Source organism: Nostoc sp. XA010, from assembly GCF_020829625.1.
Taxonomy (GTDB): domain Bacteria; phylum Cyanobacteriota; class Cyanobacteriia; order Cyanobacteriales; family Nostocaceae; genus Nostoc.
Genome location: NZ_JAIVFX010000004.1, coordinates 309905 through 367575, shown reverse-complemented (window position 1 = coordinate 367575; position 57671 = coordinate 309905). Strand labels below are relative to the sequence as shown.

General features: G+C 41.2%; 53 protein-coding genes (2 of these 53 running past the window's edge). 18 read left to right on the top strand and 35 right to left on the bottom strand.

Features of this window, described 5'->3' with window-relative positions:
* Positions 1–129, bottom strand: the 5' portion of a protein-coding gene (locus LC608_RS08965; protein WP_229553190.1) for an alkaline phosphatase. 1467 nt of this gene lie to the left of the window's left edge; only the first 129 of its 1596 coding nucleotides appear in the window; the start codon lies at positions 127–129; its stop codon lies beyond the left edge, outside the window.
* Positions 130–465: 336 nt separating this feature from the next.
* On the opposite strand from LC608_RS08965, the gene LC608_RS08960 reads away from it, so the two are divergent.
* Positions 466–1443 (top strand): threo-3-hydroxy-L-aspartate ammonia-lyase, encoded by a 978-nt coding sequence (locus tag LC608_RS08960; RefSeq protein ID WP_229553189.1) that lies wholly within the window; start codon positions 466–468, stop codon positions 1441–1443.
* A gap of 137 nt (positions 1444–1580) precedes the next feature.
* On the opposite strand, the gene LC608_RS08955 is transcribed toward LC608_RS08960, so the two are convergent.
* Together LC608_RS08955 and LC608_RS08950 are read right to left on the bottom strand one after the other, a co-directional pair.
* Positions 1581–1988: an HNH endonuclease gene (locus tag LC608_RS08955; protein WP_229553188.1), complete on the bottom strand. Its 408-nt coding sequence runs from the start codon at positions 1986–1988 to the stop codon at positions 1581–1583.
* Positions 1985–2344 (bottom strand): hypothetical protein, encoded by a 360-nt coding sequence (locus tag LC608_RS08950; RefSeq protein ID WP_229553187.1) that lies wholly within the window; start codon positions 2342–2344, stop codon positions 1985–1987. Before LC608_RS08950 ends, LC608_RS08955 begins: the two co-directional genes overlap by 4 nt.
* 387 nt (positions 2345–2731) lie before the next feature.
* Between LC608_RS08950 and LC608_RS08945 the strand changes: the two genes are divergently transcribed.
* The gene (locus LC608_RS08945) at positions 2732–4048 is read left to right on the top strand and encodes an amino acid permease (RefSeq protein ID WP_229553186.1); all 1317 of its coding nucleotides are present in this window, start codon (positions 2732–2734) and stop codon (positions 4046–4048) included.
* Between the two features lie 73 nt (positions 4049–4121).
* Positions 4122–4667, top strand: coding sequence for an RNA 2'-phosphotransferase (locus LC608_RS08940; RefSeq protein ID WP_229553185.1), 546 nt, complete (start codon positions 4122–4124; stop codon positions 4665–4667).
* A gap of 123 nt (positions 4668–4790) precedes the next feature.
* Here LC608_RS08940 and LC608_RS08935 read toward each other — a convergent pair whose 3' ends face one another.
* The 11 genes from LC608_RS08935 to LC608_RS08885 all read right to left on the bottom strand — a co-directional run bounded on the left by LC608_RS08935 (position 4791) and on the right by LC608_RS08885 (position 18811).
* A complete protein-coding gene (locus tag LC608_RS08935) occupies positions 4791–5579 on the bottom strand; it encodes an SDR family oxidoreductase (protein WP_229553184.1) in 789 nt (262 codons plus the stop codon).
* 18 nt (positions 5580–5597) lie between these two features.
* Positions 5598–6419, bottom strand: coding sequence for an NADPH-dependent oxidoreductase (locus LC608_RS08930; protein WP_229553183.1), 822 nt, complete (start codon positions 6417–6419; stop codon positions 5598–5600).
* A gap of 189 nt (positions 6420–6608) precedes the next feature.
* On the bottom strand, positions 6609–7280 hold the full coding sequence (locus LC608_RS08925; protein ID WP_229553182.1) for a DUF938 domain-containing protein: 672 nt from the start codon (positions 7278–7280) through the stop codon (positions 6609–6611).
* Between the two features lie 109 nt (positions 7281–7389).
* Entirely contained in the window at positions 7390–8721 is a 1332-nt protein-coding gene (locus LC608_RS08920; protein ID WP_229553181.1) for a calcium-binding protein, read from the bottom strand.
* A 536-nt stretch (positions 8722–9257) separates the two neighbouring features.
* The gene (locus LC608_RS08915) at positions 9258–9635 is read right to left on the bottom strand and encodes a hypothetical protein (RefSeq protein ID WP_229553180.1); all 378 of its coding nucleotides are present in this window, start codon (positions 9633–9635) and stop codon (positions 9258–9260) included.
* 682 nt (positions 9636–10317) lie between these two features.
* The gene (locus LC608_RS08910; protein ID WP_229553179.1) at positions 10318–11433 is read right to left on the bottom strand and encodes a calcium-binding protein; all 1116 of its coding nucleotides are present in this window, start codon (positions 11431–11433) and stop codon (positions 10318–10320) included.
* 64 nt (positions 11434–11497) lie between these two features.
* Positions 11498–11776 (bottom strand): tetratricopeptide repeat protein, encoded by a 279-nt coding sequence (locus LC608_RS08905; protein ID WP_229553178.1) that lies wholly within the window; start codon positions 11774–11776, stop codon positions 11498–11500.
* A gap of 717 nt (positions 11777–12493) precedes the next feature.
* On the bottom strand, positions 12494–12787 hold the full coding sequence (locus tag LC608_RS08900; protein ID WP_229553177.1) for a hypothetical protein: 294 nt from the start codon (positions 12785–12787) through the stop codon (positions 12494–12496).
* A 400-nt stretch (positions 12788–13187) separates the two neighbouring features.
* Positions 13188–13985 (bottom strand): peptidylprolyl isomerase, encoded by a 798-nt coding sequence (locus tag LC608_RS08895; protein WP_229553176.1) that lies wholly within the window; start codon positions 13983–13985, stop codon positions 13188–13190.
* Positions 13986–14130: 145 nt separating this feature from the next.
* Positions 14131–15669, bottom strand: coding sequence for an HlyD family efflux transporter periplasmic adaptor subunit (locus LC608_RS08890; RefSeq protein WP_229553175.1), 1539 nt, complete (start codon positions 15667–15669; stop codon positions 14131–14133).
* Between the two features lie 85 nt (positions 15670–15754).
* Positions 15755–18811: a peptidase domain-containing ABC transporter gene (locus LC608_RS08885; protein WP_229553174.1), complete on the bottom strand. Its 3057-nt coding sequence runs from the start codon at positions 18809–18811 to the stop codon at positions 15755–15757.
* A gap of 1339 nt (positions 18812–20150) precedes the next feature.
* Here LC608_RS08885 and LC608_RS08880 point away from each other — a divergent pair.
* Positions 20151–20342, top strand: coding sequence for an FAD-dependent oxidoreductase (locus LC608_RS08880; protein WP_308189849.1), 192 nt, complete (start codon positions 20151–20153; stop codon positions 20340–20342).
* 82 nt (positions 20343–20424) lie between these two features.
* Here the strand turns inward: LC608_RS08880 and LC608_RS08875 are convergent, their stop codons facing one another.
* Entirely contained in the window at positions 20425–20913 is a 489-nt protein-coding gene (locus tag LC608_RS08875; protein WP_229553173.1) for a TIGR00725 family protein, read from the bottom strand.
* Positions 20914–21433: 520 nt separating this feature from the next.
* Between LC608_RS08875 and LC608_RS08870 the strand changes: the two genes are divergently transcribed.
* Positions 21434–21949 (top strand): DUF6174 domain-containing protein, encoded by a 516-nt coding sequence (locus LC608_RS08870; RefSeq protein ID WP_229553172.1) that lies wholly within the window; start codon positions 21434–21436, stop codon positions 21947–21949.
* A gap of 392 nt (positions 21950–22341) precedes the next feature.
* Here LC608_RS08870 and LC608_RS08865 read toward each other — a convergent pair whose 3' ends face one another.
* Positions 22342–22836: a DUF6174 domain-containing protein gene (locus tag LC608_RS08865; protein WP_229553171.1), complete on the bottom strand. Its 495-nt coding sequence runs from the start codon at positions 22834–22836 to the stop codon at positions 22342–22344.
* Positions 22837–23107: 271 nt separating this feature from the next.
* On the opposite strand from LC608_RS08865, the gene LC608_RS37230 reads away from it, so the two are divergent.
* From LC608_RS37230 to speB, 4 genes are all read left to right on the top strand, one after another.
* Positions 23108–23479, top strand: a complete 372-nt coding sequence (locus LC608_RS37230) for an FAD-dependent oxidoreductase (RefSeq protein WP_308189848.1) — start codon at positions 23108–23110, stop codon at positions 23477–23479.
* Between the two features lie 108 nt (positions 23480–23587).
* A complete protein-coding gene (locus LC608_RS37225) occupies positions 23588–23818 on the top strand; it encodes a hypothetical protein (RefSeq protein WP_308189847.1) in 231 nt (76 codons plus the stop codon).
* A 270-nt stretch (positions 23819–24088) separates the two neighbouring features.
* The gene (locus LC608_RS37220; protein ID WP_308189846.1) at positions 24089–24697 is read left to right on the top strand and encodes an FAD-dependent monooxygenase; all 609 of its coding nucleotides are present in this window, start codon (positions 24089–24091) and stop codon (positions 24695–24697) included.
* A gap of 86 nt (positions 24698–24783) precedes the next feature.
* On the top strand, positions 24784–25827 hold the full coding sequence (gene speB / locus LC608_RS08855; protein WP_229553170.1) for an agmatinase SpeB: 1044 nt from the start codon (positions 24784–24786) through the stop codon (positions 25825–25827).
* 88 nt (positions 25828–25915) lie between these two features.
* On the opposite strand, the gene LC608_RS08850 is transcribed toward speB, so the two are convergent.
* Positions 25916–26593: a phosphoribosyltransferase gene (locus LC608_RS08850; RefSeq protein WP_229553169.1), complete on the bottom strand. Its 678-nt coding sequence runs from the start codon at positions 26591–26593 to the stop codon at positions 25916–25918.
* A gap of 888 nt (positions 26594–27481) precedes the next feature.
* On the opposite strand from LC608_RS08850, the gene LC608_RS08845 reads away from it, so the two are divergent.
* The 3 genes from LC608_RS08845 (at position 27482) to LC608_RS08835 (ending at position 31479) form a co-directional block, all read left to right on the top strand.
* The gene (locus LC608_RS08845) at positions 27482–27985 is read left to right on the top strand and encodes a hypothetical protein (RefSeq protein ID WP_229553168.1); all 504 of its coding nucleotides are present in this window, start codon (positions 27482–27484) and stop codon (positions 27983–27985) included.
* A gap of 1035 nt (positions 27986–29020) precedes the next feature.
* Complete coding sequence (locus LC608_RS08840) at positions 29021–29980, top strand: hypothetical protein (RefSeq protein ID WP_229553167.1); 960 nt, start codon at positions 29021–29023, stop codon at positions 29978–29980.
* Positions 29981–30222: 242 nt separating this feature from the next.
* Positions 30223–31479: a glycoside hydrolase family 10 protein gene (locus tag LC608_RS08835; RefSeq protein WP_229553252.1), complete on the top strand. Its 1257-nt coding sequence runs from the start codon at positions 30223–30225 to the stop codon at positions 31477–31479.
* 80 nt (positions 31480–31559) lie between these two features.
* Here the strand turns inward: LC608_RS08835 and LC608_RS08830 are convergent, their stop codons facing one another.
* From LC608_RS08830 to LC608_RS08790, 9 genes are all read right to left on the bottom strand, one after another.
* Positions 31560–31751: a hypothetical protein gene (locus LC608_RS08830; RefSeq protein ID WP_229553166.1), complete on the bottom strand. Its 192-nt coding sequence runs from the start codon at positions 31749–31751 to the stop codon at positions 31560–31562.
* Positions 31748–31924, bottom strand: a complete 177-nt coding sequence (locus LC608_RS08825; RefSeq protein WP_229553165.1) for a hypothetical protein — start codon at positions 31922–31924, stop codon at positions 31748–31750. Before LC608_RS08825 ends, LC608_RS08830 begins: the two co-directional genes overlap by 4 nt.
* 5 nt (positions 31925–31929) lie before the next feature.
* Positions 31930–33411, bottom strand: a complete 1482-nt coding sequence (locus LC608_RS08820; RefSeq protein ID WP_229553164.1) for a site-2 protease family protein — start codon at positions 33409–33411, stop codon at positions 31930–31932.
* Positions 33412–33780: 369 nt separating this feature from the next.
* Entirely contained in the window at positions 33781–34803 is a 1023-nt protein-coding gene (locus tag LC608_RS08815; RefSeq protein ID WP_229553251.1) for a spore photoproduct lyase family protein, read from the bottom strand.
* Between the two features lie 103 nt (positions 34804–34906).
* On the bottom strand, positions 34907–35263 hold the full coding sequence (locus LC608_RS08810) for a hypothetical protein (RefSeq protein WP_229553163.1): 357 nt from the start codon (positions 35261–35263) through the stop codon (positions 34907–34909).
* A 148-nt stretch (positions 35264–35411) separates the two neighbouring features.
* Positions 35412–36617, bottom strand: a complete 1206-nt coding sequence (gene coaBC / locus LC608_RS08805; RefSeq protein WP_229553162.1) for a bifunctional phosphopantothenoylcysteine decarboxylase/phosphopantothenate--cysteine ligase CoaBC — start codon at positions 36615–36617, stop codon at positions 35412–35414.
* A gap of 118 nt (positions 36618–36735) precedes the next feature.
* Positions 36736–36948, bottom strand: coding sequence for a DUF2555 domain-containing protein (locus LC608_RS08800; protein WP_100897932.1), 213 nt, complete (start codon positions 36946–36948; stop codon positions 36736–36738).
* 154 nt (positions 36949–37102) lie between these two features.
* Entirely contained in the window at positions 37103–37705 is a 603-nt protein-coding gene (locus LC608_RS08795) for an alpha/beta hydrolase (protein ID WP_229553250.1), read from the bottom strand.
* 434 nt (positions 37706–38139) lie between these two features.
* Positions 38140–40821 (bottom strand): calcium-binding protein, encoded by a 2682-nt coding sequence (locus tag LC608_RS08790; protein WP_267871015.1) that lies wholly within the window; start codon positions 40819–40821, stop codon positions 38140–38142.
* 1158 nt (positions 40822–41979) lie between these two features.
* Between LC608_RS08790 and purH the strand changes: the two genes are divergently transcribed.
* Positions 41980–43500, top strand: a complete 1521-nt coding sequence (gene purH, locus LC608_RS08780) for a bifunctional phosphoribosylaminoimidazolecarboxamide formyltransferase/IMP cyclohydrolase (protein ID WP_229553161.1) — start codon at positions 41980–41982, stop codon at positions 43498–43500.
* Positions 43501–44058: 558 nt separating this feature from the next.
* On the top strand, positions 44059–44667 hold the full coding sequence (locus LC608_RS08775) for an HD domain-containing protein (RefSeq protein WP_229553160.1): 609 nt from the start codon (positions 44059–44061) through the stop codon (positions 44665–44667).
* Here LC608_RS08775 and LC608_RS08770 read toward each other — a convergent pair.
* The 6 genes from LC608_RS08770 to dpdE form a co-directional block, all read right to left on the bottom strand.
* Positions 44664–45392 carry a biotin/lipoate A/B protein ligase family protein gene (locus LC608_RS08770; protein WP_229553159.1) on the bottom strand — a complete coding sequence of 243 codons (729 nt, stop codon included), beginning with the start codon at positions 45390–45392 and terminating at the stop codon, positions 44664–44666. The genes LC608_RS08775 and LC608_RS08770 overlap by 4 nt on opposite strands.
* Before the next feature lie 86 nt (positions 45393–45478).
* On the bottom strand, positions 45479–45958 hold the full coding sequence (locus LC608_RS08765) for a YbjN domain-containing protein (RefSeq protein WP_229553158.1): 480 nt from the start codon (positions 45956–45958) through the stop codon (positions 45479–45481).
* A 275-nt stretch (positions 45959–46233) separates the two neighbouring features.
* On the bottom strand, positions 46234–46458 hold the full coding sequence (locus LC608_RS08760) for a hypothetical protein (RefSeq protein WP_229553157.1): 225 nt from the start codon (positions 46456–46458) through the stop codon (positions 46234–46236).
* A gap of 118 nt (positions 46459–46576) precedes the next feature.
* Positions 46577–47527 carry a MoxR family ATPase gene (locus LC608_RS08755; protein ID WP_229553156.1) on the bottom strand — a complete coding sequence of 317 codons (951 nt, stop codon included), beginning with the start codon at positions 47525–47527 and terminating at the stop codon, positions 46577–46579.
* 63 nt (positions 47528–47590) lie between these two features.
* Entirely contained in the window at positions 47591–48685 is a 1095-nt protein-coding gene (locus LC608_RS08750; RefSeq protein ID WP_229553155.1) for a DUF4350 domain-containing protein, read from the bottom strand.
* 794 nt (positions 48686–49479) lie between these two features.
* A complete protein-coding gene (gene dpdE, locus LC608_RS08745; RefSeq protein WP_229553154.1) occupies positions 49480–52788 on the bottom strand; it encodes a protein DpdE in 3309 nt (1102 codons plus the stop codon).
* A gap of 325 nt (positions 52789–53113) precedes the next feature.
* On the opposite strand from dpdE, the gene LC608_RS08740 reads away from it, so the two are divergent.
* From LC608_RS08740 to arfB, 4 genes are all read left to right on the top strand, one after another.
* Positions 53114–53323, top strand: coding sequence for a hypothetical protein (locus LC608_RS08740; RefSeq protein WP_229553153.1), 210 nt, complete (start codon positions 53114–53116; stop codon positions 53321–53323).
* Positions 53324–53604: 281 nt separating this feature from the next.
* Complete coding sequence (gene tnpB, locus LC608_RS08735) at positions 53605–54840, top strand: IS200/IS605 family element RNA-guided endonuclease TnpB (protein ID WP_229553152.1); 1236 nt, start codon at positions 53605–53607, stop codon at positions 54838–54840.
* A gap of 47 nt (positions 54841–54887) precedes the next feature.
* A complete protein-coding gene (locus tag LC608_RS08730; protein WP_229553151.1) occupies positions 54888–55142 on the top strand; it encodes an RNA-binding S4 domain-containing protein in 255 nt (84 codons plus the stop codon).
* A 47-nt stretch (positions 55143–55189) separates the two neighbouring features.
* Positions 55190–55606: an alternative ribosome rescue aminoacyl-tRNA hydrolase ArfB gene (gene arfB, locus LC608_RS08725; RefSeq protein WP_229553150.1), complete on the top strand. Its 417-nt coding sequence runs from the start codon at positions 55190–55192 to the stop codon at positions 55604–55606.
* Positions 55607–56049: 443 nt separating this feature from the next.
* On the opposite strand, the gene LC608_RS08720 is transcribed toward arfB, so the two are convergent.
* The 3 genes from LC608_RS08720 to LC608_RS08710 all read right to left on the bottom strand — a co-directional run.
* Positions 56050–56556, bottom strand: coding sequence for a GNAT family N-acetyltransferase (locus tag LC608_RS08720; protein ID WP_229553149.1), 507 nt, complete (start codon positions 56554–56556; stop codon positions 56050–56052).
* 32 nt (positions 56557–56588) lie between these two features.
* Positions 56589–57143: a pyridoxamine 5'-phosphate oxidase family protein gene (locus LC608_RS08715; RefSeq protein WP_229553148.1), complete on the bottom strand. Its 555-nt coding sequence runs from the start codon at positions 57141–57143 to the stop codon at positions 56589–56591.
* A gap of 124 nt (positions 57144–57267) precedes the next feature.
* Positions 57268–57671, bottom strand: the 3' portion of a protein-coding gene (locus LC608_RS08710; RefSeq protein ID WP_229553147.1) for a DUF937 domain-containing protein. It continues 121 nt past the right edge of the window; only the last 404 of its 525 coding nucleotides appear in the window; its start codon lies off the right edge, out of view — the gene reads right to left on this strand; its stop codon occupies positions 57268–57270.

The following is a 57671-nucleotide window of genomic DNA, read 5'->3' as shown; positions in this document are numbered from 1 at the left end:
GGGCTGGGCGAGAACTTTGTTAGACCATTGATTAGCGATTGCAAAACCAGTTAAGGCTCCAGTGCCAATCAAAACTTGTCGCCGTCTCAAGCGACTTGATAGCAAGCGCTCGAAGTTGAAGTTCTGCATATACTCCCCTTGTTGTCGCGTTTGAATCACACCAAAGTGTAACAGCGCAACTTTAATGCTTCTTTGCAATCAGGTTAAGCCTTGATTATTCCAACACAACCCTAATTCTTTTACCAAAACAAAATACATGCGTCAGTCGCTAGAATTTAGGAACTTCCAAATTTAGGAATTAAATGCGTGAATTCGAGCGTACTCCTACGGAGAAGCAAGCTACGCGCAGCGTCTCGTAGAGAAGCGAGGGTTGCAGTTTCATCCCGGAAAAGTCAGCCGAACTTCTGGTATCTTACAATTACCTTTGTTTGAGAGGATTTGCCCTTAATATTAATATCGCTATCAATGCCACAGCATAATTCCGTTAGTATAACTGACGTGCAAGCAGCACAAGACCGAATTTTGGGGATTGCCCACCGTACACCTGTGCTGACTTCTAGAATTGTTAACGATCGCACCTATAGCCAAGTGTTCTTTAAGTGCGAAAACTTTCAACGCACAGGGGCATTTAAATTTAGAGGGGCGTACAATGCCTTAACGCAACTATCGGTAGCACAAAAACAAACAGGCGTTATCACCTATTCATCGGGAAATCATGCCCAAGCGATCGCTTTATCTGGGCAATTACTAAATATTCCCACCACTATTGTCATGCCTGATGATGCACCTGCTGTTAAACAAACTGCTACTCGTGGCTATGGTGCAGAGATAATTTTATACAATCGCCAAGAAACGAATCGGGAAGAATTAGCTCAAGATTTAGCAGATAATCGTTCTCTCACTCTGATTCCCCCTTACGATCATCCCCATGTAGTCGCCGGACAAGGAACAACTGCTTTAGAACTGATCCAAAAAGTTGGTGAGTTGGACTTACTATTAGTTTGTTGTGGCGGTGGCGGATTACTTTCAGGGTGTGCGATCGCAGCCAAGTCACTTTTACCCAATTGTAGAGTAATCGGGGTAGAACCAGCCCTTGCCGACGATGCTAGCCGCTCTTTTCACACCAAAACTCTGCAAACTGTCAAAAATCCTGATACCATCGCTGATGGTGCGCGGACTCCTAGCCTTGGTCAAATTACTTTCCCCCTAGTGCTGCATTACGTCGATGATATGGTGACGGTATCTGAAGAAGCGATTCTTCGCACCATGTTTTTCTTGTGGGAACGTCTGAAAATTGTAGTTGAACCCACTGGAGTACTTGCAGCAGCAGCCTTACTCGAAGGTGTGGTGACAGCACCAGAGGCGAGAGTTGGTGTCATCATCAGTGGTGGAAATGTAGATTTGGCGCAAGTTGGTAAATTGTTTTCTGTGGGATTGGATTGAAAAGTTAAATTCCCAATAGACAAACTGCGATGTCTACGGCGGGCTGCGCCTATGCAGTTTTGATGTAACCGATGCCTAGGACGGGCTACGTCGCAAGTCAAATAAATAGCTTAGTGGCATGAAGATAAACAGTAAACCTAAAAATACTGACCTGTTGAAATCAATCTGCCCCGTTCTTCTAACCGCTCTGATTGATTAAATTGGAGAATTGCAATAGTTACTCGCCCAACTGCTGTCAATGGTGTAATGTCTGCTCCATTCAGCTGAAAGTGATCGCTCCATTTTTGAGTCCTTGGATTGAAAAAGGGTGTTAGTTTCCCGGTTTCAGGATCGATTGACCCCAAATCAGTACCCTTTGCACGATTACAGTATGGGCAGGCGAGAGCTAGATTCTCTACTTCAGTAGTACCACGATGTTTTTCGGCAATAATATGTTCCATCTCAAAGCTAAATAGTGCAGCACTCTGAGGAAATAAGTAGTACTCACACCTTCGGTTCGCTCGCTCAATTACGAGTTTCCGTAATTGGGCTGATACATAAGTCATGGGTTTTGGCGTAGTTGCTCGAAGGTATGAGCTTTTGCCATACGGACAAGATGTTCTATCGTCAGATAGCGTTCTAGTTCAGCTTCACCTTTGGCTGAAAGTGTTCCTGCTTTACTTTGTGCTAGCAAATCACTGACACGAGCCTGGAATTCTGGTGAGGGTCGGATTGCTAGAATTTGTTCTGCTGTAGGCTGACTGGCCAACAACCCAATAATCTGTTTCTCATCGAGAAAATTGCCAGACTGTTCGCTCAATAATTCTTGGAGACCGCGTTCTACTATCTCTTGTAAACGGTCTTGGAACTGCTGTAATTTCTGTCCTAGCTCCTCAGATACCTCAACAGTGATTTGCATCATCTAGCCCTGTTGTCTTTTAAAATTAATCTATTAGCTTAAGTCTAGCTACAAATCAATCTATTAGTTTAATTTTATAAGTATCGTGTATAGCTAGTTACTGTAATCACATCTGCTACTTTACTAGGGGCGATCGCACTCTAAGCAACTTTGTCATAAGCGATGTCTACGACGGGCTATTCGGCATCGCATTTATGACGATGGAGTTAATGCAGGCGATCGTACTTCTGCACTTTTGATGATGGGTTTGATTTGGGCGATGTCTACGACGGGCTATTCGGCGTCGCTTATTTATCAGGAATATTTAGCTGAAAAAGCAGCAATATCAGGCTTTTAATCAAGAATATTTACATATGTTAACATTGATTGGTTTAAGTACGGATATTCAGTATGGTTTCCATAAAGACTTTTCCCGAAGATTCAGAGCAAGTCACTCGGTTGTTTTCTCATCTCGAATTTGATGGAAAAAAGCTCAATCATCAACCGGGTAGTGTATTGGGAAATACTGCATTAATTGCGGGAACCACCATTGGGGCTGGGATTCTCGCCTTACCAGCCGTTACTCTGCCGTCTGGGATTGTGCCATCTACATCTGGGCTGATTGTTGTTTGGCTCTACGCTTTAGTTTCAGGGTTACTGGTTGCAGAAGTAACTTTAAACACAATGCGAACAGAAGGGCATCCGAGTATAGGTTTTTTGGCAGTTGTTGAGAAGATCCTTGGTAAGGTGGGAGGGCGACTTGCAGGTGGGGCATATTTATTCATGCACTATGCTCTCTTGGTAGCATACATCGCCCAAGGTGGAGAGATTTTAGGATCTGCGGCGGCAAAAATCTGGAGTGTGCAGATATTGCCTACATGGGTGGGCACAACGACTTTCACGCTTTTATTTGGTGGCGTTATGTATCTTGGGCGAGAAAAGTTTATTGAGAAATTAAACAGCGCCTTTGTCGGAATTGTCATCGTTTCCTTTTTGGGACTATTGTTTTTGGCAGCAGGACACATTCAGAGTACCCAATTGTTATTTCAGAACTGGAGTGCCCTTGGTAGTGCCATTTCAGTGATGTCTGTGGCGCTATTTTTCCAAAACGTTGTGCCAGTGGTTGTGACGCAACTCGAAGGAGATGCCCGCAAAATTCGTCAGTCCATCTTTATTGGTTCTGTCATTCCTCTAATTATGTTCTTGGCGTGGAATGCCGTAATTTTAGGAAGCATCAGTCCCGATATGCTACATGGCACATCTAATGGTAGAAGTGTTTTTGACCCACTGCAAGTTCTCCGAGCAGGTGGCGCGGGGGAATGGTTAGGAGTGCTAGTATCTATTTTTTCAGAGTTTGCGATCGCTACATCATTCATTGGATTTGTGTACGGATTGCTGGATTTGCTCAAAGATATTTTCCTAATTGCACAGGGCAAACTTTTTAGTCGCCTACCCCTCTATTCGCTTGCTCTTTTCCCTCCAATGACTCTCGGAACCCTCAATCCCAGTATCTTTTTTACTGCCCTAGATTACACTGGAACATTTAGTATTTCAATTCTAGGTGGAATTATTCCGGCATTAATGAGTTGGAAGCAACGTCAAGAACAAGAAAACTCAGATAGCATAAATCAACCACTCGTTCCGGGTGGGAAGGTGACACTGATGGTCATGGTTGGGGTAGCATTAGCTATGATAGGCAGACAAATTCTGTCAATTTACACAAACTAAAACCATCAATGAAAATTGTGATGTAACATTAAAAATATACTTTCGTAGTATATTTTGTGCCAACCACAATCTTATGAGTGATTCTCGCCTCGTCAAAATTAGCAAATATCTCAGCAAATATTTGCGACACACACCGGATGCAATTGGAATTAAACTTGCTCCCAGTGGTTGGGTTGCTGTTGATGAACTACTTACTGCTTGTGCTAAAAACAAGTTTCCCATTTCCCGTCAGGAATTAGAGGCGGTAGTTGAATCCAACGATAAACAACGCTTTTCTTTTGATTCTACAGGTACTCTGATTCGTGCGAACCAAGGACATAGTATAAAAGTCGATTTACAATTAGAACCTGTTGTTCCCCCAAATGAGCTTTATCACGGCACGGGGCGTAAATCTGTAGAGTTAATTCTGCAAACAGGACTCTGCAAAATGTCACGACATCATGTGCATTTATCAAAAGATATTGCAACAGCAAAAACTGTTGGTGCAAGACATGGAAAAGCTGTAGTTTTTTCTGTACATGCTGCCACAATGCATCAGGCGGGTTACATCTTCTATTGTTCTGCTAATGGTGTTTGGTTAGTGGATCATGTGCCACCTGAATATCTACAAAAAATTTGAATTTTAATAGGTTGTTAAGATTTATATGACTTTCCAAAAAACCTCTAAGCATTCAGCAGCAATACCCAAACTGTTAGAGGTAATTTGTAAAAGGTTCAGACAAAATTACTTTTGTCAAACTGCTCAAAATGTGCCCTGAATAGCTCCGCCATCTACTTGCATCATGACTCCATTCACAAATGATGCAGCTGGTGAACTCAGAAATACTGCGACATTGGCAAACTCTTCTGGTGTCCCGATCCGACCTAAAGGAACTGCCGCATTAAGTTTAGCAATTTCTGCTTCTTTTGTTTCACCACTTTTAGCAATCCGCGCGTTAATTAATTCTTCTACCCGTTCTGTATATGTCCAGCCTGGTAAAATGCTGTTGACGCGAATTTTATCGCTACCCAGTTCTTGGCTGAGAGTTTTAGTTAAACCAATTACTGCTAATCGAATGGAATTAGACAACACGAGATTTTGGACTGGTTGTTTAGTTGAGGTTGAGGTGATGGTAAGAATCGCCGGTGCTGTAGATTGGCGTAAGTGAGGTAAAGCGGATTTTACCAAGCGTACTGTACTCAGCAAAGTTAAATTTATAGAAGTTTCCCAAGTTGCCAAATCAATATCATTAAAAGTGCCAGACGGCGGGCCTCCGGCATTGGTAACGAGGATATCCAACCCGCCGAATTTCTCTACTGTGGCATTAATTACCCGCTCAATATCTGCTTGACTGGTAACGTCTGCACGCAGAGATAGCACTTCTGTACCTGTTTCGCTTGCAATCTCCGCAGCAGTTTTGTCAATAAACTCACTGCGGGCGCAGATGGCAACTTTTGCACCCTCACGGGCAAATTGCCTTGCTGTAGCTTTGCCAAGACCTTTACTAGCAGCAGTCACTAAGGCGACTTTGCCACGGAGTTGCAAATCCATAATCTTGATTTTTCTTGTTTACAGTAACTTGAAGCCAAGGTGATTGAGAACTTCACGCAAGCGATCGCGCCCTCTCAGTGATTCTACGGTTGCGATCCGTTGGGCTGAATGTTCTGACCAATCGCCAGGGACATTCATCTTTTGTTCAGTATAGAATTCTTTCATGATCTGGTTGTAATGAGCGATCGCTTCTTCTTGATCTGCCAATTTATAAGTTTCGCGGTGTAGCACAGCTGATTGTGGCAATCGTGGCTTAATCGCTGCTTCTACCTCTGGATTCGGATAGCCTACACACAGCCCAAATACAGCATACACAGACGAGGGCAAATTCAATATCTCTGCTACCTCTTGCGGGTGGTTGCGGATTCCACCGATATATACTGTTCCTAAACCGAGTGACTCAGCTGCAACTGTTGCGTTTTGCGCCGCCAAAGCTGCATCAATTGTTGCCATCACAAACATTTCCAGGTATTCCAGGGCATCATGAGATATGCCGCGACTGTCAGCAACGTAATTTAGACGCGCCAAGTCTGCTAACCAAACCAAGAATAAAGGAACTTGCTTAATATGTGCTTGGTTCCCAGCTAGTTTAGATAACTCCTCTTTGCGTTCTTGATCTTCAACTGCTACCACACTCCAGGTTTGCAAATTAGAGGAAGTAGATGCAGATTGGGCGGCTGCAATTAGCAACTCCAGAGTTCCCGACGGTAAAGGGTCAGATAGATAAGACCGGATTGAACGGTGAGATAGTAGTGCTGTTAGAGAATCATTCCATTCAATTGCGGGATTCAAGGGAATTTCACCGTAGCGCGATCGCAATAGTTCTGTAGGATTAGTCATAATCAATTTCAAAATTCACACTTCAAAAATTTTCAGTTGTTTTATAAGGATAGCTAACTGAAAACCCTTGAGGAACAAGCGCACAGCGCTGTATTCCGTACTTCTCCCTTTGGGAGCTATCCATTACCCACATCTTTGTTAACATGGCTGTAATTGACTAATCACTTAATCGGGGGACGGCTATTCCTTCTACCCCTCTTGTTGAGATGGGATTCCCGGCGATTTTCGTTGAAACACTACTGAAAGATTATTAGCTGGCATTTGGTAAGTTTGTTTCAAGCTGAGATTTTGTGCGCTAGCTGCTGCTACAACATCATCCAAGTTACGTATACCCCACTCTGGGTTTTGGGCGCGTAAAGAGTTGTCAAAAGCTGCATTACTCGGTGCTGTATGTTCTCCACCTTGTTTGAAGGGCCCATACAAATAGAGGATACCTTCTGCTTTTAGGATACGACCTGCCCCTGCCATTAGCCCCAGACAGGCTGACCAAGGTGAAATGTGAATCATATTTATGTTGACGATGGCGGTAATTGGCGAGGTATCCAGCCATTGGGTTACTGCCCCTTCCTCCACTGCCCAAACTGGTTCTCTAACATCAAGTTCAAGCGGTGGATAGATATTATTACATACATTGTGTTCAGTCCATGCAATGATGCTGGCTCTTCTTTGTGGATTTGTATCTGTTGGTAACCACATACAATCTCTGAGTCTGGGCGCAAAAAAGACTGCGTGTTCACCAGTACCACTGGCAATTTCCAAGATCGTGCCACTCTTAGGCAATACTTGTAAAAGTACTTCTAGAATTGGTTCACGATTGCGCTCGGTTGCTGGTGCGTATTCTCGTGCGTCTTGTAGTGTCATCCGTATCGTTTTTACATACCTGATTTCATTTTAGTAGCTATTGTCTAAAAACCATAGAAAACAGGTATTACGAATTACGAATTACGCAAAGCATTATTAGTAAATTACTCTAAGAAACTAGGATCGACTCAGACCTAAACTGGTTAGAACTTACACCTGATAGCAGTAATGTTTGTTGAGTGTCTCCAGAATTAAAACTCAAAAGGAGACCATCATTACTATCGGTTATATTTCCTTGATCAAACATCTCATTTAACCAAGTATTAGCGTCAATATCATGCGAACCCGTAAATTCAATCTTATCAATACCAATTTTAAAATCTTGAATGACATCAAACTCACTTTTCAACAAGCGATCGCTAACGTTGAAAAGATTATCGATACCGAGATTAATACCAATACCACCTAGTAAATCTTGGACGTCACCAAGCTTACTTGTCAACAAGCTATCGTTAAAGTTGAAAATAAATTTGTCATAACCGTCGCCACCAACTAAAACATCATCCCCCTCACCACCAATCAGAATGTCATTACCCGAACCGCCATTTAGGCTATCATTGCCTTCACCTCCATCTAGGGTATCATTCCCTTGCCCACCTTCGAGGATATCATCGCCTTTGTTTCCATCTATCTTGTCATCCCCTAAGCTGGCATAAATTTTATCTTCACTGTTACTTCCTTTAAGATTATTTTTCCCAACCGTGCCATAAATAACGTTTTTACCTAAATTGTTGATTAAAGTGTCTCCTAAAAAAGTAATATTACTAGCATTCATTTCTACTATTGTTATGTTGGTGTTATTCTTAAAGGTTTTTTGATAACTACCAATAACCTTTCCTGTAAGGGAGTCCTCGCCATTATCGCCGTCAATATCAGTAGTTTGGGGGCGACTCTTAATAGTAACATTACTACTTTTGCTATATTCCAAATCAGCAATTTGCTCAGAGGAAATTAACGTACCTTGGATACCAAAATAATCCAATACTTTAGGTTTATCAAGATTTGTGGTATCTAGTGCCAAGAAACCTATTTTTCCCTTAGCCTGGTTATATTCAGTAGCAGAATTTTCGATTTCTTTAGCTTTTAGTGCTAAGTCTGCGGAGAAATCGAAAGAGAATTTTTTATTAGCAGCAACTTCAAAACTAGCAATCACTTGCATTTTATTCTTGGCACTTCCTGTGAAAGAACCATCTAATCCTATGCCAGTAACGTCACCAAAGAGCGAAGAAAAAGTTGGGTCAATGTTAAAAATAGCTCCGGCTTGAGCCGTAGCAATAGCAACGCCACCTTCAACCAAGGTATTTACCTGAGTGCTAGTCAAAGTTCCTGAGGGCTTTTGACTATACTTTGAGAAAGAAGCAGCCCCTTGAGCATTAGCAAAGTTAGGGTTGGGATTAGGTTTTGTAGCAGTTGATTTTAAAAATACAGTTTCTTCTGACATGAATACCTCTCTTGATTTTGTGCTGTAGCAATTTATGTAATTGAGAAAGTTTTTACCGTAGCGTTGGCCGCTGTTTAGGTATTTTGGCTGAAATATTCATAATTAATAATTGCGTTATGTCGGTGAATTTTTATTTCAATCAAAACGGGACTGCTGATAGAATCAGAGGATTATAAGTCGCCTTTGAATTAGCATTTATGAATTAATTAAACTGTTGAATTGTCAGTTTTTATCTAATACTTGCTGACAAAACAAGGATAATTAGTTGCTTGAGGGAGATCCATAAAAGTAAATCTCCAGCCTACCTTTCGGGAACTGCTTGGTGAAACGTGGTTTCGCTGTCAGCGTAGTGAGCTATTCGTTTTAATTAGGCTGGAGATTTATTTCAAATTCGTGCTTGGAGGACTTAACTTTTCACGGAAAGTCCTCAAACCACGAAACATCTGGGCTTTTTCCACAGGTTGATTATCAATAGCTCTGATCTAATGAAAATAGCTAACTGAAAAATCAGGGTTTGGAAAACCTCAAAATAAACTTTACAACCAGCCGTAAAAAGTCAGGTTGGATGGCAAATCAATCGAGCTTACAAAACTACTTGCAACAGCAGTGTTCCTAGAAGATTTAAATTTACTTTTTCTAATCACGATATCACCATCGCTTGCCACTATTAGGTTAGTTGTAGCATTATCACCAAATGCTCCAGCTAATCCTGTACCATACGCTGTATGGTCGTTTGACCAAGACGTAGCAGTACTATTTGCACTAACATAAAGGGAAGTTTCTGACCCGAAAGCAAATGCCTCAGATGTCACGCTCACTCCAGCAGAACCTAAAATCAGCTCATCTTCTGAAACATTCTGTAAATAGGCTAAATCAGCTATTTGCATAATTAGATAGCAACCTTTTTTCAACATGAGTTTAAACTTCGCGCCCTGTAATTTGATTCTTCTTCAACTTTATCGCTCATCTTTTGGCTGCGAAAAGTTTCGTCTTTGACTATTCTAATGAGGAACTCTTTAATTTTATCGAAATTTTCTAAGGACATATTTTTTATTGTCTCCTGGAACATTAGTATTTGTGATGTAAAAGTCAGCCAGTCTTTACAAGGCATCTCCATAAATTAATTATGCGTTGCCCGAAATCCTTGGTAGTCGCAATTCATTAATTGTGCCTACGTTATCACTAGATGTCTATATCGCTCTTTCATCACTCTGGTCAAAGAAAAATTTCAGCCAACTTCTAAACAAGTGACAGAAACTGGGTTTGGAGCTTTATTTTCTAACATTATGGCTAAAATCATCTATTTTGCCTGCAAGTCTTGTGTAGTAAAGATTATTGTTTTATTCTCTGGTGAGAGTGATGAAAGAGCGATAGTAATAGTCAAGCCTGCAAATATATAAAGGGATGTGCTGCTTGACGTAACTGCTCAGATGAGAATAGTGATCTGTGATAATTTGCAGACATCGCATACACGCTAACTTGCCTTCTTGTACCACCAGCGACAATCTCGACGGATATTTTCCAGAAATTCTAATCTCGACAGTCTACATCAGAGGATGCGTGAAAAGTATTCTTTATAACTTTTCAAACAACCCCTTAAACAATCTGTATGGTAGGTGCGACTTCTGCTGCTGCTACTCCAACCACAACCCCGATGATGTCTAGACCAGAACCAAAATCAGCGGCAATTATGGCATCAGTTCCCCCAGTCCCGAAAACATCTCCCTCGAGCAGCTGATATTTAATCCCATCTTGCAACTGGATGACATCGCCAGCCGCAGGGTCGAAATCACGTTGCAACACGCCGTTATTATCCACACCAATCACACCTGCATCAAAAATGGTCAAACCCTTACCTTGAGTAGAACCACCGAGGTAATAGAATTGTCCATTACCTCCGAGTACAAACTTGTCTCCCCCAGCTCCCCCGGTTAATAAATCGGTTTCTTGGAAGCCTGGGGCAATTCCTCCAAAAACGTCTTGACTACCACGACCCACACCGACGAGGACATCATTACCAGGGCCGCCCAGGAGAACATCATCATTGCCGCCCCCTCCGAGAATATCATTACCACTGTTGCCATTTACAGTATCTTGTCCGAGATCGCCGAACAGAAAGTCATTCCCGATACCGCCATCGAGGTTGTCATTGCCATCGCCGCCTTCGAGCCGATCATCTCCACCATCGCCACTAAGGGTGTCATTGCCAGCGTCTCCATAGAGGAGATCGTTTTGGCCTAACCCGAATATTTGATCATCCCCGTCACCCCCAAAAAGCGTATCTATACCTCCGCCTGTAAAGCTACTACCACTAGCTCCTTGGATGAAGTCATTGCCAGTTCCGCCCTCAATGCGATTATTGCCGCTTACACCTAGAAGGCGATCATTGCCAGATCCACCCAATAAGGTGTCGTTATCCTGGCCGCCTTGAATAATGTCATCACCATCACCGCCATCTAGTCTGTCGTTGCCTGAACCTCCATCAAGGAAGTCATTGCCCAGACCACCTACGAGTGTATCATTGCCGCCACCCCCAAAGAGGCGATCGCTACCATTGCCACCATTTAACGAATCGTCACCTTGGTCGCCTTGAAGGAAATCATCTCCCCCTAATCCCAACAAAGTATCGTTACCAAAACTTCCATAAAGTTGATCGACTACAGCAGTTCCTTCAAGGAAGTCATTACCGCTAGTTCCTCGTTTCAAAGCCATAAATTTTCTCTTTAATTTTAAGGTTTAGATTGATACCGTTTTGCTGCTAGGTCAAATGACCCGTTTAACCACAAATTTTTAGTGAGTCAAATCGTCTAATTTCTTGGTACTGGGTTTGATAAATCTGTGCTAAATTCATGTTGGCTTCCTGGTGTTGGGGATTAAATTCCAAAGCTTTTTGATAACAAGCGATTGCTTCTTCCCACTTCCCTTGTTGTTGCAGTACCACCCCCAAGTTATAATGGGCTTCTACTAAATCGGGCTGTAGTGCGATCGCAGTTTGATAGTAAACAACAGCATTTTTTTGCCAGTCCGCTGCTTTTTTGCGGGCAATGCCCAGCATATAATTCAATTCAGCATAATAGGCTTGTTTTTGTGTGGAAAGCTTTCCTTAGGCAAAAAGCATATTCCCTAAATTTACTTTTGCAGTAACTACGCAAAATTAATTACAGTCATTGCGAGCGTTGGCGGAGCGTCTCCAAGAGAAGCGTTCGCGGAGCGTCTCTTTGAGTTGCAATCCCAGACGCAAGCGAATTGCTTCATTTCGCTTCCCTCGTAATGACATTATGTAATTAATTATGTTTACCTACTTGTATCTGCGAAAAACTTAAGTTTCAGAAACTAATAACTGAATTCTGTTAAAATCGACTGAAATGCTGATTTTAAGTGTATTCAAACTGAATTGTACGATTCTGAAGAACCGTAGGTAAGACGCAAAACACAAGTTCAAAATAAAGGTTTGGGTGGATGGTAGGCAGTGCTTACCCTAATTTAATTGCAATAAAGACTATACTATTAACCCAGAGTTTTAATTCAGGGTCGGCAAACAGCGCAGAATAATAGCCTGGGTTGAGGACTAAATATTGTAAAAATTTATTGCGTCAACAGTTCTTTGAGATAAAACGATGTAGTTTAGGTAGAAGCTGAAGGCTCTCTGCTCATTTGAGCCTTCAGCAATTTATGAATGTACCAGGCTTTCAAGCCTTACTCTACTTGCAGGAGTTAATACTCTTTGTGAGTAGAGTTTAATTATGAACTGTAGCAAATACGGACAATGGAATTAGCCTTTGGTAGCAGAAGTCGAGAATGAGTTAGCCGCAGAAGAATTAGCATCAGTATTGGTGAAACTAAACACTTCAGCCAGGGTATTCTTGCCGAATGCGGTAGCTTGACCTTCAGCAGTAGCTAAGTTGCCGTTGATTTGAACATTAGCTTTTACATCTTTATTAATGTTGATGGCTTCCTTAACGTTAACTAAGATGTCTACGTTCTTCTTAGCAGTAAAACTAGCAGTATTACCACCAAGAACTTCTTCAGAGGTATTTTCCAAGTAGTTCAGATCAGAAATAATCATTTGAGTTTCTCCTGAAAATGGAATTTGTTTTTAGGATTTTTTCTAACCAATGTTTTATTGGTTATATGAATACACTATAGTTTGTTCCTTGAAAAGTCAATCTTTTTTAAGAAATGTTTGATTAAAAAAACTAATATGCTCACATTTAAAAAGAATCATATAGAGTATTAGTTATGATTGCAAAAAAGCAAAATGATTTTAGGCATTAATAACCTTAATTACTGCCTAGCAAGACTTATCAGGATTAAATTTAATTTCTTAAAACGCTAAACTAGTAACTTGTAGAGATATTCACAAAAGACTAAAGAGAAAAATTATTAAATTCTAAGCTAATAATACCAGCCTCCTTAACATTTTTCAAAAATAGAAACATCTATCTTTAGTTTGGGAATTTAATTACCTATTTGGTTTTGGTGAATGACGTATCTAGCAATTCTTCTTGCGATCGCACATTTGCATCCGAGTCTATCTGAGTGACAATTTTCATAGCGTTGATTTGTTGCTTTAACCAATCAGAAAATGATTCTGTAATGATTTTTTGGCGCAATTGTTCATTTAGTTGAGGTTGAATGACTTCTTCCACCCAAATTAAATACACTCCCTTGGGTGTTGTAATCGGTTTAAGGGCATTTGGTGGTACAGCAGCAAATACAGCTGCTGCAATCTCTGGGCGAAAATCTTTGCGATATCGGAGTCCTTTATATCCATAAGTACGGCGGAGTTCTGGTTGGGAAATATATAAACGGGCAATTTCAGGAAAATTGATTTCGCCTTCTTCTAGAGCAAAAAAAAGCTCTAAAGCCAAGTCTCGATCCTCAAATACGACTTCGTATGTAACGGCGGCGACATAATCTAGTTGGTGTTCATAAAAATGCTTTTCGAGTTGATTAGAAAATAGATGATTTGCTAACTTCCGCGAAAGGATGCTGTTGTAAGCTAATTCTTCAAACTCATTCACAGACAGGTGGTGTTTTTCTAGCCATGCCCAGGTTTCTTTAGCTTTGACAAGCTTCTTAGCAAACCTTAAGCCATCACCTTCTTGCTGTAGTTCTTCTGGTGTGACTGTAATTCCCAGTTCTTGAGCTGCTTCGGTAATGATGCTTTGCGATGCGATCGCCTCGACTACATCAGGTATCTGACATGAGAGTTTGAGGCTGTGAATGATATCTGAACTAGAAATTGTCAGACTATGGGGCATAACACGATATCTCCAATTATTAAGGGCATTGTTAAGTTAGGAGTTGGGAGGTGGGAGTTGGGAGTTATTTATTCCTCTTATTTCCCTTGTCGTATTTTTTAATTCCATCGGCGCTGCTCAGTCACCGCCGTAAGCATTGCTCTAACTAAATCTCTAAACCACCTTTTTGCAGTTTCTTGAACGGATCTAAAACAAAATCAATCACCCGCCGTTGGCGAATGATGACTTCAGCATTTGCTGTCTGACCGGCACCTAATGGAATACGTTTGTTGCCATTTTCGACATACTGCTGATCTAAAGTGATTTCTAATTCATAGTTTTCGATGTTTCCTTGGGGTGTTTGGGTAATTTTCGAGTCAGGAGAGATCCAAGTAACTTTCCCTGCCACGATGCCATACTCTTGGAAGGGATAGGCATCAAACTTGACTTTAACTGGCATTCCTATCTTCAAAAAACCACTATCCTGATTAGGCATATTAGCTCTGAGTACGAAGTCTGCATTCTTGGGTGCAATTTGGGCAATCCTTTGACCGAGTTGTACTACTGCTCCCGGCTTCGTGGTGGGTAATTCAAAAATTACCCCATTAATCGGCGATCGCACCACTCGTTGCTGTATCTGAACTTTTATAGATGTAATCTGGCTTTTAGTCTGAGCCACTTCTGATTGCAGTGCTGTTATTTGCGCCTGTAGGTCTTTTAGCTGTTCCTGATTTTTCATTACAGCCAGTTCCCCGGCTTGCATCAAACTTTTATAGCTACTTTGTTCCTCTTGCAGTCGGAGTTTTGCTTGTTTGATATCAGATTCCAACGTATTGATAGTTACTTGATAACGATTTAGCTCTCCTGCTAACTGCAATTGTGCTTGTTTAATATCTGATATGGCCTTGCTATAGAGTCGTTTGCTTTCTTGTTCTTCTTTTTTGAGTTCATCGACTTGAGTTGCAGAAACCGCACCATCCTGAACGAGTTTGCTAAAGCGTTGAACTTGCCTAGAATCTATACCCAAACGACTTTTAGCCGATTGCTGATCGTTGTGAGTCGTGTAAATCTGCTGTTGTGCTTGCTTAACTAATGCTTGCTTTTCTAACTTTTGGAGATTATAGCTACTCAGTTTGGCATCCAGGTTTTGCTGCGCCTGGTTAACTTGAGCCATTTTTTCTAATTCTTGCGATTTATTTTGTTGCTCTAAAAGGCTAGTTGAAATTAGGAGTTGATTTTTGAGCAGTTCTAATTGCGATCGCCGATTTTGTAGCCCTTCCAATTTACTCATGCTTTGTTGCAGTTCCGTTTGCAGGACATCAGACTCTAGTTCTACTAGAACCTGGTCGGCTCTGACTGTATCTCCTTCTTTGACCATAACTGCTTTGACACTCCCACCAGCTTGGGCGTCTAATTTTTGAGTTGCCCCTTTAGGTTCTATACGTCCTCTAGCACTGCCAGTCTCATCTACTTTCGAGAGAGTTGCCCAAGGTAAAAAAAGACCAGCAAAGCCTATGAGTATATACAACAAACCACGAGTCCAAATCCGAGGTAAGGCATTGAGCAATGCTTCAGTACCGTAATACAAGTCTTGACTGTTAGTTTCTGCCTCAGCAACTTCTACAGATTCCTCTTGCTGTGTGTAACTTTGGTATTTATCTGTCTCATTTTGAGGAACTGGGGATGATCTATTGGGAGATGGCATAGTTTTAGTTCCGATAAAATTAAATATATATATGGGGGAGAGAGAGAAGAACTATTAATTATTTATTAATGCCCCATGCCCAATCTCAACTGACTTGAGCCAGCTGTTGTTGATTCAGGTAGTAATAATGACCTTTTTTAGTGATTAATTCGTCGTGAGTACCGCTTTCTACCAAAATGCCTTGATCTAAAACCAGAATCAAGTCAGCGTTGCGGACTGTAGAAAGGCGATGGGCAATGATTACACTTGTGCGTCCTTGAAGAATTGTTTTGAGGTTGTTTTGAATAATTCGTTCTGATTCAGAATCTAGGTGGCTGGTGGCTTCATCAAACAGTAATAACCGAGGATTTCCGAGCAAAGCACGAGCGATCGCTAGGCGTTGGCGTTGTCCACCAGAAAGCATACCGCCGCCTTCACCAATTTCTGATTCGTAACCCATCGGTAGTTTTTGAATAAATTCATCGGCTCCGGCGTATTTTGCTGCTTGGGTAATTTCTTCCAAAGAGGCATTTGGATGAGCGATCGCAATGTTTTCCCGAATAGTCCCACCAAAGAGAAAAGTATCTTGGTCTACAACACCGATTTGAGAACGGAGCGATCGCAAGGAAACACTAGTAATATCGCAACCATCAATGAGTACTTTGCCATCTGTCGGTGGGTATAAACCTAAAATCAACTTGCTGAGGGTTGTTTTTCCAGAACCACTGCGCCCCACCACTGCAACCATCTGTTCCGGCTGGATTTCAAAGTTAAGATTTTCTAAGACATTAGTCTCGGTTTCTGAGTGATAGCGAAAGGTGACATTATGAAAGCTAATGTGACCGCGCAGCTTACCCAACGCCTTCCGGGGTTTAGTTTCTAAGTCTTCTTCTGGTTCCGCCTCCAACACATCATTTATGCGTTCGGTGGAAATCACAATTTCTTGCAATTGATTCCACAGCATAGATAGCCGTTGGAAAGGACTCAAGACGTTACCCACCAACATATTGAAAGCAACTAATTGTCCAATCGTCAGTTCGCCATTAATTACCTGGGTCGCTCCATACCACAGCAATGCAGTATTTACAAAAGTTTGGATGACGCCACTGATAATTTGCAGTTGATTACCAATTATTTGAGCATTAAAGGCTTTTTTGACCAAATCATTCAGCAGTTCCTCCCAACGCCAGCGCACAGTCTGTTCAATTGACAATGAGCGAACGGTACGAATTCCGCTAAGGGATTCTATGAGATAGCTTTGTTCTTTAGCGCCTGCATTAAAAATTTCTCTAGAGATACGGCGCAAAATATTTGTGCTCGCTAGCGCCAAGATAAAAAATGGCGGTACTGTACACAGCACGAATAATGACATGCGCCAGCTATAGGAGAACATCAAGGACAGATAAACCACCAATGTCAGCATATCCAGCAAAATGGAGAGTGTCTCACCAGTGAGGAATTGCTGAATTTTCTGGTTTTCTTGGATGCGTGAGACTATATCCCCAACGTAACGCGACTCGAAATAAGAAAGGGGCAAGCGGAAGGTATGTTTGATAAAACCTACGAGTAGGGAGATACTAACGCGGTTAGCAGTATGAAATAGAAGATATTGCCGTAGAGCATTGACAGCGACACCAAATAATCCAAAAATAATCATCCCCAAACCAATAGCGTTTAAGGTTGTAACGCTACGTTGCACAAGTACTCTATCGAGCAACAATTGAGTGAATACTGGCGTTACCAGTCCAAATAATTGGATTAATACCGAAGCTGCAAAGATTTCTAATAATGTCCGATAGTGAGGTTTGATTAACTCAAAAAATTTCCAGAAGCTTGTACTTTCGTTTTTAGTATTTTCTAATAAAGCTGTAGGTTGCAGTAACAATGCATAACCACTCCAACCTGCTTGAAATTCAGCTTTTGTCAGGCTGCGTTGACCAAGAGCAGGATCACATACAATCACCCGCTTTTTGGTGATTTCATAGACAACGATAAAGTGTTTGCCTTCCCAATGGACGATTGCAGGTAAAGGTTGTTCTGCTAATTTATCAAGAGTGGCTTTCACCGGACGGGTAGCAAAACCCAGGTTTTCTGCTGCTGTTGCCATAGCCTTTAGAGATGCACCACTACGGTTGACGTTGGTCATATCCCGCAGGCGATTGATACTAAAATGCTTCCCCCAATAGTTACCAATCATCACCAAGCAAGCAGAGCCACAATCGGCAGCACTTTGTTGGGCATAAAAGGGATAGCTCTTAGTGAGATGTCTCCACCAATGCCCTACTTGCACTTTCGGACTGGGAAAGTAAAAACGTGCTTTTTTTGGTTGTTGTTGTGACTGCTGATCTCGTTGGGGAAAAGGAATGATTTTGGATTTTGGAGATTGGGAAGTTTTTACCCTACTCTCCACTCTCCACTCCCCACTCCCCACTCCCCAATTCCCCAACTCCGGGAAGTATTCTAGTGCTGTTTGCTTATGGTCGTTTTTCAGAATGTAAGCAATTGTTGGTTGAGTTACGTGCCAATCACCTTGTTTTGGTTGGGCAAAGATTGTACCTGGTGTCAAAAAATGACCTTCAGAATGCCGCAGTTGACCTCTGTACAATAGCCATAACTCAGAATCTTGGGATACTTGCGTAGTTAGAGAGCCAGTTTCTAAATGCTGTCGCTCAAAGAGAGATAAAGCTTTGAGCATCCCTGGTACAAGTGAAGTATGGCACGGTAATTGTGAGGTTTGGCGACATAACAACAGCAAATCCCAAAGTTCTGCGCGGGCAAAAAGGCGATCGCGAATATTAGGATATTTATCTATCAATGTTTGCAATGCGTCTTGCCTGAAATAGCCCAGTTTTAAGCTTGTCGAAGCTCTGACTACATAAGGACTAAAGTCAGCTTCGGGAAAAAGAGTCAATTCGCCGAAAACAGACCATGCACCAAAGGTAGTGATTAAATTCTCAGAGCTATCCAACAGTCGGACTTTACCTGTAAGGATAATGTAGATACCAGGATTCGTCTGTGCAGATTGCCAGAACTGCTTTGCTAGTGGTGGCTCCACAATTTCCATTGTTGCCAAAAAGTTTTGTAATTCTTTTTCTGAAAGCTTTGCACCCAAGGTGTACAAGAGCCTTTCGCCTACATGTTCCTCAGAAAGCACGGGTGGCATTTTCTAATCTCCAAGACGAAATTTAGCTATTGGTCTAAATTGAAAAAATTAACATTAAGTATTCGTTGATACTTTTTTATTCTGCGAAGAAACTCTAAGCTTCCTAGAAGAAAAGAGTTTTTTTGATAAAAAAGTGTTTTTATTTGACAATCACTAATGTGAATGCTGTATTGTTTGGCTAGACGTTTGCCTAACCAAGCCTTAATGTTCGTAAAGCATCAACCCTTGAGGTGTCTTCGGACGCCACAAAATTCGTGCTTTTAGCAAGAGGTTGAAAAAGAATTTTGAAGCAAAGCGTCTAGAGCTTTGCCAAGCAAGGTATTAAAATCAATTGAGTAGGGGATGCTTCAGTTTACAGCCCGTAACCTCCAATATTAAAAAGCTGGCTTTGGGCAGGCTACAGTCAAAAGGCGAGAAAAACTATAAAGCACATCATGCTTTTTTGAGATTTTAATAGTCAATAAAAATCTCACTTCAACCAACAATATTGCTTGCTTTGCTTAGAAGCTACTAAACTCAATCTTTTTACAGTCATGTTTAGTCTCTTTAAACATCTATGTAAACAAGTACGTTAAATTTATTACACCTCCTACAACGGAATTAGTGCGAGTGGTTAAAATGGTTATGCGAGAAACATATTTACATAATTAAGTAGGCGGAAAAATTTATAACTATGTTATATGTCCTGGCGTTCCCACAGGGTACGCAGCAAAGCCAAGCAATCACAAGAGCTTCAAGCTTTTTATATTTCGTTACATAGTTAGGTTTATTTGTGCATACCTACTTAGCTTACACCGATTAACTTAAAGTTTAAATATGTTTATGCCTATTTTCGTGTAAATTTTTTGAAATGTTACATAAGGGATATTCTTAGCAAAAAAAATATAATTCTAAGTCATTTATACATTAAATCTTTAAACAAATAGACCACATAGTATGGTGCAAGTTATAACAGCACATAATATTCCCGGTTCGCTCATTTTGTCGGGAGTTAGAAACAAAGTCTAGTCAAGGGTAAAAGGCTGATCGCCAGTTAGTTGAGTGTTAATAGTAGTTGAGAACCCAAGCAGAGTAAGAATACGCTATAAATAAATAAATACGAAAATGGCTGTAAGTAACCCTGAGTATAGCTTTGAGGCTTTTCAAAGTTTATTTGGGAGAACTTTTTGTCTTATAGTACGCGCAGATGCTGCCAAAACTAAAACATTATTAGACTTGTGTGTTTCTTCACGTCAAGCTGAGTATAGGAAATTTTTTGAATTTTATAAAATTTTAAACCGGGTTAAACAGCCATAGTGTAAATTTAGTGTCAACTAGATATAGCGAGTAAATTAAAGCTATGCTTCCCGATAGCCCAAATGCTCATATTTCAGGTTACAATGCGGGTTCTGGTCAAGGTCGAGTGATAGTCATTGGAGCAGGCTTTACTGGGTTAAGTGCTGCACGACTATTAAAAACTAAAGGATACGATGTTACGCTATTGGAAGCTAGCGATCGCCTTGGTGGTCGGCACAGACAAAACTACTTCTAAGTAGCGATCGCTTTGTGGTAGGTGGTATGGATATAATCGGAGATTATCTGGCTTGTGGGACTTAAACATTACAAATTACGAATTAGTATAAAATTGTTTTGGCAGTAGCGATCGCCTGATCCACACTCTCCACAATATAAACATTTTCTGGTGATAGCTTTTTGAAGAAAATCTTACTTTCTTCATCATTAGTCAACAAAATTACTTGCTTATTTCCTTTCAAAGCTAAGGCAATTTCTGAAGCAGTTCCTGCACCCATACCGCAGGCAATTACCACATCACTAGTGAGAACATTAATATTATTTCTAGCATTTCCCATGTCTGTGAAAATAGCAATATCTACTGAAGAGGAAATACTATCTTGATTATCGCTGGGAAGAATACCAATAGTTAAACCCTTAGCAGATTTTGCACCTTTACTTACTGTATCCATTACACCGACATTTCTACCACCTGTGAGTAAAATCCATCCTTGTTTGGCAATAAGTTGACCTAGTGTATAAGCATTTTGTAAATCATTTGCTGTCGCATTTTTTCCAGGCCCCATCACCCCAACAATAATTTTTCTCATAGAATTTCAATTTCTAACAGCGTTTTATAAGTAGTTACTCTTAGTAGAGCAATTACTACATGGGTATAGCTATTCTTACTAGATAATTGTAAAAACTGATGTAATGATAAAATAAATAAATTAACTCTTTCCAGAAAATATAAATAAGTTTATCTTCGACTGTATCCGTCTCTAACTTCCGCCTTAAAATGATTATCATTACTACATAAGTAAATATTTAATTTCCTGAAACTCCTATGTAGCTAGGGTCTTGGGGTTTACCTGATACTGGCTTTTAAGTTTTATAATGCCAATTTTAAAATTATTCGTTTTTTGCATAAAACACAAAATTTGAGGTGAATAGTACTGTAAGGTTGTGTGGAATTTTTTTCAGTTTATAGTAGAGAATATTCCTGCTGTTACGAGCGCTTAGGGATTCTCTGTATAAACTGTGTCAACTTATAAAAGTGATTTCAACTCTCTGGAATCCTATTTAGTCACACTGAAACTATAACTCAACGTTAGTTAACAAAGGATTGATATGCGCTTACCTATTGCTATTAGTGCAATCTTAGTAGCATCTTTGAGTTTGAATGCTCCAGTAATGTCTGTGCCTCCTACGCATGGAGCAAAAGCAGAAATTACTAACTCGAACTTAACACAGCTAAGAATTAATCGCCAATTGTGGAATCAAAAAAAAATTAACAACTATCGCTACAAACTTAGCAATAATTGTTTTTGTCTTCCCGATTTCAGAGGGCCAGTAATCATTGAAGTACGTAACGGCATCACAAAATCTATCACGAATGCTCAAACTGGTAAGCGAGTGAATCCACAGGTCTTACAACAATTACAACAATATAGTACAGTTCCTAAGCTTTTTAATTTGATTCTGAATACGATCAATAGTGGAGAATCTGAGCTAACTGTAGTGTACAATCCACAGCTTGGTTATCCAACCCAAATTAATATCGGTAATCTAGCTGCCGATGCTGGAGTATTTACTACAATTAGCAATTTTGAAGTACTTCATGAGGGTTCATACATAAAGCGATGACACTGTTTTTGACAATCCAATAAATCCACACTAAGAAAACTTCACAACTCTGTTTGTTGATGACAACCTGGATTTACAGTGTTAAATAGAATTTATATCAAATTCGGGTGATTACTAAACCCGAAGAACCCCACCCCGCCAAGGCTATGCTTTGTCTCCCTGCCCCTAATCCCCAGAGGGGGCCCCAAGTTCCCCGCTTGCGGGGAGGCATTGATAGAGAGTTACTCATTTAGTGCAGCTTCACATTAAATTGGTATTAAATGAAGGGGCAGGTTGTTATATTTCGATATTTTTGATTTTACTGCCCCAACTTTTAGATAGAAAATGGCTGAACTAGCCTTTTTCGACAAGCCAGGAATTTTCTATTATATGAATGCTTTCGTTAGTTATATTTACTTGATCTGTTGCAGATTACTAATTGTAAAGAATATTTCATCATCAGTTCTTTGCTTATCATAATCAATGTTAATTTGAGTAGGGTAGCCAAGTATCGGGTTATATTGTACAGTCAAGTTATCTGCTCTTTGAATGAGTGCATTTCTAATGGTATTAAAGAGTTTAGGAATTGTATTATATTTTTCAAATAATGCTGTATCTACTGGTTTTTTAGCATATTTATAAGTAATGGAAGCCGTGACTCCATTACGTACTTCAATAATCACTGGTTCTGTGGCTTTGGGAAAACAGAAGCAACTTCTAGTAAATTCATAGCGATAGTTAGAGATATTTTTATGTCTCCATAATCGGGAATTAGTCTTAAATTGTTCTAAAGCGAAACTATTAGACGCTGGCTTTTGAGCTACCTGTATAGGAGGTTGAGATATTACAGGTGTACTCAAACCCAAAGACGCGACTAAAATGGCAGTAATTGCAATTGGTAAGCGCATATAAATCCATCCTTAACTTGAATTTGTTAGTAGTTTAACTTCTTAGTAGTTTAACGTGCTTTAAGGTGATTGCCAAAAAATGAAATTATTTTTGACACTCATCCATAGCCTAGTTTTACTCATTTATACGGGCTGCGATCGCATTCAACAACGGCAAAATATCTAACTTTTTATATTTGATTTTAATATTGTTGTGTGATCCTATGTAAATTGAGGGTTATAGCTTTCCATATTGCCCAGCTTCTATCCCAGATTATTGTATATAAAAAATATGCCGGAAACTAAATCAAGTCCTCATACACATACAAACACATCAACCAAAGCTGATACCTTAGCCGCATCTGTTATCTCTTCTTCTAATCCTCAAGAAATCTACGATGTTGTAATAGTTGGCGCTGGCCCTATTGGGTTAGCAACTGCCATTGGCTTACGTAAACGTGGTATTGAAAATGTCCTTGTAATCGATCAAACTCGCGCCTTTCGTCAAGTTGGACAAACAGTGGATCTTCTCCCCAATGGATTACAAGCTCTCAAATACTTAGATCCTAACGCTTACGAAGAAGTCAAAAAAACTGGACTGGATTTATTGAATCCCAAGCAGTCTAATGACCAGGAAACTGTCGAATCTGCTCAAAAGCAATAACCTGCAAAGGCTTCACCCCAATGGGTTTATAAAAATTTACAGGGAAAGATAATTAATTCAATTTCGCTTAGTTTTGATGACTGGTTTAAAGAATATGGCGAGGGTCGAGTGTCAATTTCTTGGTACAATTTGCAGACAACCCTTAGACAGCTACTTCCACAAGACCGAGTTAAAGCTAATCATCGTTGTATTAATGTTGTGAATGAGCCGGAAAAAGGTTGTATTCGCATAGATTGTGTAGGTGACACACGAATAGAAACCAACCCCTACGCGTATTGGGCAGAGGGGCAGAAAAATAATGATATACAGCTGCAAAACTCAGATATTACCCCCCAATAATTAGAAACAAAATCGATTAGAGCTAAACTAGTTGTTGCAGCAGATGGGATTAATTCAACAGTTCGTAGGCTGCTTTACACAGATACTCAATATCATGATTTTGCGCGACCTGAATACTCTGGATTTGCAGCTATATTTTGTAGGAAAATAGCTGAGATAGCAAAGGAACTAAAGACGGAACTAGAAGATTTATTTGAAGATTCACCAGTTATAACAATCACTAATGATGAAATATCTGGAAATTCTGTTTTTATAAATAACATCAGGATTATGTTATTTCGCAGACCAACTGGTGAACTTGGGTACGTAATACATCTTGCTTTGCCTTTAGACTCGTTGCAAGGAAAGTCTGAAAGTTCTTTAATTGACTTAGCTTTGCAGGAATTGGAGAAAGCAGACTTTCCTGATTCGCTCAAGCAATTAGTGCGTATATCTCCTCCTGCCAACATGCAGCAGCGTCCATACTACGTTCACCCTGCTACCATTTCAGATTCTCTACAAGTTTCTAACCCAACTGACCTCAATACTGAAGCTAATCCTGCTAAAATTCCACCAGCCTGGAGTGTAGGGCGAATCGTATTAGTTGGCGATGCAGCACATGGAATGCCTCCCTTTATGGCTCAAGGAGCTAATCAAGGATTTGAAGATGCGCTAATAGTTACAACACTCATTGCTAAAATTGCTGAGGAGAATAACTGGGATAATCTCCAAGCTATAGCCAAAGCCTTTGAGAAATATGAGTGTCTTCGTCGCCCACTGATGGCATACGTCCAACAAGCAACATTAAAGCGATCGCCCCACTCATCAGACAATGAGTGGCAGGAGTACGGACAACAGGTGTATCGCCGCAATTTTGACCAAGTAATAAAGGCGCTGTAGCTTACCGTCTGGGAAAAATTTTTATTACAATGCAGATGTCCACTAGGCGGCGTGCTGTCTATCCACGTAAATCCAGAAGATAATCGATGAGTAATCAATTACAAGACTACAATCCTAGCGGCATAGGTGAAGTAAATGGCAACCTCTTAGGTTTGCCCTGCGATTATGAGTCTGCAAACCTGATTGTCTTTGGTGTGCCGTGGGAAGTCACTGTTTCTTATGGCGCTGGCACTGCTAACGGCCCACAGCGAATTCTCGATGCTTCAACTCAACTAGATTTGTTCGATTTTGATAACCCTGATGGTTGGAAGCAGGGAATTTTCATGGTGGAAATTCCCCAAGATATTTTAGAGAAGAATACATATTACCGCGCCTTGGCAGCAAAAATTATTGAACGATTAGCCCAAGGTAAAGAACTCTCAGATACACCAGATTTAACACCTGTCCTCAGAGAAATTAATCAAGTTTGTCAACAGGTAAATCAATGGCTGTTTGAAAATTGCCAGCAAGCAATTAATAATGGTAAGCGAGTTGCAGTCATTGGTGGGGATCATAGTTCGCCGTTAGGTTATTTCCAAGCATTAGCGGCTAAGTACGCAAACTATGGCATTTTGCACATTGATGCCCACGCAGATTTACGTGATGCGTATGAGGGATTTGAATTTTCTCATGCGTCTATTATGTTTAATGCGATGAAAATACCGCAAATTTCCAAGCTAGTGCAGGTGGCTTTGCGTGATATTAGTCATGATGAAGTGCAAATGATTGACCAATCTGATAGTCGCATTATTGCATATTACGACCCAGCCATTAAACAAAAGCTTTACTCTGGAACAACTTGGATTGATTTATGCCGAGAAATTATCAGTCATTTACCTGAGTCTGTTTATATTAGCTTTGATGCAGATGGTCTAGATCCCAAACTTTGTCCGAGTACAGGTACTCCTGTTCCAGGTGGGTTGGAATTAGAGCAAACATTTTGTCTATTCCGGGAATTAGTTAATAGTGGGAGAAAAATTATTGGCTTTGATATCTGCGAAGTCGGTAATGGTGAGTGGGATGGTAATGTCGGAGCGCGGGTAGTTTACAAACTGGCAAATTTAATGGATTTATCTCAGCAGAAAATATAAACGATAAAGTTGTGGCAGAGTGGGAATGATACTGAACTCATGGCGATGACTACAGCAACTCCTTCGTTTCTCACTCTCGAAGAATTTCTCAATATGTATGGATGGGGTTCTCTCCCCAGCAAGAAGTACCCTCTGTCCCTTTTGCGAGTAAGTCGCAGACTTCTTCATCCGTAGTTTGGGGAAAGTTTTCGTACCAAAGACCAACGCTTTGGAAATGGCTAGGTGTCAAAATACAAACAATTTTATCTACCTTAGCTTCTAACTTATGGCAAGTTTCGGGTGCACCGACAGGTACAGCAATCACAATCTGAGCGGGTTGCTGCTTTCGCACAGCCACAACAGCAGCCCACATAGTTGCACCCGTGGCTAAACCATCATCTACTAAAATGACCGTGCGTCCTTGTAAATTTGGTAAGGGACGATTTGAACGATAAAGCCGTTCTCGCCGCTCTAACTCCCGTTCTTCTTGCACTGCCACCCTAGCAATTACTTCATCGGATATCTTCACCAGGCTGATTATATATTCATTGACTATCCGCACACCACCAGAAGCGATCGCTCCCATAGCTAGTTCTTCTTGATCGGGTACACCCAATTTACGTACCACAAAAACATCTAGAGGAGCATTTAATGCTTTGGCAATCTCAAAGGCAACAGGTACACCACCCCTTGGTAGCCCTAATACCAGAACATCTGGGCGGTTAGTATAAGCGGCTAACTCTTTAGCCAAAACTTGACCCGCAAACCTCCGATCTTTGAATCGCATGGTGTGGCACTCCTGATTAGTTTACAAAAGATTAAATATTTACATGCATTCGCCCTTGACTTTTTTTAATTAATTTTGGGTTCAGCAGCCCACAATGATAGGGTTCGGGTAGCGCCTGGTCGAGAAGCAGTAGCTCATCCTAGAGCGTCTGGCAATTTTTAATTAATAATTTTTAATTGGAGCATTGGTGCAACATCTCCTAGAGAAGCTACTTAACTGCCTGCCTCTACCAAGAAATTTTTTAATCAAACGGTATTGAAACGAGCGCGATTTTGCGCCTGGCCAATAAACTCATCATGTTGCATTTTCCCTCCAAATTTGTTTTAATGCATGACTTGTTAAATTTTTAGATGTTCTGAACTGATCTTAGAAAGGTAACAATTCCGTGACCTCTGACTAACGAGGCGACATCTTCAATTTATAGTTCTATCAAACGGATGAGTTAATTTTTATGGAAGAAGATTTTCGCATCTTGGCCTGATTTCATTTCACTACTCCACACTCTACACCCGCCCCGAAATGGTTTGGCAAGAGAAAAAGCTTACCTTAGGCAGCAATAAACCAGTTGCCAGTTCAGTTTTCTCCCACTTCTCAATCTTTATTCCTAAACTAAATACCGAGCATTTTTTTTACTTTATATTGCAAAACAATTACTTAATGATTGGTAGGTGCCAAAATTTAGAAAAATACAGTGATAATTCAACTGTAATTGTATGTGTGGAATGATATAGAATATACTTTTTCCTTAGGTAATGCGTAGTATTATGCTTGGTATTAGAATAAAAACCTCATCCAAATTGCCCATTTAACATTTTTGAATAAAAATTCATAGAGTAAAATAACTGAATATTGCTCAGACATTTTTAAAATTAAAAGCAGGATTTTTTAATGATCAGCTTAAGTAATTCGGAAAACGGCACAGCTAACAGCACAGCAGCCACTAAAAGGCTGGCAAGGTCGATAATGGTTTCTAGTGACGAGTTCTCACTGATATTAGCTTGTTGTAACAGTGTTGAAAGGCAGCAGCAAGTGCTGAATGTGTTAACAGAATTTTCATCAGCAGATATCCACGAAATCCTGCTTTCACCTGCAACAGACACATTGTATACAGCTATTACAACTGCGATTGGTGCTACTCAACTCGAAGCTTTGATGGTACGGGGTTTAGAATCTGTAATAGAAATTAACCAACTAATCATCAGTACCAACATTATGCGAAATCAGTTTCGGAAAGAGTTCCAGTTTCCGTTGGTATTGTGGATCAATGATGAAATTCTGCGTAAGCTAGTTTGGCTAGCACCCGATTTAAAAGACTGGGCAGCTAGTACTATTAGATTTGATGTACCTCAAAATCAGTTAGTTGAAGCTGAACAACAAGCGATTAGCGCTTAATATTGATTGAGAGTACTTGCAAAATCTTGTATAGGGTAAGTTTGAGCCGAGCAAAACCTCCGCTACGGTTCTGTCGCATTCTTTATCTAATAATTACTTTTATTGAACTCTCGCTTACGAAGGTGAGCCAGAAAGTATTGCAAGCTTTTCTCGCAACCTATTTTATCAGCTAGAGGTGTGGGTTATCTTTTCCAAGTAACTTCTCATCTAGTGAAGCCTGAGCTTCTGAGTTCTTACTTGATTGACGTAAGGCTATAGGGCGTGTTGATTAAGTGTATTTTTATCCAAAATTTGTATCAAGAGTATTTTAGGTAAATGAAGTACACGGGTAGGGTCACAAAATGTTGTGCCCATTTACGATTATCTGTACCTCACCAAGTTTACAATCTGCTGTATAGCTAGGACTTACGCATTGACATAAAAGCAAAAATGACAGGTAGAGTTTTCAAGGCTTCTATCTAGGTTTTTCAATCATATTTTGGCGATCGCCAGCAATCAAAAGCAACCTCCAAAAGCCTGGAACAACGTATTTACGTTAATACACAAGATAGCTCTTTTGTACAGTGCGTAAGTCCTAATAGCAATCCGATAGCGAAGCGGTAGCGAGTCAGACGCTCCTGCGTCGCTAATGCTGCGCTATCGAGCGTCTTTGATTTCTGAATCACTCGTAGAGGTAAGGGACTCTTTACTGGGGACTGGGGACTGGGAAGAAGGAATAAAGGTGTACTGAGTTTTGTTCAAAAATCAAATATGAGTCCTATATAACGCTTCCCGCATGGGTAAGCTACAGAAAGAATAATTAACCACAGATGAACACAGATACTCGTAGGCACAGGGGAGTGCTGTGTCCCTTATTCAAATGAGAATCGCTATAAGGAACAAACAATTACTACATCAGCGTCTGTCTTTATATCTGTTTTAGAAGACAGGTACTAAATTAATTCCAACTTGTAAAGTTTGGGAATTGTATACTTTACTATATATTATTGGCTGGATACTATTTATGAGTTCTATAACTCTTCACTAAATCTTACTATGAAATTAATGCTGAAAGACTACTTTAACCCAAATCAAGCGCGAATTTTAACTGTTTTGATTTTGACTGGAATTTTGTCTGTTCATAGCAGTTTAACCTTTATCAAAAGTGCTATGGGCGTTACTGCAAAGTTATCGCTAGAAACAAGCAATGAAGTTTTCAAAGACAATATTAAACCAAACCGCTTGCCACTTCCAGTAGCTGACGCGGCACTGCAAGATTTAGACCATAACAATGGGCGATCGCTAGATTTACCTTTGGCAAACAATCTGCAAAATAAATTACCCACATCTGTAAAAAATGCTGTTTTGCAAGCCGCTTCCAAACGTTTGCAACAGCCAATTTCTCAGCTAAGAATCATTGAGTTTCAACAGCAAACTTGGAAAAATGGCTGTTTAGAATTAGCTAATGCTGATGAATTCTGTACCGAAGCTTTGGTACCAGGTTGGCGCGTGGTTGTAGGCATTGGTGAACAAACCTTGGTTTATCATACCAATCAAACAGGTTCCGCACTCAGGCTGAATGAAAAGGCTAGCTCAATTCCAGTGGCCCCTGTGAAAATTCCAGTCAGCCAGTTACCACCACCATTAGATCAATATGTAGTATTTCGGCAAATTTCCAGTGGTGGTATTACTGGCAGAACTTACGAGACTGTCTTACTCAAAGATGGACAACTAATTCGGGTGCGGATTGGTGATGCTAATGATTCTGAGCGTAGTGTTCGCCGCGTTTCTGTGCAACGGGTGCAACAATTTGTGCGATCGCTAGAACGTTTTAAATTTAGTAAATTCAAAAATCTGAGTTACCCAGCTCCTAGCGGTGCTGCTGACTATATCGGCTACACTCTTACCAGTCAAGAGGGTACGGTTGAGTACAACGATATTTCTCGAAATAACCTGCCAAAGAATTTACAAGCAGCAGTCAAAGCCTGGAATGATCTCATAGCCAGCGCCCAATAATAAGGGACTGACAAATAAAAAAATATTCCATCCCTGCGGGACGCTATGCGTAGCTTGCGTACCCTTTGGGTACGCTTTTAGGGCAGAGGAGGAAAAATCGTTTTGATTCCAAAAATTGGATAATTTATTTTTTGGAGTTCCCATAAACCTCAGCGATCGTTATCGATTGTAAGCGCTTACAATCGATAACGATCGCTATTCATGTTGATTGCTCATAATTTGATCATGTATGTAACTAAATGATGAAAAGGTTTGTCAAGTGGTGTGTTGATGCTTCTTGGTTGAATATTCGCCAAAGCAGAAAGTCTCTTTTGTTTGCCGTTATAGGTATCTTGAGTGTAGTTGCTACGGTGATGCTATCGTTCCCTTTGAACGCTCAAATTAATCTGCCGCGAACGCCAGCATCTGAGTTAAGGGGAGTGTGGTTAACAAATATTGATAGTGATGTGTTATTTGAGCGCGATCGCCTTAAGGGATCTTTGCAACGCCTTGACGAACTCAATTTTAACACCATATATCCGGCGGTTTGGAATTGGGGATATACATTATATCCTAGCAAAGTTGCCCAAAAAGTTATTGGGCGATCGCTCGATCCCACGCCAGGACTCAAAGGGCGAGATATCCTCAAAGAAATTGTCGATGTGGGACATCAAAAAAGGTTAACAGTGATTCCCTGGTTTGAATTTGGCTTCATGGCACCAGCAGATTCTCTATTAGCTAAAAATCGTCCCCAATGGCTCACCAGTCGCAGTGATGGAACTCGCATTGTCAAAGAAGGGACACATAATCGCGTTTGGCTAAATCCCTTTCGCCCAGAAGTACAACAGTTTATCCAAGATTTAATCGTTGAAATTGTTAGAAACTACAATATCGATGGTATTCAATTTGATGACCATTTTGGCTTACCATCAGAATTAGGGTACGATGCCTATACAGTGGCACTTTACAAAAAAGAACATCGTGGTAAAGCTCCCTCCAAAAACTTTAAAGATCCAGAATGGGTGCGCTGGAGAGCTAACAAAATCACCGAGTTTATGAAGCGGGTATTTACAGCCATTAAAGCTACTAAAAAAAATTGCCTGGTTTCTGTTGCTCCTAATCCTCAACGTTTGTCCTACGATTTCTTTTTAGCAGACTGGCAGAAGTGGGAACGGATGGGAATTATTGAAGACTTAGTTTTGCAGATATATCGTGATGACTTGAATGTTTTTATCAGCGAATTAGAGTATCCAGAAGTGAAAGCAGCAAAAAGCCATATTCCAGTGAGTGTGGGCATTTTGGCTGGGTTGAAAAACCGATCTGTGCCGATGCAGCAGATTCAGACACAAGTGCAAAAAGTACGCGATCGCAATTTCGCTGGAGTCTCTTTCTTTTTCTATGAAACCCTCTGGAACATGAGCAAAGAAAAGCCTCAAGAGCGTCAAACTGCCTTCCAGAAAATTTTCCCCACACCTACGGCTTACCCGAATTTGCTAGCAGGTTGGAAACCATTTAGTTAATTTTCCTCATAAGCTGTCGGTGAAACGCTTAATTTCAGTGAAGGTTCACCGACAATCACTTAAAAATCTGTCATGGTCTTTTAACTAGCTTGCTGTCCAAACCGTCTCTGTAAATCAGCCTCCGCTTCCTCAATTGTCATGGGTATCTGTTTTGGAGATTGGGCACGTCTCCTGTCGATGTAGATATGGAATGCTTCATCGTCGTTGCGATGCTCCAAAATATAAGTTCTTAGCTGCTCTAAAGGCATTTGTTGAAAGTTAGGTTTTGTCATAACCAAAGAATTTCTCCAGTTGGTGTTACCTCAGCTTCGATTGAATTATTTGCCAAGATATAAACATTTCTGGTGCGCTCGTCTAATCTTACAAGGTCTATTCCTTTATAAACTCTGGTAAGTTGGGCGCACACCCGAATTGCGGATATTGCTTGTTTGGGTGTAGGCTCCATAAACACTATCCTATTCCCAAACGCCCAGCCAAACCGGGAGTTAGGGGTAGAAGGGTGGTAATCATCAAGAATAGAGCCAAAAGCCCCAAAGCGGCTCTAGCATCATCGGGTTCAGTGACTTCATTCAAGCTGGGGCGTTCTTGATCCCGTTGCAAGAAGAAAATCACGATCGCCCAATACATGGCAAGAGTATTACCGAGAGACACTAGCGCTAGTAAAATTAAAGTTGCTACTGTTGCTCGTCCTGCGGTTTTGCGTCCATAAATCGCCTGAACAATGCGCCCACCATCGAGTTGTCCGGCTGGCATTAAGTTCAAAGCGTTAATTACTAACCCCAGCCAACCAATTATCACTAAGGGATGAACACTTACCAACGACGACTGCAACGCCGAACCAAGGACAACTCGCGCCAAACTTCCTACCAAAATCGACCCTTGGAAAAACTGATTTGGCAATTGAAATAAACTACCTGGGCGGGAAAGCACCAAGCCCGTCACCAGCATTAACAAAGAGACAATACCACCTGCGGCTGGCCCTGCCAAGGCGATATCAAATAATACCTTGCGGTTGGGCAATAGAGATTCAAAGCGGGTAATTGCACCAAAGGAACCAATTTGCACAGCTGGCAGAAAGAAAGGCCAGCTAAGGCGGATTTGGTGACGCCGAGCAAGTAACCAATGACCGATTTCGTGAGCTACTAAAATCGCAAATATCCCAGCGCCTATGGGCAAAGCTTCTTGAAACCGCCCAGGATTGCCAAAGAAATCAAAATTCAGCAGTAATCCCGCAGCTTCTAAACTTGTGGCAATGGTCGCTATCAACAGAATACCTGCAAAAGCTTTTTGCGATCGCAACATCGGCCGGGGATCATTGCGGCTGGGTAGGACGATTACCACTGGTTTGCCGTCTGTATTTTCCACTAAAAACAGGCGATATTGATCGCCAAGGCGTTGCTGTAAACTTGCAGTTAGACGATTGTGAGTCTCTTCTGGTTCTCCCCGCAAATTACCTTTGAAAATGGCTCCATCTTGGTAAGCGATCGTTTCTGTAGCAAAAAACGTATCGATACCGAAAATACCTTTAACTGCATTCAAGTCTTCTTCTGGTATCGGTGGGATCTCCGGTTTCAGTTCTGCTACTTTTGGTTGTGGGGAATTTGCTTCAAGCAAGGAAGCCGCAGCGAGTCTTTCTGTGGCACGTTGCTTGAGGATGGCATCTTGCCCAGCTGCGCGTAACTGTCTGCCCAAGTAGACGTACAATCCGGCAGAAGTTACCACTAAGAACAATATACCCGCTATATTGATGTAAATCCCTGCGGCAAACAATCCAAAAAACAGGAGCCAGGGAGTCATCAACACCACCGACTGTAACCAGGCTAAGATTCCCAGTTTACCAAAAGGTCTGGCGCGATAAAAGCCCCAGCCCAAAATGCCTAAAGCTACCAGTAGGATTGCCGCCAGGATAGAAGTTTCTGATAAAGTAAACATCTCCAAACCTTTGCTATTGAGACTAAGCCAGAACAAGTCCGGTATTGCAGATACACTTATTAATGTATAACGCCGCCTGTAATCTGCCCAAATTATCCCGCTTTGCGTGGGCGTAGTTCAACCTTGGCATCGTGCAAGTCGAACTTGTAATAGCTCGATTTATAGCAGATTTCGTCTTGGTGCAGTAGACAAACTAGATTTTAAAGGTAAGACACCATTTATAAAATAAATCGTTTGTAGGATGTGTTAGGGCTTTAGTCTAACGCACCAGCTTTTGAAAACCTGAAAAGAGAGCGATCGCATCATATATCAATCACTCTCTTGCCCAATAATTAATTTGCTCAAATACATTTTGAACAAAGTAGTCTTCTAAGTCCAATAAAGAATTTCAGCATTTGGAAAGCGCCTACTAATCTCACTCTCAAAAAAGCTACGCAACGCCTTCATTGTGTCTTTCTCGTAAACATACTTCGTCCCACCAAACTTATTACGCTTGACGCTACGTTTTGCTTCATCCATCTCTAATTTGGATTGCGGATACCAAGTTTGTAACACTTCTTTTGACCCAGGTGTGAACCGATGGGAGATTAACTCAAAGGTAAGGTTACAATCAAAATCCAGTGCTTCGTTTATCTGGTCAAACAAATGACTATAGTGCATTTGCCAATCGTCTATTGGCATAATTGGCGCGATAACCAAGCCTACTGGATAACCGCCACCGCCATGCTCTTGTGGTAGCGCCAACCGTCGTAATGCATTCAGTCTGGATGCTACGGATGCTGTGCCACCTTCAAACTTGCCAGAAATCGGTGCGGCATTAACACTCATCCGACAACGAGTATGCCCATTGTGTGGTAAATCGAGTAATCCATCCACAGCATCAAACTTGGATACCCAACGTAGATGTGCATTGCTACGAGTACCAAAGTAGCGGATACATTCAGCAAGACTTCCAGTTAAATGCTCAATACCCAATGGATCTGTATAACAGCTAACTTCATAACTTGTGGTTTTTCCCTGTTGCTCGTAGTTAGCTAAGTTCTCTAATATCTGCGGTAAATTGGCAAAAGCGCGAATTACAGGTGGGCCAGACAAGCTACCCGCTAGGTAGCAGTATTGACAGTGAGCAGGACAACCTTCGGCAAGGTGAAACTGCCAATCCGCAGAGGGTGGGATGGGACTGAGTTTAAAAGAGCTGGGTGGTGCAGTAACCACCGCTAAGGTACGCTTGGCGATGTTGTAAGTATCCCGCTCAGATTCACCGCGCAGTCCCTTCAGGCGGTTCTGTGATAGTTCTTCTATTGGTAAGTTGAGTGACTGCACACGTTTAAGAATCTGCTGCCCCCAATCCTCATCTAGGGCAGCAGGTGTAAACAGTACCCGTTCAGGTATCCACAACCTTGGTGATCTTGTTTGTGTATCTGATACTGAAACTTGGTCTGTAATGGTATTCAGCAATATCTTTCTCCGTTATTTAGTTTGCTGACTTCTACAATTAATTTTCAAGGACTTGCTTAATTCGTCGTTCTAACAAATCAAGATCCAAACTGCCTTCATCACGGTTAATTCGACGCACAGTCGAATTAACATTAGCTAAATTAACCAATAAATCTTGAAGAATTTCCTGCTGCTGACGAGCTTGGGTAACTTCGTGTGGTTCTTGTACCAAATCACGCACGATGGTATCTTCAGCACGAGAGGCAATAATTGGATCGTTTTGTCCTTGAACGTGAACAAAGGTTCGTCGCCCTGGGCCTCGCTCCTCTTCTATTGGTATAACTGCTGTTACTTGGTCAGAACGCACATATTTGCCAAATCCCAAATGGACTAGTTCTGATGAGAGTATTTTCATATAATTGAAGCGTTATTTTTATGTCTTACTTATATTGTAAAATCTAGGAAAGTGACTTGAAGCCATAGAGCATACGGGTTATACCCAATTCAAAGTAGTAGTTTCCTTGTACGGTTACGGCAATGCCATGTCCCTACCCAATACCTAATCAATTGATGACAAAATCAAATAAATTATGGGCCATTTCTAATTTAGAACAAGGTGCGATCGCTACTTGCCGTCCTTGATTATCTAAAAATATCGCTTGATTATTATCACTCCCAAAACCACTATCAGGTTGATCGATGGGATTGGCAACAATAGCATCGAGTTTTTTACTCTGTAATTTTCCCAATGCTGGCTTGACAATATCTCCACTTTGCGCTGCAAAACCAATCAATATTTGATGCGGCTGTTTAAGTTTTGCTAATTGGGCGACTATATCGGGTACTGATTCCAAGGGTAAGGCTTGGGGGAGCGATCGCTTGGGTAATTTCTCTGTACTATAATCTCGTGGCTTCACATCTGCAACGGCTGCTGACATCACAATTACATCAGCGTTGGGTAAATATTGCAGCATGGCTTGCTGCATTTGCTCGGCACTAATAACAGGAATTGCTTGCACTCCTAATGGTACATCCCAATTAGCTGGGCCATGTACTAGAGTGACACTTGCCCCTCGGTGAAGTGCCGCTTGTGCTAAAGCTAATCCCATTTTACCTGTGGAAGGATTACCAATAAATCTAACTGGGTCAAGATACTCTCGCGTTCCCCCAGCGCTAATTAACACTCGTTTACCTACCAAATCTCGTTTACCTTGAGTGTGTAATAACGATTGGATGTGAGCCAAAATTTCTGGAGGTTCTGCTAATCTACCAGCACCGACGCGATCGCACGCTAATAATCCTGATGCTGTATTCATTCCATGATATCGGTTATCGATCAATACCTGTTGCCAATTTCGCTGCACCGATAGCTGTTCCCACATATCCGTATTCATTGCGGGTGCTAACAGCACCGGACAAGTAGAAGCCAGCACGGTATTTGTGAGTAAATTATCCGCCATCCCGTAGGCTAACTTTGCTAATGTATTAGCTGTTAAGGGGGCAATTACCATGACATCTGCCCATTCACCCAACTCAATATGCAACGGGCGAGAGTGAGTTGGTTGCCAAAAATCATCATCTGTGTAGGCGGGATGACGAGATAGGGTGGCTATTGTCAGAGGTGTGATAAATTCTTGCGCCGAACCCGTGAGGATAACTCGGACTTCCACCCCAGTTTTAAACAGCGTCGAAACTAATGCACAAATTTTGTAGGCGGCGATACCGCCACCTACAGCAATTAGAACCTTGTTCAACTTTGGATTAGGCATGATAAAAAGTTAGGAGTAAGTAGTAACTTAGAAGTAAGTAGTTACGAATATTAATTTTCAACTCCTAACTCCTGTACAGACGCGATTAATCGCGTCTCTTCTAACTCCTAACTCTCAACTACGCTTCATCGTAAGGTTCCAAGTCTAAGAGGTAGATATAGGGTTCAACTAACTCTGGGCGCTGAAATGCGATCGCTCGCAATAAATGCCAATCATTTAAACCCTCAAAAGCATTACTATAATTATCTAGCTCCAGACGTGTAGCCAGTTCTTCTACTTCTGCCACAGTCATGGCAGCAATTTCTTTCCTGGAAATGCTTAGAGTTGTCATAATGCTCGCCCCTCCCTTATGCAGCACTCGCCTTCAGCATGGGTTAAGTTGCGTTGAACGCAGCCACCCAATATATATTACTCATTAGAAGTCATTAATTTCGTGAAAATTGTCAGAATTTGTACCAGAATTTATAAAAAATTCGTAATCCTGACTAAGGAATTGTATTTACAACAAAATTTCGTAGCACCTCTAAGGTTTGTGGATTTATTTCATGCCCCATGTCAAATTCGTGGTATTCTACCGCCACTTTTAGAGACTTGAGGGTTTCTTGTGCCTTCAAAGCAGCTTGTAGGGGCACAACTTCATCATATCTCCCGTGGCAGATTAAAGTCGGCGGAATCCCTTTTTGATCTGCCGTTACTGCATCAGGATGTAAATACCCACTCATGACAACTAAACCTGCTAGGGGCAATTTTGAGCCGACATCTAAAGTCATTGCCCCGCCTTGAGAAAATCCACTTAAAATGGTGCGTGATAAAGGTACGCCAGTGGTACTTTCTAAAGATTGCAAAAAATCTATTAGCAGTTGCCGACTTTCTGCCAATCCTTGATACATATTCTCCACCCGCAGGTCATACCATGCCCTCCCTACTGGAGAATAGGGATAAGGATAAGGTGCGTTGGGTAATACAAATTGGTAATTGGGTAAGTTGAGCAAGGGTAACAAAGATGCTACATCCTCAGCATTAGCACCCCAACCATGCAAGGTGACAATTAAGCCTGCGGGGGGTTGAGAATCTCTCTTAACGGTGATAGCTTGTAAAGACAGAGGTTTACTCCTAAAATTATTTTTTTGTACATAGATCCTATCTCTTCAAGTGGACTTAGTATTTATCGGCATTTGCTGCTTGCCTAAAGAATGCCTATGTCGTCAAATAATTTATGTAAAACACAAAACTGCCGATTTGTGTTAACCGCGTTCACACTGATGATAGTGGTGAAATCACGAGCCGCCAAGAAGATTTTATTTTAAAGCCAGCCAATGAGGTTTGTGTAGTTGTTTGCACTCAAAGGTTTTTAGTATGGGAGTACCAATATTGTTTACAAACTATTTCTAGGAAAGAACTCCACGCGCGATCGCTGGCTATAATTGCACTGATAAATCGGATGCGAGTTGCTATTTTAAACACCTCGCAATCTGACCATTTCCTATTTTCTCTGCTTAGAGTGATAAAGCGCTAATCACAATTAAACAACCACAAAATTGTTTTTGGTTAGTGACAACCCACTCGAAAGTTGTCCAAATTGTACTTGAGTAAAGGCGATCGCACTGCCATCTTGGTCAAAGAACAATCCACCTGTAACATCGTTGTAAATAAATCGCTCAGTGCTAGTGGTTGCAGATGCTCCGATGCTAAATTGACTTGTCTGAAGTGAACCGATTGATAACCCGCCACCAAAACCAGCAGCCGATACCTGAATGAGTTCATCAGTCGCGTTGAAGTCATAAATTCCATCAATGCCTTCATTGAAACTATTGAAAGCAAAGGTATCAGTACCAGATCCTCCAATTAGGCTATCATTACCGTTGCCACCTATGAGGGTATCATTGCCATCACCACCGTTGAGAGTATCATTTCTATTACCCCCCACAATGAAGTCATCGTATTGTGTACCTGTGATCTCTAATAGTTCGATATTCTTGTAGCTAACCTGATTCGTGCCAGCCGTAATTGAGCCAGTGTTAGCGATATCATTGAACGTCGAAGTGATTCCCTTGCCCTCGGAATCACCACTGTTATTGACAATCAACAAATCGTCACCTTCGCCCCCATCTATTGTGTCATTGCCACGAATAACCTCAACGCTAGAAAGTTCACGGTACCCGACATAGAAAGTATAGTTTCCTATTATCGTATCCTTGCCATTGCTCCCCACAATATTGTCATTGCCGTTTGTACCTGCGATTTGTAATCGTTCGATATTCTTGTAGCTAATCCGATCACTGCCTGTCGTAATTAAGCCAGTATTAGTGGTAACATCGAAAGCTGAAGTTATTCCCTCGCTACTATTGGGGGTATAGGACAACAAATCGTCACCACTGCCCCCATCTATCGTATCATTGCCATTCCCGGACGTGGAGATCGTATCATTGCCATTGCTCCCCACAATCAAGTCATCGTAGCTTGTATCTGTGATATCTAATCGTTCGATATTTTTGTAGCTAACCCCACTCGTGCCCGCCGTAATTGAGCCAGTATTAGTAGTAGCATTGAATGTCGAAGTGATTCCCTCGCTAGCATAGGTCAAAAACTTCAACAAATCGTCACCTGTTCCCCCATCTACCGTATCATTGCCACCCCTGCCCGGATCGAGCGTATCGTTCCCATTGTTCCCCACAATATTGTCATCATAGAATCCACCTGTGATGTTTAATCGTTCGATATCTTTGTAACTAACCAGTGTCGTGCCTGCCGTAATTGTTCCAATATTAGTAGTGGAATCGAATGTCGTTGTAATTCCCTCGGTAGCAATTTCGTCATTGACGATCAACAAATCGTCACCTATTCCTCCATCTACAGTATCATTGCCACTATTGTATAATCCGCCAAGCGTATCATTACCGTTGCTCCCCACAATCAAGTCATCGTAGGATGTACCTTTGATATCTAATCGTTCGATATTTTTGTAGCTAACCCGGTTCGTGCCTAGCGTAATTGAGCCAATGTTAGTATTAGTATTAAAAGTCGAAGTGATTCCCTCGGTAATACCGTAGGAACCGTCACTGGTGTCATAAGACAGCAAATCATCACCAGTACCTCCATCTATCGTATCATTACCACTGTAGTTCTTGAAGAACGTATCGTTGCCGTCATCACCATTCAGCAGGTTATTGGCTTTTGAAAAGTTAACAATCAAGTAATCTTCACCAGCGCCACCGTTGAGGGTGTTGTTACCAGAGGAGTAATTGTTGTTCCCGTTGCGGCTTTCGTAGCCTGAGGCAGAGAGAGTATCGTTGCCATCATCCCCAGACAGCAACTGGTCGCCTCCTACAAAAAAATCAACATTTGAAGAACCAACATCCAAGCGATCGTCACCAGTACCACCAAGAAGGGTATCATTGTCCGTACCACCAAGAAGGGTGTCATTGCCCGCATCACCTGACAACAGGTCATCCCCTTCACCACCGTTAAGGGCGTCATTTCCTTCACCACCGTTGAGGGAGTCATTCCCTTCACCACCGTTGAGGGAGTCATCCCCTTCATCACCAATGAGAGTATCATTGCCTGTACCACCGCGCAGCAGGTCGTTACCACTCAAACCATCCATTTTGTCATTACCCGCCTGACCATTCACTACATCATTTGAGTTGTCTAAACCTGTAATGTTGTTGTCAAGGTCATTGAGGAATGTCACTGTGTTCTTATTGAACAGGTTAGTCTGAGTGGAGTTGGCATCAAACACATCAAAACTGTCGGTGATACTGGTTTGTCCATTAAACAGGATATTGCCAATAGCAGGTCGTGAAGAAATTGCTGACAGATTATCCAGGTTTTCTAATTTGAAGTTTTGAAGGATGACTTTTGTAACAGCCTCCCCTTCAAAGGTGATTTCCAGATTGCTGCCGTTCTGGGTAAGCAGCAGATTTTGGGGAGTAAAATTATACCCTTGAAATTGGATGGTATCCACTTCGGCAATGACTGCTGCTGAGGGAGTTATGCCTTTACCTACGCCACCGAAATCACTAATAGTATCGGTGTTGCTATTAGAGTAATAGTTTAAGTTGTAGACAAATTTATCGTTGCCACCGCCACCAGTCAGACTATCGTTGTCCTGATCAACTGAGTCGTTACCATTACCATCAATCGTATCTGCGCTGTTAGTGCCCACTAGGGTATCATTCCCCTTGATTCCAATGATATTTGCCATAATTTTTTCCTACTAAATCGATTTTTCGAGTAAATTAAGTTCTCTTGCAGTTAGCGCTGTTTTATAGCACAAAAATTAGCCAAATGTTGACGTTTCGACATTCTGTAATGTCACCCTTGAGGGTGAGGAGTTTTTATTTGAAGATTCCCCCTTTGACTTGTTTTTATGTAGCATTTATCTAATCATCTAAGTCTTAGGCACTATATAACTTAATGAGCGTGTGGATTCACAAAAACAACTAGCTTTAGGAGTATTTCAATCATCCTTCATCAGTAGCGTAGGCTAGTAAAAACCATAGCCACTTTGAAATAGAGTTAAAAATCAAGCTTGAATGCCTAAAAACCACAGTTCATATTTAGTTGGCTTGTCAATGCGTAAGTCTTATTAGTAGCCCTTTCAAGGTGGATAACAATTTTAGACTAGAAATTCCTATTTAAGCTCTTTACTCTGTTTTCTCTGCGCCTCCGTAGTTAGAAAAATTACTTTTAAACCGCAGAGGCACAGAGAAGCCAGTGCGCCCTTGCGGTTCCCCGACTTGTACCCCAACGGGGAAGCAAGCTACGCTCTTAGGGTTCCCGCAAGGTAGCAACTGGCGCGTCTGTTTAGCCCTGCTGAGTGTATTTAACAAAACTGGTTGACCTAGCCCGTAGCTTGGTTGAAGAATTCGACTTTGCGCTAAGTAATTTTTAAACGTACATTAACTATTTGTTATCTGCTTTCTGTCAAGATACTTGTATTTTACGTTTATTATATTTTTTTTAAGAACTATTACACAAGCAACTCAGCCCTATGTTTATGTATTTTCTCGAATAAGAAAATTAATCAATATTGATTATCCTAAAAATATCAAACAAACTCGTATGTAATATCTCCTTCGGGAAGTGCGAGAAATTCTTCTAGGGTTAGGCGCTGATTAGAAGACTGAACCATAGGTGTTATGTAGGTAAAAGATGCTTACTTTTAGTTTAGGCGATCGCAAATATTAGAGACTAAGCCTACCTAGTCCTTATTTCCAGCATTTTCGACAGTGCTGACTCTGAGGGATGTAACCATATAAATTACACTAGTCAATATTATTCCTCATGGTCTTGAAGTGAACCAAGGCTTATGCAAAACTTGAGATCCTTCGCTTCTAGCCTAATTTTAAGGAATTGATCAATGGCGCGTCTAGCCCTGCTGAGTGTATCTAACAAAACTGGTTTAATTGACCTAGCCCGTAGCTTGGTTGAAGAATTCGACTTTGATTTAATCAGCAGTGGGGGAACAGCCCAAGCACTCAAAGATGCGGGACTCCCTGTTACCAAAGTTGCAGATTACACAGGTTCACCAGAAATTTTAGGTGGTCGAGTCAAAACCTTACATCCCCGAATTCATGGCGGAATTTTGGCGCGGCGAGATGTTCCCGAAGATATTACAGATTTAGAAAATAACCAAATTCGCCCGATTGATTTAGTGGTGGTGAATTTATATCCCTTTGAGGAAACGATCGCTAAACCAGGGGTAACATTATCCCAAGCGGTTGAACAGATTGATATCGGTGGCCCTGCTATGTTAAGGGCATCATCGAAAAACTTCGCTCATCTGGCAGTATTATGCGATCCAGCACAGTATGACGAGTATTTGCAGGAATTACGGCACAATAACGGCGAAGCATCCCTAGAGTTTCGGCAAAAGGCGGCATTAAAAGGATTTTCGCATACTGCTAGTTACGATCAAGCGATCGCATCTTACCTGGCAGAAGCACAGCAGTACACCCTTAGCGGTACACAATTGCAATCTCTGCGTTACGGTGAAAATCCCCATCAACCCGCCACCTGGTATCAAATTGGTACTACTCCAACAGGATGGACAGCCGCTACAAAACTGCAAGGCAAAGAACTTAGTTACAATAATTTAGTTGATTTAGAAGCCGCACGCCGAATTATTGCTGAGTTCACTGATACTCCAGCCGCAACGATTATCAAGCATACCAATCCCTGTGGTACAGCATTGGGAAGCACTATTTCCGAAGCGTATCAAAAAGCTTTCAATGCTGATTCTACTTCTGCTTTTGGTGGAATTGTCGCACTCAACCGTCCGATTGATGCGGCTACAGCCAGCGAGTTAACCAAAACATTTTTAGAATGTGTGGTTGCACCAAGTTGTGAAGCCGAAGCTCAAGAAATCCTGGCTAAGAAATCTAACGTGCGAGTTTTGACTCTAGCTGATTTGAGCAGTGGCCCTAAAGATACAGTGAAAGCGATCGCAGGTGGTTTCCTTGTCCAAACTAGCGATGATATAATTGCTGACACCAGTCAATGGCAAGTAGTCACCGAACGTCAACCCACCGACAGCGAGTTAGCCGAATTGCTGTTTGCTTGGAAAGTTTGCAAACATGTTAAATCTAATGCCATTGTTGTGACAAGCGATCGCACTACACTAGGAGTAGGTGCTGGTCAAATGAACCGTGTCGGCTCAGTTAAAATTGCCCTAGAACAAGCTGGAGATAAAGCCAAAGGCGCAACTCTCGCCAGCGATGGATTCTTCCCCTTCGATGATTCTGTGAAAACAGCCGCAGCAGCAGGAATTACAGCCATTGTCCAACCAGGGGGAAGTGTACGCGATAAAGATTCTATCATTGCTGCTAACGAACTGGGTTTGGTGATGGTATTAACTGGTATACGTCATTTTTTACACTAAATCAGTCTCCGCAAGATGTACAGTTTATAAAGTGTCACATAATCTGCTTGCTTTTTGATTGAATTAATGATATGTTTTAGTCGTGTGTGAGGAGCAAGTTAAAAGTAAAAAGCGCCTGGGGTGGAAACACGGCAACACTCCCAAGCGCTTTTTAATTTGTCAAAAATTTCACTCAATATACTTGCCATTTGATAGAAGTAGTGATAATGTTTATTTGTGTGTGAGGAGCAAGTTGAGAATAAAAAATGCCTGGGGTGGAAACACGGCAACACTCCCAGGCATTTTTTAATTTATATATAGAAATATAAAAATTGAATTGTAAGTGCAGTTTTGAAAGTGTCACTCAATATACTCGCCTTTTGATAGAAGCAGTGATACTATCTAATTGTGTGAGGAGCAAGTTAAAAATAAAAAGCGTTTGGGGTGGAAACACGGCAACACTCCCAGGCGCTTTTTAATTGGTATGCAGAAAAAAATATTTGCAGATTCGCCAGAATTATTGAGATAATTACCTACAGTCCAAAATCCAGTGAATCTTACCCACAATCATAAATCTAGGTGCAAATCAATCGGCTGACTCAACAAATTCAGTTCATCATCGAGATTGACCAATTGAAACAGGTGATGCGCCAAACCCTACTCACTGATGGGTCACGCCGAGAAAATAGTGCAGAACATTCTTGGCATTTAGCGGTGATGGCAAGTGTATTAGCAGAATATGCCCCGGAGGGTGTTGATATATTCCATGCCATCAAAATGCTGCTAATTCACGATTTGGTAGAAATTGATGCAGGTGATACCTTTTGCTACGATGTGCAGGGTAATGACAGCAAGTTAGAACGAGAAGCACAAGCAGCGTTACGCTTATTTGGACTTTTGCCAGCAGATCAAGGTAAGGAGTTGCGTTTACTCTGGGATGAGTTTGAAGCAGGAGAAACACCCACTGCTAAGTTTGCCGCAGCCCTAGACCGTATACAACCCTTGCTGCACAATCAACAAACTCAGGGCGGGACTTGGCGCATTCATGGCATTAGGCGCGATCAGGTGATGAAACGGGTAGCGGTAGTAGAAACAGGTGCGCCGGAACTGTGGCCGTTTGTTTTACAACTGATTGATGATTGTGTGACAGCAGGATATCTTAAAGAAACTTCTACTCTCAAGATTTAGGGCTGATGCGCCAAAATTTCCTCCCACTCAGATTGCGAGAGTGGTTTCAACTCTATTTGCATATCAAAACAATCGCTAGCTGCGGCAACTAAAGCTGCAATAATCTTTTCTACACTCAGATTTTGAAGCAGTTGTAAAGTCGTAAAAGATTCTGCACCAAATACTTGATCGAACAGTTCAGCATCGGGTTGCAAGCGGATTGAACCATGTTGCAAAATTACCCTTCCACGTCGCAGTTGAGCGCTACCAATGAGTTTGGTACTATCTGGCAAAACTAAATCTGCACTGGTAGCGGTGCCAAAACAGTTAGGGTTGTGGATGTAACCTCGCCCTTCTGTACCGTAACGTAATTCTACGCCGAGCGATCGCCACCCTTGAATCAAAAACTCACAAATTTTTTCGTACACCTGGAGGCGACTACCCGTAAATCCAGATGTGACTACAGCGTAAGTTAAATCACCTTGGTGTAACACAGCCCGTCCACCAGTAGGACGCCGCACTAAATCCAGTTTTTGCCCTTGCCAAGTTAAATGTTGCCAATGTTCAGGATATTGGCGTTGATGATAGCCCAGAGAAATGGCAGGTGGCGACCAGGTATAAAAGCGCAGAGTTGGCGGGTGCTTTCCCGAATAGTGCTGTTCTAGCAACCATCGGTCAATCGCCATCTGCACATTCCCGTCTGCGTCTAGCAAAGGAATTAGTCGCCAAAACTGATTGCTATGCATTCGATGCAGCAGTTACCCAATCTAAAATCCAAGTTGCGCTGAAAGCACACCAAAGGTACGACCTAAAATCCAAAATCCAAAATTCCTTAAGTTGCACCAAATTCAGTTTGTAAAGCTTCATCGTTATTATCAGCGATCGTTGCCACAACAGTAATCAGCCGAGACACTTCGCCAGGAGATAACTCCGCTAAGGTGCGTGTTGATATCACAACCACCCGGTTTTCAATAATACCAAAACGCGCTTCAAAAGTACTAGAGCAGTTTAACTCTAAAAGATACCGCATCAATTTAGGTTCATTTTTGGCAGGTAAATTTAGTACCGCAGACCAAACCGTTATGGTGTTTTCATCGGTTGTCCCGTTGAGTTGGACAAATACTTGCACGCTTCCGTACTTAAACTTCCAGAGATAACCACCCTCTGGAGTATGGCTAACCATCGCACTGTCATCTTGTTCCAAAGAGTCGATGACATTTTCAATTACCTCCACATGGTTAATACTTGCCGTCTCGGCGATTAGCTTATTAATGGATTCGTTACTAGGTATGGTTTCTTGGTAGCTTGTCATACAGATTTTTTCCCTAACATACTTGCTGTTTTATCTACACATACTTTATAACTTGTAGAGGCAGTTAGTTTTAGCCTCCTTTTGGTCTACTTTCTAAAATTGAGATTAGAAATAGGTGCTGGTTGGAATATGTTGACAACTTATTATGGTCGGGAAGCGTTGAATGTAACCGAACACGCACGCCGTAGAGCATAACTCATGCGCTTTTTGGTGTCATGCTTACAACATTGCCAACCAACGTAACCGTTTCACCTGCGACTACAATCCCATCCCCATCATGACAGCCGTATAGAACTCGTTGTTGGTGGTTGGCATACGCCTGCATACAGGCGTAATACTCTGGTGTATCCTGCTACCGTAAAGTACTGACGTTTTGGATCGCTTGACGAGGAAATATAGCCAATGCGTGCGCCAGTCGTGCCTAATAGTTGAAGCAGGTACTCATCCACCTGCTGATTTGCTGGGATAACTTGATCGCTGTAAAGCAACAATTGTCGCATAAGGCGATCGCCCAAACGATAATTTTATTATAGGTTTGCTCAACAGCACCATACCCGCTCGTTTTCATCAGACCCGTTTTACCAAAATACTTATATAGCTTTACAACAAAGAATTTTTTCACCTGGGAACTGGTACTTGATTAATTACCGACGCAATTACCGCATCCATTTGTAAACCATCCAGCATCGCTTCTGGTTTCAAAATGAGGCGATGACGTAACAGTGGCGATGCAACTGCTTTAACATCATCTGGTGTTACAAAATCTCTTCCAGCTAACCACGCTAATGCTTGAGATGTCTGCAACCAAGCACCAGCAGCGCGAGGCGATGCACCCAAAGTTAAATCAGGATATTGACGCGATGTTCTCACCAACGCCAACAAATAATCAACGATTGCTTCTGATACTTTAACCTCTTTAACCGCTTGTCGTGCTTGCAAAATTTCGGCTACTGTTGCGATTGGTTTCAAACGGCTAATATCCAAACGCCTTGCTGCAAAACCCGCCTGACGATTGAGTAACATTTGTTTTTCGGCAGCTTGATCTGGGTAATCTACCACCAGCTTAAATAAAAATCTGTCTAACTGCGCCTCTGGTAAGGGATAAGTCCCCTCAAATTCCAGGGGATTTTGGGTTGCAATCACCCAAAATAAATCTGGTAAGGGCAAACTTTCACCATCCAATGTTACCTGCATCTCTTCCATTGCTTCTAGTAGCGCCGCTTGTGTCTTGGGAGGAGTACGGTTGATTTCATCTGCTAGCAGCACTTCGGTAAATATTGGCCCTTTTTTTAAAGTGAAATTGCGGTTATTCAAGTCAAAAATATTTGTACCAGTAATATCTGAAGGTAAAACATCTGGTGTTAATTGAATCCGGCGAAACTCTCCTTGGATTAACTGTGCTAACACTTTTACTAGGAGAGTTTTACCAGTTCCCGGCACTCCTTCTAAAATTACGTGTCCACCCGCTAGCAGTGCTATTAAAAGCTGTTGTATTAGGCTTGATTGCCCGACAATTACTTGATTAAGACCTTGACCAAGGCGAATTAAGATAGGGTGAGTTTCGCTCATATTTTTTATTGATAAATAACTAACGCAGAAATATTATGCATAATTAAAAAAATTAATTATGAATTATAAATTATAAATTCCCCTAATGTTCCGCCATTTCCCCAACCAGCTTAACAGTTCTCGTTCACTGATGGGTTGTTTGCGAGATTGTAGCTTTAAAACTGCATCTAGTTCTGCTGCACTTGCGCCTGTTTTTTGTATCCAGAAATTGATCAAGGCTTCACGTTCTAAAGGTATTTGCCCTAATCCCAAGGCTTTTTGGAGTTGTAGTTGTTCTTGTTTACCTACCAGATCTACAACAAAGTCGGTGGTATCAGCTTTCTGCAACACTCCCGCTAAAGCTTGGATGTATGCCTCGCTGTTATCTACAACTGGTGTATCTAAAGGTACTGGCTTGCCAAAGCGGCGATTCTGCGCCCAAATTAGCGCTAATAGCAGGATACCTACTTGCACCAATATTGGAAATACAGGAGTTTTAGCAAAAAAACTAGATAAATTTGCTTCGCTTTCTTTCTTTCTAACATCGGCATCTTTATAGCCGTGGATGTATTCATCAACAAATACTGTGTTACCTTTTTGATTAACCAAACTGGCTAAATACTTGAAATTGCTTAAATAGTCTTGGTAGGCGTTGGCGGCTAAATAAGGAGTGGTAGAAAAAATCACCTTTCCTTGTTTGTAATTTTCTTCCCAGACAACAGCACCAAAGCGATCGCCTAAATCAACTTGCTGGGAGTTAGCTTTTTTATATCGTCTACGTGTATCAATTTTAATATTACCTTGGGGGGATTTTTGCATAGTGCTAAACTGCGCTTCTGTAACCCGCGCCCCCGCACCTAAAATTACCAAAGTATTCCCTTTTTCTACCCATTCACGCTCTTGACTATCCAGCGTCGTCTGCCTTGGAGCGCTGCTTACCTGTAGGAAGGTAATAGGGTTGTTATCTGACTGAATGTCACTAAAAGGCTTTTGCCAGCGTTTGATAGAAATTCCCTGCTGTTGCATAAAAGCATACCAAGCACCATAGCCATCGGAGGCGCGGTTATACGTAGAGCCAGTGCTAATTTTAGTATTATTGGGAGCCGCAAATAAACTAAGTAAAACGATCGCAGCGAGTGCGATCGCGGACATCCAAGCAAGACGATTTGAACGTTTCATCTTCGATCACTATAATCACTGCGTTTCAGGCTCAGTAGTGTTAATACTTACTTATTTTGTAGGGAAAGTCAAAAATATTATTAATTTTCTTAAATCCTGCATTAAAACACCTGTGGTAACAAACCATACAAGTTATTTTAATTATGCACATTATAGTATATGCGATCGGGCTGAACTGGGAGGTTGCCCCGATTTATTAAACGGATACTAAAATTCATTAATACGTATCTATCTTAGGCTATAGTTTATCTAGCTTATAAAGATTGATAGTTGATGGTTTTGAACAGCATGATAACTCAGATAATTCTGGACATGTTTTACAAAAAAATAAATCTATATGCATAGACGAGCGCGGTTATCTTTGTTTTTAGGAGTATTAACTAGTTAGCGATCGCGCGCGGATTCAATGGCAGCTAGAATCGGAATTTGCTCGGTTTGAGTCATTGCAGAACTGGCTTTGATTGACTTTCACGAAAAATGTAGAGCAATGAATTATATCATGTCTGCTTGATTACTTCTTAAACCCGAATCACCCCACACACCAGATGCTCCACTTGGGGAGACCCCAAGACCGCACTGGCTCGCCTTAATTCCCTCCCTGACATGAAGTTATAGCGCAATACTGTTCAGTTAAGCTTTTTTCTCTCCCCCTGCTTCCCCTGCCCCCCCCTGCCTGCCTTAACAGGTAAATTTCCTTAACCCAAGCGTATTGAGTTATAGCGGACTAAAAAACCCCACCCCTAAGACAGGGCGGGGTTGTTACAATAACTAAGGCTATTTAACCGTAGATAATATCACTCAAATTGCACAAGCGATCGCCCCGATACAACAATAAAACCGACAGAATCAAGTCTAATTTGGGGCTGACGAATTCCCTCTAGAATGGCTGCATTTAAATCAGTTTCTATCTTCAATTCTTCAGCTAATCCATTATCCCAACTTTGCTGGTTCAGACGCAGCCGTAATTGTTCGACTCTATTGGCTAATTTATTTTCGGCGACTTTAGCACAACTTTGGCATAAGTCAATAAAATCGGGACGATTAGAAAGTAATTCCGAAGACGTGTTACGCACTTGATAACAAAAATTTTGCCATTTACTAGGGTCAACAAAATCGTCAATAATTCCTAAGCGCTCTTTTGCCAGATTGTAATCTCGTCCTTGATTATTGTTTTTATCTTTATATGGACGTTGCAGAATACTTAAGAGTGCTTTATCTTCAACAGTGCGTATTGGCTCGTTGCGACCATCAACATAGATAGTTTCTATAATTGGTGGAAATAGAGCATCTACACGTCGCTGCAAGTTTTTGAATTGAGAGTTATCTAGTTTGTTATCTAGTAAAACTTGTTTGGCAAGTTTTAAATTTGCCTCGACTACATAATTGCATTGGAAACCAAACCACTCCTTCCCTTCTTTAGAGTCCCAAGATGCATCAGTGCGCCACATCGCAAAGGCTTCACCCCGGTCATCCCAGTTTATATAGTTCCAGAGTGCTTCAATAAATCCTTCCCCAACTCGAAAGAGTTTAATACCAGGATTCTGGTTTGCCACTCTGCGATTATAAGTACCAAATTGGTCTAGGGAACTCTCAGCAAAACGGTTTTTTAAGTCATTTATGGGAACCAATGTCCGCGTTGAGGGTTGATAACGTCGCATCTCTGATGAGTCGGGGTTATTGAGTCCTCTGAATCCCAGCGCGTCACAAATCCAGCCTTCAATTGCTCGTTTCATCTCTAAATGACAAGCATCGTAATTATCTAGCTCTTGAAAATACTCGGTGGCAATTTCATCGTTAGCATCAATTTCATCTAGAGCATTTTGTTCGCTAATTTTTGCTATTTCAGATTCAATTTGCTCTTGAATTGGTGGAATCATCTCTAATAATCCAGCAGCACTTGATTGAAACAAAACTGTTTCTAATTCTGCAAGTTTCTCATCCACATAAAACTGGAGACTGGCAATTGATTGTTGGAATATACCAAACCCATCTTTCAATACTTTATACCAAGCGTTGTGAGGGCTATCTTCCATATAGGGGCCAATCAAGGCACTAGATTGGATGCCAATTTTACTGCCAATACGGTCAAGTCTGCCAATTCTCTGCTCTAATTGATTAGGCGACCAAGGAAGGTCAAAATGAATTAACCAATCGGCAAACTGGAGGTTACGCCCTTCTTCTCCAGAGCGATCGCATACTAAAATAAAGCAGTTTGGGTTATTCTTGAACCTATTTAAGCCTTCCTCAACCTTGTCTGGTGGTTCTCCTAATTGATGGCTGGCTATCGTCTCTGCACCAAAGGTATCAGATAAATACCGGACAATTTCCCCGCAAGTTTGCACAAAACTGGTAAATACAATAAATTTGGGCAGAATATCGCCAGTAATTGGTCTTTTAATTCTCTGCTGTATCCTGGTGATGAATTCCTTTTGATTCTTCCGAACGTTTGCGGGAATTTTGAAGTATGTACCTAACTGATTCAGCAGCACTGTTTTCAAATTTTCCGTCCGTTGTCCGTCCTCTTGAGGTTGACGAATAATTTTTAGCAAGGATTGCAGAATCTCTTCTTCCTCTGAGAATTTGGAGGTTGTAGTTAATAGGCGAATGTCATCTTCTTTAAACTCCTGGATGAGTTTAGCATGAGGCTTACCAGTTAACCGAGCAGTAATTACCTGCTCTAAAATGCCTAACCAAGTACCAGCAGCTAGGAATAATAACAGAAAAATTCGCTGATATTGCTTTTCACCAGGAGCAACACTACGCCATTGATTGAGCAGTTCGTGGATATCAAGCGATCGCTCGTCTAAATCATACTCTTCTTTGGGCGTAAAATTGCGGTCAAAGATCACATCTTCCACCGCAGCGCGACGGTTACGAAGCATTCGGCGGTGTAGTCGATAGGTATCGCTGACGTGGACGCGAATCGCTTGGAGTATTTGCTCTTGCTCGGTAGAATTTGCTGGTAAATTTTCTAAATCATCCGCCAGCTTTAGTAAATACTCATCCTCAGCAAAGAGATTTCGTAGTTGCTGCAAGTTGCTTTTGAGGACAGCAGGCTCTGCATCTTCTTTAAAAGAAAGCAGAACTTTGCCAACTTGCTGACGGCTTTCAACTTTGGCGCGAAAACCTGCTAAATCACCAATTTTATAGGTTGTTGGGTCGAGCAAGTGCAACATTGCCAGAAAATCTTGCTCATGATTGAGAACAGGAGTGGCAGATAATAAAAGTAAGCGATCGCTTTTATGAGCAAGTTCTTTGCAAGTCTGAAAACGCTGGCGTACTGTTGCATCCTTAGAGGTCGCCATTGCTGCGATGTGATGAGCTTCATCTAAAATTAAGCAGCCTATCTTCGCTTTCAGGTTGATTTTATGGATATCTTCAACCGCTAGCACCGCTACCCGTTTGCCAAAATGGGAGATGTAAAACTTGTTTTCTAACTCAAGCCGCCATTGTTTGAGCAAATATTGCGGAACTAATACCACCGCATTTTTTTTCGGTTCATCCAGAAGGAATTGACGCAGAATCGCACCTGCTTCGATGGTTTTTCCCAGTCCCACCTCGTCTGCTAGCAAGTAGCGTTGAATTGGGTCTTCTAGTACCCGCCGCACAACTTCAACTTGGTGAGGATAAAGATTGATATTTGCCGAAATCAATCCCGTCATCCCGCGACTGACAGCGCGTTGCTTAATCAAGGATTTGACGAAAGCCAATCTTTTGTCGTGGAAGTAAGGCGTTTCGTGACCCTTCATCGCTAGAGTTTCGATGGGGTCTGTGTTTGGGAGATTACAACGAACGTAAATGTCTTCTTCAGTAGCGATCGCAGTTTTCTTATCTGGTAAATCAATTTGATACATTTCTGTATCTTCATCCCAGATGAAAACTCTGCCAACTATCCATTTATCCTGCGTTTGGGACTTAATATAGCATCGAGCCTGGGGTTCAAGCCTGACCTGAGAGAGTGAATTTAAAGGTAAAGTTTTTTGAAGACGTTGCCCAATAGAGCAGAAATACTCAACGTTCGCATTGGTATCAGATATTTCAGTAACTTTTCCGATACCCAAATAGTTATTCTGGGACTGTACCAATAAACCGAGCTTAATCATAGATCCAGTCCCCTGAACACATTAAAAGAACCTTCCAGACTAGTTTCTTCATCTATATCTGGTAGTTTTGTCGATTAATATTATAGATAATAAATTGGCATCACAGTTTTTCGTTTTAGCGATCGCCATAGCCCGATACTTTTCGCTTAAGGGGGAAAGAGGAAGGGTTTAAATTCACCTTTCCCCCTTGCTCTTTAACCTTTTTCCAGACCAAAAGGAAGATTGTTAGGCTTATCCGAAAAGTATTGCACAACAGCCAATTAGTAAAATCAGCCCAAACGTTGATTTTCGTTCTAAAAGTTTACCTAAGCAGTAGCATTTTTAAATGCATCGGGACACATTGGCATTGTCAGGCGATACATTGGCATTGTCAGGCGACACATTGGTATTGTTAGGCGATACATTGGCATTGTTAGGCGATACATTGGTATTGTTAGGCGATACATTGGTATTGTTAGGCGATACATTGGCATTGTTAGGCGACACATTGGCATTGCATTACAGGGTATTGCCAAATTCGCTACGAATTAATTAAATATTGTACTTAGGTAATTATGTGGTGCAATATAGGACTCATATTTGATTGCGTGAAAAAGTTCGTTACAGATTGAAAAGCCTAATTCCTTATTCCCTACTCCCTACTCCCCACTCCCCGCCACGTAGATAATTTCAAAAATCAAATCGGATTGCTATAGATTCACGTTTTGGCTTGATTTCTTCAAGCCGCACACTCGTGACTTCCAGTCATGAGTTAGGCGCTCTATATTAGGTGTCACTTTGTGTTAAAATTGAAAGGTATTCAGCAAATTTAAGAAATTGTCATCCATCCAAAAAGCATTTAAAGTTACTCTCATACCCACACACAATCAAGAGGTCTTAATCAACAAGACGATCGGTTGTGCAAGATATGTGTACAACCGCTTTTTGGCGCTGAAGAAAGAGTTATATGCAAGTGAGGGAAAAACTTTAAACTACAATGCTTGTAGTCAAAAGCTAACTATACTCAAGAGAGAAATTGAATGGTTGAATGTTGTAGATAAGTTTGCCTTGCAGAATTCACTCAAGAATTTAGAGACAGCATACAAAAACTTTTTTGCTGACTTCAAGAAGATCAAAGGTAAGAAGGGCATAGGTTTTCCTAAATTTAAAAAGAAGCATGGGTGTAAACAGTCTTGCAAAACTAACCTGACTAACGGCAACATTCAGGTAATAGAGAATCGTTTAAAACTTCCCAAACTAGGATGGGTAAAGTTTCATAAATCTCATGAAATTACTGGAAAACTTGTAAACGTTACTGTAACTCGTACTTCATCAGGTAGATATATTGCTAGCATTCTGTGTGAAACAGAGATAGAGAAACATCCTCAAGTCGCTCAAAATATTGGCTTAGACTTGGGAATTAAATCTTATCTTGTTACAAGCAATGCTGAAGTTGTGGATAACCCCAAATATTACCGGACTCAAACTCGTAAGCTACGCTTATGCCATAAAAAATTATCGCGTAGCGTCAAAGGTAGTAACAATAGAGTCAAAGCGAAAATCAAGCTGGCTCGTACAAATGATAGGATTACGAATTTAAGAGATGACTTTCTGCACAAACTCTCAACCCGTTTAATCAAAGAAAGCAGTATTATCTGTATCGAGGATTTACGGGTTGCCAATATGGTAAAGAATCGCAAATTAGCATTAAGCATTTCAGATGCTAGTTGGTTTAAATTTGTTACCATGCTGGAATACAAAGCACTTTGGCATGACAGAGTTATACAAAAAGTTGGGACATTTTACCCCTCATCTCAAACCTGTAATTGTTGTGGTTCCATTAACCCATTAGTTAAAGATTTAAATCTGCGTGAATGGTCTTGCCCTAGCTGTAATAGCTATAATTTGAGGGATAAAAACGCAGCACTTAATATATTAAGCGAAGGTTTGAGATTATTAACCGCCGTCGGTACGCCGGAGGTTATAAAAAACGCCTGTGGAGAACTTGTAAGTCCTGAAGTAATTCCGGCAGAGATCGTTGAAGCAGGAATCACGCGACTTTCAGTCGTGTGAGGTTCAAAACGCCACGATACAATTAAGATGAAGTAGTTTTATTTAGTATGAAGAAAATTAGAGACAACACAATTAAGTTAAATCAATATTTAAAGTTGATGGGTATAGTGCCAAGTGGAGGACAGGCCAAGCTGATGATTCAAGGTGGCGATGTCCAAGTCAACGGTATGCTAGAAACCCGGCGAGGGCGGCGACTAGTGCCAGGTGATAAAGTGACAATAGAAGGAAAAACTTTAGAGGTGAATTTGGATAACAATGAAGACCAAGACGTAGTAATAGATTTTAACGAAGAAACTGAGTAAAGGATTTTTATCGCAAATTGAAAAGTTTCTCTTTTGTTTTGTAAGCAATGCTGCAAATTTCCAACAAAGTTATTATCCCACAGAGTGAGATTGAAATTAGTGCAATTCGTTCGCAAGGAGCAGGAGGCCAGAATGTAAATAAGGTTTCCACGGCGATTCACTTGCGCTTTGATATTGCTGCTTCATCATTACCCGATTATTATAAAGAACAGCTTTTAAAGCTGAACGATCGACGCATCACCCAGGACGGAGTTGTTGTAATCAAAGCGCAGGAACACCGAAGCCAAGAGAACAATCGAGAGTCAGCTTTGAAACGACTTCAAGAACTCATTCAAAGCGCAGTTGTAGTGACGATAAAACGCAAACCCACGAAGCCAAGTCGCAGTTCTCAAAGAAAGCGCCTTGACTACAAAACTAAGCGCGGACAGGTTAAGTCTAACAGAACGGAAGTGACAGATTATTGATTTATAAATTAGACTTTGGCGCTCAATTTTATTGCAAAATATTACCAGAGAAGTAAGACTAATTCCTTCTCTTGACTGTGGTCAATATCATTACTTAGCTGGTTAGCTTAAGAGTAGCAACTATTAAAGGTGAAAAAGATGAATAAGACATTACTAACGATTTTGATGCTTGCACTCTTACTCTTATTCATCATCTCTCCCTTTGCTGCCCTTGCTAGTTTAATGATGATAGTGTTCGTTTCGGCGTTTTTCTCTTTAATAGGAAACTTGTTAAAAGTAATAATTGGTGGTGACACCGACCCTAAAGGGTCATAAAAGCAAAATTCTAAATGAAGATAGGGATTTCACAACTATTGTGATATTACACTAAAAAGCCGCTTGCAACGTGCGATCGCTTTGGCGGCTTTCTTATTTACACTGCCTACAAGCGACGAGCTTTAAGCTTAAAAATCAATTTTCATTTTAAAAGAGATGCTACCAACTCGGTTGATTGTCTTACTGTCAGCAAGAACTTCCCAGCCAAATCGTTTATATAAACTCACGGCTGGATTTGTCGCTCTGGTACTAAGTGATATTGATGGATAAGATGTTTTAGCTGTTGCTAACAAATGTGTGAGTAACTGCGTTCCTATGCCTTTATTTCTATGTTGAGGAAGAATGGCAATAGCTAATTCAGGAATTTCGTCATCAACATAGCCATATCCTTTATTTTCACCTGTCAATAGACGCAGCCATGCCGCTCCTATTGGTTGATTACTACTTTCCAGAATAGCGATAAAGCCGCTATCATCTTTACGTCCCCAATCTTTAACATATTTTGCCAAATCAGGATTATTCATTGCATCCTGCACCGTTAAATTACCTTCTTCTACCAGGTGAGCTGCTTCGTAAAGCATTTGCCAAAGAAAAGGCTCATCTTGCTGTGTGAGTGGACGAATAGAATAATCCATAACTCATGCCCCAAACTCCGCTTGTGTAAAATTTAAGATAATTTACTCAGTGGTGTGGCTAAACCGTCAATACTGACGAGATTTTTCTGCTGTTGATATTCTCGAACTCCCTCTTCGCCTTTTTTACTAGCCCAATTTACTAAAGTCTGGCGCTCACCTTGATATTCATAAAGTGGTACGCCAAAACCACAGGAAGTCTGTATTTTTTCAATGTCGGCGACGATAATTTGACGAGTTCCAGGCATTGGCACAAACAAAGAATACAGAGAGTCCCAATCTGGAGAACTCGGTAAAATCGTCTTTCCTTGACCGTAAAGACGGAGGATACAGGCGGGTTCCTCAAAGGCGCAAAACATGAAGGTTATCCGCCCATTTTCTTCCAAATGGGCTGATGTTTCGTTACCACTGCCTGTAAGGTCTAAATAAGCTACTTGGTTGGGAGAGAGGACGCGAAAGCAGCCTAAACCTTTAGGAGACAGGTTAACATGACCCGTAGGACTCAAGGGTGCAGAGCCAACAAAGAAAAGGTGTTGGGCTGCAATGAAGTTTTGGTGTTCCTCAGTAATACAGTCAAAAACTTTAGCCATAGACTGTCTGATATCTATTTACAAATTTTCTATCTTCTCAGCCTATGCTTTAGCTAAAAATCTAGCAAGGGTTAACTGTTGATGTTTAAGGGAGTGGGGAGTTAGGAGTGGGGGTTAAGAAGTGCTACTGTTTCATGTATCGACTGGCCATTTGGATGGCATCAGCGATATCGACATCACCATCACCGTCAGCATCCAAGAAAGAATTCAGTACAGAGTTCCCGCCAGCTTGGGGATTCTGAGCATTTGCACCTGATTTCAAAAAATTAAGTACCAAAGGTACTGCTAAAGGCAGCAATTGTTGAACTATACCAGCATCCAATCCAGTGCGCCCGGCAGCAACCTGAGCTACCTGTTGTTGTATCTGAGGAGAAAACAGCGAATTGACGGCTTGGGGGTTAGGTGAAGTCCCAGCATATTGATTAACTAGACTTTGTGCGGCTTCATTACCATCTGTGGCTTGCTTTTGTTGCAAAGCAGAACGCACTTGACTACCGACAATTGACAAAACTGATTGGATGGTAGAAG

Coding starts and splice junctions, on each gene's coding strand:
- LC608_RS08850 (WP_229553169.1), bottom strand. CDS start 26,593: ATGCGATTCAAAGATCGGAGGTTTGCGGGTCAAGTTTTGGCTAAAGAG.
- LC608_RS08770 (WP_229553159.1), bottom strand. CDS start 45,392: ATGCATAGCAATCAGTTTTGGCGACTAATTCCTTTGCTAGACGCAGAC.
- LC608_RS08790 (WP_267871015.1), bottom strand. CDS start 40,821: ATGGCAAATATCATTGGAATCAAGGGGAATGATACCCTAGTGGGCACT.
- LC608_RS08940 (WP_229553185.1), top strand. CDS start 4,122: ATGAGTGATTCTCGCCTCGTCAAAATTAGCAAATATCTCAGCAAATAT.
- LC608_RS08920 (WP_229553181.1), bottom strand. CDS start 8,721: ATGTCAGAAGAAACTGTATTTTTAAAATCAACTGCTACAAAACCTAAT.
- speB (WP_229553170.1), top strand. CDS start 24,784: ATGAGTAATCAATTACAAGACTACAATCCTAGCGGCATAGGTGAAGTA.
- coaBC (WP_229553162.1), bottom strand. CDS start 36,617: ATGCCTAATCCAAAGTTGAACAAGGTTCTAATTGCTGTAGGTGGCGGT.
- LC608_RS08845 (WP_229553168.1), top strand. CDS start 27,482: ATGATCAGCTTAAGTAATTCGGAAAACGGCACAGCTAACAGCACAGCA.
- LC608_RS37220 (WP_308189846.1), top strand. CDS start 24,089: ATGTTATTTCGCAGACCAACTGGTGAACTTGGGTACGTAATACATCTT.
- LC608_RS08915 (WP_229553180.1), bottom strand. CDS start 9,635: ATGTTGAAAAAAGGTTGCTATCTAATTATGCAAATAGCTGATTTAGCC.
- LC608_RS08840 (WP_229553167.1), top strand. CDS start 29,021: ATGAAATTAATGCTGAAAGACTACTTTAACCCAAATCAAGCGCGAATT.
- LC608_RS08880 (WP_308189849.1), top strand. CDS start 20,151: ATGCTTCCCGATAGCCCAAATGCTCATATTTCAGGTTACAATGCGGGT.
- LC608_RS08750 (WP_229553155.1), bottom strand. CDS start 48,685: ATGAAACGTTCAAATCGTCTTGCTTGGATGTCCGCGATCGCACTCGCT.
- LC608_RS08935 (WP_229553184.1), bottom strand. CDS start 5,579: ATGGATTTGCAACTCCGTGGCAAAGTCGCCTTAGTGACTGCTGCTAGT.
- dpdE (WP_229553154.1), bottom strand. CDS start 52,788: ATGATTAAGCTCGGTTTATTGGTACAGTCCCAGAATAACTATTTGGGT.
- LC608_RS37230 (WP_308189848.1), top strand. CDS start 23,108: ATGCCGGAAACTAAATCAAGTCCTCATACACATACAAACACATCAACC.
- LC608_RS08885 (WP_229553174.1), bottom strand. CDS start 18,811: ATGCCACCCGTGCTTTCTGAGGAACATGTAGGCGAAAGGCTCTTGTAC.
- LC608_RS08765 (WP_229553158.1), bottom strand. CDS start 45,958: ATGACAAGCTACCAAGAAACCATACCTAGTAACGAATCCATTAATAAG.
- purH (WP_229553161.1), top strand. CDS start 41,980: ATGGCGCGTCTAGCCCTGCTGAGTGTATCTAACAAAACTGGTTTAATT.
- LC608_RS08905 (WP_229553178.1), bottom strand. CDS start 11,776: ATGCTGGGCATTGCCCGCAAAAAAGCAGCGGACTGGCAAAAAAATGCT.
- LC608_RS08910 (WP_229553179.1), bottom strand. CDS start 11,433: ATGGCTTTGAAACGAGGAACTAGCGGTAATGACTTCCTTGAAGGAACT.
- LC608_RS08925 (WP_229553182.1), bottom strand. CDS start 7,280: ATGACACTACAAGACGCACGAGAATACGCACCAGCAACCGAGCGCAAT.
- LC608_RS08760 (WP_229553157.1), bottom strand. CDS start 46,458: ATGCGACAATTGTTGCTTTACAGCGATCAAGTTATCCCAGCAAATCAG.
- LC608_RS08730 (WP_229553151.1), top strand. CDS start 54,888: ATGAAGAAAATTAGAGACAACACAATTAAGTTAAATCAATATTTAAAG.
- LC608_RS08955 (WP_229553188.1), bottom strand. CDS start 1,988: ATGACTTATGTATCAGCCCAATTACGGAAACTCGTAATTGAGCGAGCG.
- LC608_RS08800 (WP_100897932.1), bottom strand. CDS start 36,948: ATGACAACTCTAAGCATTTCCAGGAAAGAAATTGCTGCCATGACTGTG.
- LC608_RS08930 (WP_229553183.1), bottom strand. CDS start 6,419: ATGACTAATCCTACAGAACTATTGCGATCGCGCTACGGTGAAATTCCC.
- LC608_RS08870 (WP_229553172.1), top strand. CDS start 21,434: ATGCGCTTACCTATTGCTATTAGTGCAATCTTAGTAGCATCTTTGAGT.
- LC608_RS08890 (WP_229553175.1), bottom strand. CDS start 15,669: ATGCCATCTCCCAATAGATCATCCCCAGTTCCTCAAAATGAGACAGAT.
- LC608_RS08900 (WP_229553177.1), bottom strand. CDS start 12,787: ATGATTATTTCTGATCTGAACTACTTGGAAAATACCTCTGAAGAAGTT.
- LC608_RS08810 (WP_229553163.1), bottom strand. CDS start 35,263: ATGAAAATACTCTCATCAGAACTAGTCCATTTGGGATTTGGCAAATAT.
- LC608_RS08835 (WP_229553252.1), top strand. CDS start 30,223: ATGAAAAGGTTTGTCAAGTGGTGTGTTGATGCTTCTTGGTTGAATATT.
- LC608_RS08950 (WP_229553187.1), bottom strand. CDS start 2,344: ATGATGCAAATCACTGTTGAGGTATCTGAGGAGCTAGGACAGAAATTA.
- LC608_RS08960 (WP_229553189.1), top strand. CDS start 466: ATGCCACAGCATAATTCCGTTAGTATAACTGACGTGCAAGCAGCACAA.
- LC608_RS08820 (WP_229553164.1), bottom strand. CDS start 33,411: ATGTTTACTTTATCAGAAACTTCTATCCTGGCGGCAATCCTACTGGTA.
- LC608_RS08825 (WP_229553165.1), bottom strand. CDS start 31,924: ATGGAGCCTACACCCAAACAAGCAATATCCGCAATTCGGGTGTGCGCC.
- arfB (WP_229553150.1), top strand. CDS start 55,190: ATGCTGCAAATTTCCAACAAAGTTATTATCCCACAGAGTGAGATTGAA.
- LC608_RS08945 (WP_229553186.1), top strand. CDS start 2,732: ATGGTTTCCATAAAGACTTTTCCCGAAGATTCAGAGCAAGTCACTCGG.
- LC608_RS08895 (WP_229553176.1), bottom strand. CDS start 13,985: ATGCCCCATAGTCTGACAATTTCTAGTTCAGATATCATTCACAGCCTC.
- LC608_RS08830 (WP_229553166.1), bottom strand. CDS start 31,751: ATGACAAAACCTAACTTTCAACAAATGCCTTTAGAGCAGCTAAGAACT.
- LC608_RS08715 (WP_229553148.1), bottom strand. CDS start 57,143: ATGGCTAAAGTTTTTGACTGTATTACTGAGGAACACCAAAACTTCATT.
- LC608_RS08740 (WP_229553153.1), top strand. CDS start 53,114: ATGCATCGGGACACATTGGCATTGTCAGGCGATACATTGGCATTGTCA.
- LC608_RS08865 (WP_229553171.1), bottom strand. CDS start 22,836: ATGCGCTTACCAATTGCAATTACTGCCATTTTAGTCGCGTCTTTGGGT.
- LC608_RS08755 (WP_229553156.1), bottom strand. CDS start 47,527: ATGAGCGAAACTCACCCTATCTTAATTCGCCTTGGTCAAGGTCTTAAT.
- LC608_RS08720 (WP_229553149.1), bottom strand. CDS start 56,556: ATGGATTATTCTATTCGTCCACTCACACAGCAAGATGAGCCTTTTCTT.
- LC608_RS08875 (WP_229553173.1), bottom strand. CDS start 20,913: ATGAGAAAAATTATTGTTGGGGTGATGGGGCCTGGAAAAAATGCGACA.